Raw genomic sequence first — 56,761 nt, forward strand, 5'->3', positions numbered from 1 at the left:
TGCACACCGGGCATCATCGACTGCAACCCCTCGATCAACCTGTCACCCGCCTCGGTCAGCGCTTCGAGCGGCATTGCCGGCAGGCTTTCGAGGATGAACCACATGTGCTGGGCCTGCGCATCCAGCCGCGTCCTGACGCCCTGTCGCCAGTTCCAGCGCCGGCACGTCACGCCCTGGTCGTCGCGCCAGACCACTTCGCCGGCGTCCGGAAATTCATGGGCGGGTGCGCCTTCCTTCATGGTGTCGAACGGTTCGCAGCCCTCGGCGATAACGAGTCGCGGCGAGCCAACGTACGCCTCGATATTTTCGCCGCCGACAGGGATCGCATACTCGATGCTGATGGCGTTGTAGAGATCCACGACCGGATCCAGGCTCGGCACGCTGCCGTCACGCAGCACGCGCTTTCGCAACGCTTCGGCCGAACATGGTGTGCGTTGCGGCTTGGCGCCGAACAGTCGAAACGTGTCTGCCCACTGCTGCAAATGGGCCTCTCCCCAGGCAGGCCCACCCGCCAGCACCGACTGGCAGGCTCGATCCAGGGCCGTACGGGCGGCGTCCGGGTCGGTGAGCGGCGCAGCCTGCACCACGATGCTCAGGGCCCTGAACCCGGGCGCCAGCTCGGCAACGGCTTGGTCGATCAACGGCAGTACTGACAGCATCAAGGTTCTCCAGCGTTGCAAATGGGTTTCATGCTAGTCATCGCCTACGGCCAAAGTCAATATATCGACTTTTATGGTCGGTATAAGCCCGACGAACTGATTGACGACACCGCCGGCAACGGTCGAGAATCGCCGCACTCTCTTTCTCATGATTCCTTGATGATGACCTTGAATATCAATATATCGACCACGCCTGGCGCCGATGCCCACGCGGTGAGCCTGGCCGTTGCGCGCACGCTCAAGCAGGCGCGCAAGGCTCAGAAAATCACCCTGGACGAACTGTCCCGGCGCTCGGGCGTGAGCAAGGGAATGGTGGTCGAGATCGAGAAATGCACGGCCAACCCGAGCATCGGCATCTTGTGCAAGATTGCCGCGGCGCTGGGCCTTTCCGTGGCCGACATCGTTAATGTGGCGGAGCCCCCTTCGGCCCACATTATCGACAGCCGGGATATACCCACACTGTGGAACGGAGAATTGGGAGGCACAGCGCGCCTGCTCGCCGGGACGAGCGGCCCGAACATGATCGAACTGTGGCGCTGGGAGATGTTCCCGGGCGAATCGTTTTCTTCAGCCGGACACCCCCAAGGCACCCTTGAGTTGTTCCATGTCGAGAAAGGCACGCTCAAATGCGTGGTGGGAGAAACGGAGCTGGTGATCCCCGCCGGGAGCTCGGCGGTGGCGAGGACAGATGTCCCGCACGCTTATTCCAACATGGGCAGGTCGAAGCTGATCTTCACCATGTCGGTTGCCGAGATACATCAATAGCACACCAGGTGCCCATCGCCGCAAGGACGACGGGCACGTTCGCGCGATCAATCGTAGAACGGCTCGACCAAGGTACGGCTACCGACGAAAAAGCTGTCCGCCACCAGGCGCAGCGGTTGCAGGTCCATGTCGCAGGCCTTGTCATTGATCAGTTGTTGGAAGTGCCGGTACACCGCCGCGTACTCGCCCTCCTCCGACACGGCCTGGCGCACACCGTCGATGCTCAGCAGCGCACCGCCATTGTCGAGCCGCAGGACGCCTTCGGTGCAACGAATCTCGATGCTCCAGAGCTCATCATGACCATGGTCGAAATCGAATTCCGCGCGGATATCGAGATGGCCTGGGTCGGACATCTTGATGCTGGCGGCAATCGGCGACTGGCAGTTATCGGGAACGCGCAGTTCGGCCGACTCGACAAACAATGACAGCGGCAACAGGTGAGTGGCGATCGACAAGGCATTGATGCCCGGATCAAACACGCCCAGGCCACCGGGTTGCCAGATCCACGCCTGGCCCGGGTGCCATTTGCGTACGTCTTCCTTCCAGTCGATCCGGACGCTTTGCAGCGTGCGGCTGGCAAGCCAGTCGCGGGCGGCCTCGATGCCGGGCGCGTAACGCGAATGCCAGGCGAACAACCCGCTTACGCCTGCCGCGTGCGCCTGGTCCACCAGCGCCATCGCCTCGCCCAACGTCGCGCACGGCGGTTTCTCCACCAGGACGTGTTTGCCGGCCTCAAGCGCCTGCCGCACTAGCGCGAATCGGCCTTGCGGCGGCGTGCAAAACGCGATCGCATCGACGCGTGGACCTTTTTCCAGAAGCTCCCCCAGGGACTGGAAGTTCTCCACTGCGGCGCAGGGCTGTCCTTGGGTCGCGACCGCCACCAGCTCGAAAGCAGGGTTGGCGCGGATAGCGGGAACGTGTTGATCCTGGGCAATCTTGCCGTAGCCCACCAGACCGAGACGGATCGGTTGCATCGATGACTCCTGACTTTTGTACTTGTGATGGGCCAGCAAACTAGACGTAAAACGCTCGGCGGACAATGGGCTTGTCACCCATTGCTGCGTCTCACGCCTTGGCGGGGGCCGTCATGACCTTGGCGATTCGCGCCAGGAAAGGATCGAGTCGCTCACGCGGCGCGTCATGCTCGACCACCAGCGCGGTGACTTCTTCACAAGACGCCACCTGGTAGTGCGCAACGCTGGACAGCTTCTGGTTGGTGACCGCCACGACCACCTGACCGCTGGCCGCGACCACCGCACGCTTGAACTCGGCGTCATCCAGGCCAAACGCCGTGACGCCGTTGTCAGGGTCGATGGCGCAGGCACCGACAAAGCACAAATCGAAATTGAACTGGCGCAGTTGCTGGACAGCCGCCAGCCCGATCGCGCCGCCCGTAACCGGGTTCAGGCGCCCGCCCAGCAGAATCACCTCGGCGTTGGGCAGCTTCATCAGCTCCACCGCGATCAACGGCGAGTTAGTGCTGAGCGTCAAGCGCAGCCCTGGATCGATGGCGCGGGCAATGGCCAGATTGGTCGACCCGGCATCGAGAAAGACGTGCTGACCGGCGCTGAGCAGCGACGCCGCCGTCCGGGCAAGGTTGCCCTTGCGCGCCGGATCCTGGTGGATTCGGACGTCTATGGGGGCTTCGGCCGCCGGCAAGCGAATCGCGCCGCCATACACGCGCTTGCACAAACCCGCCGCCGCCAATGCGCCGAGATCCCGCCGGATCGAATGTTCGGAGACGTTGAATTCACTGGCCAGGTCGGCCGCGATCACCCGGCCGTAGCGGGCAAGGCGTTCACTGATCAATCGTTGGCGTTCGCCGGGGAAGACTTCAAGGGGACTACTCATGGCCGTTACAACCTACACAAACGAGCACCAATGGACATAATCGAGCACACTATGCCTTTGGCGCCTACGGGTCGTCAAACCTCGTTCCAAAAAGGACGGGCTCGGCCTGCTGTGATAAAACTGGCGCCGCTGGCATTCGCTCGGACACCTGCAACCCGGACCGGCGTTGTGACTCTCCTCAAGCAAAACAGGATGTGACCGTGGACAAGGACACCATCAGGATTCGGACCCTGCAAGAAAGTGATGCAGAGGCGTTGCTGGCATTCGAAGTGGAAAATCGCACTTGGTTCGAGCGCCATATAGACGCGCGCGACACGGTGTTCTATTCGACCAGGGGCGTCTGCGACCACATTGATGATTATCTGACCGGCCTCGCCGCCGGGACTTGGCACCCCTTTGTCATAGAGGGCGCCAATGGAAAGATCATTGGACGAGCGAACCTCAAGGACATCGACACCTCTGGGCGGTCGGCCGAAGTTGGCTATCGAATCGCACAAGAAGCTTGTGGGCAAGGACTCGCGACACTGGCGGTTCGGCATTTGATCCAGCAGGCCCAGTCCCACTGGCACCTCGGACGGCTGCTTGCCAATGTCTATGCCGAGAATATTGGCTCGGTAATAGTACTCCAGCGCTGTGGTTTCCTGGTCGATCAATCTCGACGCGAGCAGAGCGGGCGTGACGACTGGTACAGCCTGTCAATCTAGCTGGTGGAGAGTCGCTCGGCTCGATCCCCTTATCGTGTCGATCAACCACATCCTGAACGCCTCGACCTTTTTCGTGTGGGCTGTTTCGACGCATGTCACCAAGTAGAAACCGAGATCGGACTTCAACCTCAAGTCAAATGGCGCGACCAGTCGACCAGCCTTCAGGTCGTCATCGACGTACGTCGAGCGGCCGATGCAAACGGTGCTCAAATGGCTGCCGTTTTTCGCCATCGACATCGAGGATTGGCCGTCGCTTGCGTCGTACGTGGCGCGGATCGAGACGCGACCCAGCGTCATGGCCGCGATCGAAGCCGAGGCGAACGCCGGTCGAGGCTGATCATTGAGCCACGAACGGATAATGCTCGATACGACAAGGATGTTCGTTGCCGTCGCCTTTGCAGATGCCGTCCAGGTAGCGGTACTTGATCCTGATCGCCTGGCCTTTCGCGGGCCATTTGCGCCGGGCAAGCGTGGCCTGGTAGTCAGCGGTTTCCGGGATGAAATTGATCACGGCGCCCTCTTTCGGACACTCCACGTCGGGCGAGGCCGGGCGGGTTTTCAGAACCTGGGCCCGGAGGCCAGGGTACGGCTGCTTCACCACCTCAGTGACCTGCAATTGCATGTCGCAAATCTGCCAGGTCGCGGCGTGCACCGGGGCGCATAGGGCGGCGAGCGTCAGAATGAGGGGCATGGAGTGCGCAGGAAACAGATTCATCTCAGTCCTTTTTTGTCGATGGTGGCTTCGCATGGGCCATCCTCTCACACCAAGGTAAACAAGACTCTACCGACAAAAAAAGCCCCGCGACCGAATACGGTGCGGGGCAAAGGGAATTGGTTGGTTGCGGCCAACCAAAGGAGCACGGGCAAAGCGTTACGGGCCGGTCAGATGCATTCCTGGGCGGCGCGTTCAAAATTCGATGGCAGGAGATTGGATGCCAGCAAATGCCGGTCATAGATGAACACTTTCCCGCCATCGCCGGCCTTGTAGGCTTCCAGCACGTTGTCTGCGGCGATCTTGCTCGGCACGACGATGCGGTAGCTGCGCTGGGTCTGCGAGACCATCGGGTTCAGCGCGCTGCCTTGCAACTTCGGCACGACGCACTCAGCGTATTCGGCCGGTGTCTTGCTGGTCTGCAAGGTCAGGGTCGGATCGTTCGGCGCCGAGGCACATCCCGCAAGCAACAACGGCGACAAAGCAACGGCAAGGAAAAATAAAGGGCGCATGTTCAAGTCCTGCAGTGTTGGGCTGCGTTTCGATGGGGCTGATTCTCCAATGATCGCCAGCAAAGCAGAACTTGCATTTCGTAATGGTCACTATTACTGATGGCAATAGTTGCGAGCCTTGAAAAAACGGATGAGGCATTTTGATGAGAACATTTGATCTGATTCGCGGTGCGGTATTGCCCGACTTCCGGGAGCGGGTGGCTGAATACCTGGCCCAGTACGAAAGCGTGCTGTTGGACAACGAGCTCAACCCACAACTCAAGCGGGACACGGCCAACCAACTGCGCGGTTATCTGCGCGGCTTGAACACTACGCGGGTGCTGGGCATGGCAGATTGGGAAGAGCTGGATCGGCGGGTCGTGAACACATGGCTGTCAGGCTGAATGGCTGCCTTCTAGCGGGAGCAAGCTCCCTCGCCACAACTGCCCGTACTACTCGCCCGCCATATTCGTGCCCTGCTGATATTCCCGAGGCGTGCAGCCAAACTCGCGACGAAACACCGTATGCAGGTACTGCGGCGATTTGAAACCGCAACTGCGAGCAATGTCAGCAATCGCCGAGTCCGTGTTTTCCAAACCGTTGGCCGCCGCCGCCAATTTGAAACGCAGGATTTCGTCGTGAACGCTGCAACCGCGCGCCTTGCGAAAATGCGCTTCCAGGGATGAGCGCGACACGCCGACATACGCCGCCACCTGGGCCGTCTTGATGCCCTGGCAGGCGTATTGGCGGATGAACAACAGCGCCTGCATGACGTAAGGATTGCCCAGCGGCTGGTGCAAGCTCGACGCTTGCACGTTGATCGTATCCGGCGGGATCAGCACCTGCGTACCCGTGGACGGCATGCCATGCAGCATCTGGTGCAGCAGCCGCGCCGCGGTCCGGCCCATGGTTTCGGTGCCCTGCACCACCGAGCTCAGCGGCACCCGCGTCAGGCTGCGGGTCAGCGGGTCGTTATCAATGCCGATCAACGCCACCTGCTCCGGCACAGCGATGCCCGCGGTCAGGCAGGCTTGCAGAAGTTGCCGGGCCCGCGCGTCGCTGACGGCGATGATGCCAATGGGTTTGGGCAGGCTTTGCAGCCAGTTGATCTGCTGCTCGACGGCGCTGTCCCAGAGCGGCGCGCTGGTGCCCATGCCGCGATAGACCTCGGCTTGCAGGCCATCGCGCTGCATCAACCGGCGAAAGGCTTTCTCCCGTTCCTGGGCCCAGCGATTGGCTTGGGATTCGGGCAGGCTGAAACAGGCGAACCGCGTCAATCCGGCCTCGATCAAATGGTCGTAGGCCAGCTTGATCAGCCCATGATTATCGGTGGCGACATAAGGGATGCCCTTGGGATAGGCGCGCTCATCCTGGTACGAGCCGCCCACCGCCACCACGGGCATCTTGATCCCGGCCAGTGCCTCTCCGATCAGGGGGTCGTCGAAGTCAGCAATGATCCCATCGCCCTGCCAGCGCTCGATCCCCTTCAATCGGCAGAGGAAGTCTTCCTCGAGGAACAAGTCCCAGGACGCGCGGGTACTGCTCAGGTAGTTGCCGATGCCGCTGATGATGCCGCGGTCGTAGATCTTGCTGCCGTTGAACAATAGGGCGATGCGGTGGACGGGCGGGACGATTTTCATTGTTTGAACCCTGGGCCGATGGACAGAGACTAGGCCCGCTGGCGGCGAATCTCAATACTCAAAATCGAACGACCTATTGGTGATTTTCATAATCAGCAGGCCCAAGGCCGGCGTTAGTATCGGGACACCGCCAAGAATAAAAAGGAATCCGTCCATGCCGTACTTTCCCGAAGTCCAGCCCATTCGCTTCGAGGGCCCAGGCAGCAACTCGCCGCTCGCCTTCCGACACTACGACGCCAACAAGTTGATCCTTGGCAAACCCATGCGCGAACACCTGCGCATGGCCGTCTGCTATTGGCACACCTTCGTCTGGCCGGGGTCCGATGTGTTTGGCGCCGGCACGTTCAAGCGCCCGTGGCAGCATGCCGGCGATCCGATGGAGCTGGCGATCGGCAAGGCCGAGGCGGCGTTCGAGTTTTTCTCCAAGCTGGGCATCGACTACTACTGTTTCCACGACACCGATGTCGCGCCGGAAGGCCAATCGCTCAAGGAGTACCGCAACCATTTCGCGCAGATGGTCGACCACCTTGAGCGCCACCAGGAACAAACCGGTATCAAGCTGCTTTGGGGCACCGCCAACTGCTTCAGCAACCCGCGTTTCGCCGCCGGCGCCGCCAGCAACCCGGACCCGCAAGTCTTCGCCTGCGCCGCCGCGCAAGTGTTCAGCGCCATGAACGCCACCCAGCGCCTCGATGGCTCGAATTATGTGCTGTGGGGCGGTCGCGAAGGCTATGAAACCCTGCTCAATACCGACCTCAAACGGGAGCGGGAACAGCTGGGCCGCTTCATGCGCATGGTGGTCGAGCATAAGTACAAGATCGGCTTCAAGGGCGACCTGCTGATCGAGCCCAAGCCCCAGGAGCCGACCAAGCACCAGTACGATTACGACACCGCAACGGTGTTCGGTTTCCTCCAGCAGTTCGGCCTGGAGAAAGAGATCAAGGTCAACATCGAGGCCAACCACGCGACCCTGGCCGGGCACAGCTTCCACCATGAAATCGCCACGGCGGTCTCCCTGGGGATCTTCGGCAGCATCGACGCCAACCGGGGCGATCCGCAGAATGGCTGGGACACCGACCAGTTCCCCAACAGCGTCGAGGAAATGACCCTGGCGACCTATGAAATCCTCAAGGCCGGGGGCTTCGGCAACGGCGGCTTCAACTTCGATTCCAAGGTGCGTCGCCAGAGTGTGGACGAAGTGGATCTGTTCCACGGTCATGTCGCGGCCATGGACGTGCTCGCCCTGTCCCTTGAGCGCGCCGCCGCCATGGTGCAAGACGATCAGTTGCAGAAATTCAAGGACCAGCGCTACGCCGGCTGGCAGCAGCCGTTCGGCAAGGCATTGCTCGCGGGTGACTACAGCCTCGAATCCCTGGCCGAGCATGCGTTCACCAACGAGCTGGATCCGAAGGCGGTCAGCGGTCGCCAGGAGATGCTGGAAAACGTCGTCAATCGGTTCATCTACTCCTGACAGCGGACGACTTTGCGGGCGCGGAATCGCTGTTACATTCGCGCGACAAATCTGTGCCCGCAACGCCGCTCAACGCTCTACAGTTCTACCGGCATCACGTTCATCGTCAGGCAGTGTCTTTCAAAAAACAATAAAAGGACGCACCACCATGAAAAGATTCAAACGTACCCTGCTCGCCGGCGCCCTCGCCCTGCTATCGCTCCCGGCCATGGCCGACGCCACCAACCCCAAGATCGGCTTTTCCATCGATGACCTGCGCCTGGAGCGTTGGTCCCGGGACCGGGATTATTTCGTCGCGGCGGCGGAAAAACTCGACGCCAAGGTCTTCGTGCAATCGGCGGACGCCAACGAGCAGAAACAGATTTCCCAGATCGAAAACCTCATTTCCCGTGGCGTCGACGTGATCGTCATCGTGCCGTTCAACGCCACCGTGCTGACCAACGCCGTCGCCGAAGCCAAGAAGGCCGGGATCAAGGTGGTCTCCTATGACCGACTGATCCTCAATGCCGACATCGACGCCTACATCTCCTTCGATAACGAAAAAGTCGGCGAGATGCAGGCCGGCGGCGTATTGAAGGCAGCCCCCAAGGGTAACTACTTCCTGCTGGGCGGCGCGCCGACGGACAACAACGCCAAGATCCTGCGCGAAGGCCAGATGAAGGTGCTGCAACCGGCCATCGACAAGGGCGACATCAAGATCGTCGGCCAGCAATGGGTGAAGGAATGGAACCCCACCGAAGCCCTGAGCATCGTGGAAAACGCCCTGACCCGGAACAACAACAAGATCGATGGCATCGTCGCCTCCAACGACGCCACCGCCGGCGGTGCCATCCAGGCGCTGGCCGCGCAGAAGCTGGCCGGCAAGGTGCCGATCTCCGGCCAGGACGCCGATTTGGCGGCGGTCAAGCGAGTGATCGACGGGACCCAGACCATGACGGTCTACAAGCCGTTGAAACTGATCGCCTCCGAAGCCGCCAAGCTATCGGTGCAGCTGGCGCGCAACGAAAAACCCACCTACAGCTCGCAGTACGACAACGGCACCAAGAAAGTCGACACCATCCTGCTCACGCCTACCGCGCTGACCAAGGACAACATCGACCTGTTGGAAAAGGACGGGTTCTATACCAAGGCGCAAATTGCGGGGCAGTGACCCAGGCACAGATCTTTGGTTAAGCAGAAGTCCTTGTAGGAGCGAGCGGGCTCGCGAAGGCGCCGTCATGGCCGATGATGATGCTGGATGTGCCGGCCTCTTCGCGAGCAGGCGCGCTCCCACAGGTTTCATGTTGTGTGAGCCCTTTTTAACGAGCCCTCGCCATGTCCGAATACCTGTTGCAAATGAATGGCATCGTCAAGACCTTCGGCGGTGTCAAGGCCCTCAATGGCATCGACATCAAGGTCAGGCCGGGTGAGTGCGTCGGCCTGTGCGGCGAGAACGGTGCCGGCAAATCCACCTTGATGAAGGTCCTCTCGGCGGTCTACCCCTACGGCACCTGGGAAGGCGAGATCATCTGGGATGGCCAGCCGTTGAAGGCGCAATCGATCAGTGAAACCGAAGCCGCCGGCATCGTGATCATTCATCAGGAATTGACCCTGGTCCCCGACCTGTCCGTGGCCGAAAACATCTTCATGGGCCACGAGCTGACATTGCCCGGTGGACGCATGAACTACCCGGCGATGATCCACCGCGCCGAAGCCCTGATGCGCGAACTCAAGGTACCGGACATGAACGTCTCGCTGCCGGTCTCGCAATACGGGGGTGGCTACCAGCAATTGGTCGAGATCGCCAAGGCCTTGAACAAGCAGGCGCGCCTGCTGATCCTCGACGAGCCCTCCTCGGCCCTGACCCGCTCGGAAATCGACGTGCTGCTGGACATCATCCGCGACCTCAAGTCCAAGGGCGTGGCGTGTGTCTACATCTCCCACAAGCTCGATGAAGTGGCGGCCATGTGCGACACCATTTCGGTGATCCGCGATGGCAAACACATCGCGACCACGGCCATGGCGGACATGGACATTCCGAAGATCATCACCCAGATGGTCGGGCGAGAAATGAGCAACCTCTACCCCACCGAACCCCATGAAATCGGCGAGGTGGTTTTCGAGGCGCGCCACGTCACCTGCTACGACGTCGACAACCCCAGGCGCAAGCGGGTCGATGACATTTCGTTCGTACTCAAGCGCGGCGAAATCCTCGGCATCGCCGGGCTGGTGGGCGCCGGTCGAACGGAGCTGGTGTCGGCGCTGTTCGGCGCCTACCCCGGCCGCCATGAGGGCGAAGTCTGGCTCGACGGGCAGCGCATCGACAGCAGCACGCCGCTCAAGTCGATTCGCGCCGGCCTGTGCATGGTCCCTGAAGATCGCAAGCGCCAAGGCATCATCCCGGACCTGGGCGTCGGCCAGAACATCACCCTGGCGGTCCTGGATAAATTCTCCAGGATGACTCGCATCGACGCCGAAGCCGAGCTGGGCAGCATCGACCGGGAAATCTCGCGCATGCATCTCAAGACCGCGAGCCCGTTCCTGCCGATCACCAGCCTATCCGGAGGCAACCAGCAGAAAGCCGTATTGGCGAAGATGCTCCTGACCAAGCCCCGGGTGTTGATTCTCGACGAGCCCACCCGGGGCGTGGACGTCGGCGCCAAATATGAGATCTACAAACTGATGGGCGCGCTGGCGACCGAAGGTGTATCGATCATCATGGTGTCCTCGGAACTGGCCGAAGTGCTCGGTGTGTCCGACCGCGTGCTGGTGATCGGCGAGGGGCAACTGCGCGGGGACTTCATCAACCAGGAATTGACCCAGGAACAGGTGCTCGCCGCCGCGCTCAGCCATCCCGAAAGCAATAACAACAATGATCGGAAGTCCGCGTAGATGAATCAGGTCAAACAAGTCTTCACCCGCTACAAAATGCTCGCCCTGGTGATCGCCGTGGCGGTCATCTGGATGTTCTTCAGTTGGCAGACCGAGGGCGGCTTCCTGACCCCGCGCAACCTCTCCAACCTGCTGCGGCAGATGTCCATCACCGGCATTCTTGCCTGCGGCATGGTGCTGGTGATCATCAGTGGGGAAATCGATTTGTCGGTGGGCTCGCTGCTGGGTCTGCTGGGGGGACTGGCGGCGATACTTGATGTGGTCTATCACATTCCGCTGCTGGCAAACCTGAGCCTGGTCGCCCTGTGCGGACTGATGATTGGCCTGGCCAACGGCTACATGACCGCTTACCTGCGCATCCCCTCTTTCATCGTCGGCCTGGGCGGCATGCTGGCGTTTCGCGGGATCCTGCTGGGCATCACCGGCGGCACCACCATCGCCCCGGTGTCACCGGAGCTGGTCTATGTCGGCCAGGGTTACCTGCCCCATGCGGTCGGCACGGGCCTGGGCGTGGTGCTGTTCGCGCTGACGCTGTTCCTCACCTGGAAACAGCGCCGCAACCGCGCGCTCCATGGTCTGGCGGCCCATTCGTTGATACGTGACGTGGCGCGGGTGCTGCTGATCGGTGCCGTGCTGGCCGGGTTCGTCTATACACTCAACAGCTACGACGGGATTCCGGTTCCGGTGCTGCTCCTGCTGGTCCTGCTGGGGGTGTTCAGCTACGTCACTAGCCAGACCGTGTTCGGCCGGCGCGTCTATTCCGTGGGCAGCAACATGGAAGCCACGCGCCTTTCCGGCATCAACGTGCAGGCGGTGAAGCTCTGGATCTTCGGCATCATGGGCGTGATGTGCGCCCTCGCCGGCATGGTCAATACCGCGCGCCTGGCCGCCGGCTCGCCTTCGGCCGGCAACATGGGCGAACTGGACGCCATCGCCGCCTGCTTCATCGGCGGCACGTCCATGCGCGGTGGCTCGGGCACGGTCTACGGCGCGCTGCTGGGGGCGCTGGTCATCACTAGCCTGGATAACGGCATGTCCATGCTTGACGTCGACAGCTACTGGCAGATGATCGTCAAGGGCAGCATCCTGGTGCTGGCCGTATGGGTGGACGTCAGCACCCGGACCGCCCGGCGCTGATCCATCCCGATCCGGGCGGCCATGGAGGGGCCGCCCCGCCCTGCCCTCACGATTGATCACAATCCGTGTGCAACGTCTTCACTCCAGGGCTCTTGATACGACGTGGGCGATAAATATGCTGTCCGCAGCCCCGCCAGGAAAAAAGAAGCGCCTGCATGAACAGCCCTCGAACGCTCTATCAGAAGCACATCGACAGCCATACCGTTTGCCCGCTGGACGACCAGGGCCACGTGCTGTTGTACATCGATCGCCAGGTCGCCAACGAATACACCAGCCCACAAGCCTTCAGCGGCCTGCGCGAAAACGGCCGTAGCGTCTGGCGCCCGAGCGCAACGCTGGCGGTGGTCGACCATGTCAACCCGACGGCGCCCCAGCGCATCGCAGCGATGCCGGATGCCGGGGGTGCCCGGCAAGTGTCGTACTTTACGCAGAACTGCCGCGACTTCGGCATCGAGCTGTTCGATGTGCTGGATAAACGCCAGGGCATCGAGCACGTCGTCGCCCCCGAGCAAGGCTTCATCCTGCCCGGCATGGTGGTGGCCGCGGGCGACAGCCACACCACCACCTATGGCGCGTTGGGCGCCTTCGGCTTCGGCATCGGCACCTCTGAAATCGAACACCTGCTGGCCACGCAGACACTGGTGTACAAGCGCCTGAAAACCTTGCGCGTCACGGTCAACGGGATTCTCGGGGCAGGCGTCACCGCCAAGGACATCATCATGGCGCTGATCGAAAGAATCGGCGCCTCGGGCGCCACCGGTTATGCGATCGAATTCACCGGACCGGCGATTACCGCGCTGAGCGTCGAAGCCCGCATGACCATTTGCAACATGGCCGTCGAGGCCGGCGCCAGGGGCGCGTTCATGGCGCCGGATGACAAGGTCTTTGACTACTTGCAAAGCAAACCCCGCGCGCCCCGGGGCGACGTGTGGAAAAAGGCCGTGACCCAGTGGCGGTCCCTGCACAGCGATGACGGCGCGGTCTTCGATCGGGAAGTGACACTCGATGTCGATGCGTTGGAACCCATGGTCACCTGGGGCACCAGCCCTGACCAGGCTGCTGCCATCGGCAGTCGGGTACCTGACCCTTCGGCAGAAACCGACCTGATCCTGCGCCAAGGCCTGCAGCGCGCGCTGGACTACATGGGCCTGAAGCCAGGCATGCCGCTCAACGAAGTGGTCATCAACCATGCCTTCATCGGCTCATGCACCAATGCGCGGATCGAAGACCTGCGCGATGCGGCCCGTGTCGTACAGGGCAAGCACGTGGCGGCCCATGTGCGGGCGATGATCGTGCCCGGCTCGACCTTGGTGCGCCAGCAAGCCGAAGAAGAAGGCCTGGCGACGATCTTCCGCGACGCCGGTTTCGAATGGCGCCAATCCGGCTGTTCGATGTGCCTGGCCATGAACGATGACGTGCTTTCCCCTGGAGATCGCTGCGCCTCCAGTACCAATCGCAACTTCGAAGGACGCCAGGGCGCAGGTGCCCGCACCCACTTGATGAGCCCGGCCATGGTGGCGGCCGCCGCCATTGCCGGTCACCTGACCGACGTTCGTTCACTGCTGCCAGAGGCCTGAAGCATGCAACCCTTCACTACCGTAATCGGAACCGCCGCCCCGCTGCTGGCCGCCAACATCGACACCGACGTGATCATGCCCAAGCAATTTCTCAAGGGCATCGACCGCAACGGGCTGGACCGTGGACTGTTCTTTGACTTGAAGTGGTTGGAGGCTGGCGTTCCCAATCCTGAATTCGTGCTCAACAAGCCTGGCTGGCGCGGCGCAACGTTCCTGGTGGTGGGAGAGAACTTTGGCTGCGGCTCAAGTCGGGAACATGCCGTCTGGGGGTTGAAGCAAACGGGCATCAGGGCGCTCATCGGCAGCAGCTTCGCCGGGATCTTCTATGACAATTGCCAGCGCAACGGGGTGTTGTTGATCCAATTGCCTGAACCGCAGCTAAGGAAAATCGCGCAAACGGTCAGCCACGCCGAAACCGCCAGCCTCACCGTCGACCTGTCGGCGCAACAGATCAGATTGGCCGATGGCGAGGTGATTGCCTTCGAGATCGATGAGCTGCGCAAGCAATCCTTGCTGCTGGGGCTGGACGCCATTGGCGCCACGCTTCAACGCGCCGAACAGATTCGTCGCTTCGAAGCCCGGCATTTGGCGCAAAACCCTTGGCTCTAGAGCGTTTCGCCTGGGTCATGGGCCGATCAGTTCAAGCTATCGCGCCGCCCCTTCTTCTGCGCATACATCGCCGCGTCCGCATCGGCCAGCAGGCTGTCGATCGAACCATGTCGCTCAGGGTCGTACTCGATCTGGCCGACGCTGAAGTGGATGTCGTAACCGCGTTGCAATGTCGCGTTGCGCTCCTCCAGGATCTCCCCGAGACGGGCCATGATCGCGGCGGTCTCGACATGAGACGCGCCAGTGAGCAACGCGACGAATTCATCGCCACCCAGGCGACCGATCACGTCGCTTTCACGAAAGGCAATGCGCAGCACATCGGCGAAGGTTTTCAGGGCACTGTCGCCTTCGGCATGGCCAAAGCGGTCGTTGATCGGCTTGAAATCGTTGAGGTCGAAAAACAGCAGCGTGGCCGGTCGCGAAAGCCGGCCGCAGACGCGCAACGCGTGCTGCGCCAACGTTCTGAAGCCTCGACGATTGGATAGCAGGGTCAGTTCATCCATGCTCGCCATCTGCACGGCGACCAATTCCTGCTCGGCCATGCTCGCCAGGTCGCGCAGCAGGTCGCGCTCTTCGTCATTGAGCTTGCGTGGCTTGGTGTCCAGCAGGCACAAGGTGCCCATCTTGCTGCCATCTTCCAAGCCCAGGGGATGACCGGCGTAGAAGCGGATGCCGGGCTGTTCGGTGACCAGCGGATTGTCGTGGAATCGCTCGTCCTGTTCCGCGTCGCAAACCTCCAGGATCTCGTCCTGCAGGATCGCGTGCCCACAGAAGGACACCTCGCGGGGCGTTTCGCTGGCATCCAGCCCGGCACTGGATTTGAACCACTGCCGATTGGCATCCACCAGCGACACGAGGGCGATGGGCACATTGAACAGGCGCCGGGCGAGACGGGTCAGACGGTCGAATCGCTCCTCGGGTGCGGTATCCAGCAGCTTGAGCGATTGCAGTTGCTTGAGACGGACGGCTTCGTTCTCAGGTTCTCCTGGCGCGAGCATCGGTAACTCCATTGGCGAGCGTTACTGCAGTCTAGCCCAGACCGGCTTCGAACTCGAACGGGCATTTTGCGGCGCACGCGCATACACTCAGGCACAGCCAACAAAACAGGACATTGACCGATGAAGCCCGCCAACCACGACGCCGCCCCACGTTTCTGGCGCGACGCGGCGCTGCCTTTCATCGAGGCCCGCGCCATCGCCGACGGTCGCAAGGTCTGCTACTCGCGCCACGCCCACGACCATTTTTCCATCGGTGCGATCACGGCCGGGCGCAGTACCTATCTGCACGAGCAATCGAACTTCCAGGTCGAGGGCGGCACGGTGGTGCTGATGAACCCTGGCGACGTGCACGCCTGCAATCCGATCGACAATCAGCCATGGTCATACGTGATGCTGTATGTCGATACTCATTGGTTGAGGGATCTGCAACGCCGGATCGGCTTTGATCCGTCCCTGGACTTCCAGGCCTTCGACACCACCCACAGCCGCGATACCGTGCTTTTCTCGGGCCTGTGTGAGCTCTACGACGTGTTGGTGGATGAACGGATCGATGCCGGCGCCAAGCAAGATGCCACCGAGGCGTTCTTCACCGACCTGCAGCATCGGCTCAATCCGGCTGGGCGTCCGGACCGTGGCAGTCACCCGGCCCTGATGCGCGCCGCGCAGTTCATCCATGATCATTGCACCGAAGCCCTCAAGCTCGAAGACATCTGCGCCTTCGCGCAGCTCTCGCCGTCCTACTTGAGCCGGGCCTTCAAGCGGCACTACGGCATGACGCCCCATGCCTTCCTGATCAACCGCCGGATCCAATTCGCCCGGATCCAATTGCGCGAGGGCAAGTTGATTGCCGATGTGGCGCTGGAAAGCGGGTTTGCCGACCAGGCGCATTTCCAACGGGCCTTCAAACAACACCTGGCGGCGACCCCGGGCCAGTATCGCGGCTGACCACCCCGCTGTTGTGGCGGGACGAGTCGCTTACGGCAACCACAAATACACCGCGCTCGCCCCCAGCAACGCCGCCATGGCCCGATTGAACAGGCGCATGGTCGCCGGATTCCCAAGCCAAATACGCAGGTAGCTCCCAGCGTAGGCCCAGCAGCCCACCGACAGGTAACAGATCACCAGGTAGATCGCCGCGAACTGCCACACCCGCCACGTCTCGCCATCGGCCACGAAAGCCCCCATCCCCGCCACGCAAGCCAGCCAGGCCTTGGGGTTGAGCCATTGCATCAGCGCGCCATAGACCATCGACGGCGCGCGCCCCTCGTCCCGGTCCCCCAGCTCGCCGTCATCCATTGCCAGTTTCCAGGCCATGAACAAAAGGAACGCCACGCCCGCCAGTTGCACCCCACGGGTCAGCCCCGGCCAGCGCTGCAAGACCTCGTGCAACCCCAACCCCATCAGGACCAGCAGCAGGACAAACCCCAGGGTGGCGCCGGCGACATGGCGCAAGGTGGCGCGAAAGCCGTAGCGGGCGCCGGAGCTGAGGGCAACGATGTTGACCGGCCCCGGGGTTATGGACGCCACCAGCGCGAACGTAGCCATGGAAAATATCAAGCTCATCACATATCTTCTTCGTTGCAGGAAAGAGGGCCCAAGGTAAACGGCCCAGCTCCCCGGGTATTGAAGAAAACTGCCTTTGTCGTCGAGCACTTGCGCTTCATTTTTTTACGCAAACTTTACGCGGTGAGCGATTCACCAAATCGATACTGTGCAGCTTTCTGAATCAGGCGTTATCCATGTCCATAGCGGTTCTGCGTCTCATCGGTTTCATCCTGGGAATTTTCCTGATCACCCTCGCGGTCAGCATGGCGATTCCGCTGTTCACGCTGATGTTCTACGACCGCAACGATGACTTGTCGGCGTTTCTCTGGTCGAGCCTGATCACGTTTGTCTGTGGTGTGGCGTTGGTCGCCCGTGGACGACCGGAACACGTCCAGATGCGCCCCCGGGAGATGTACCTGCTCACCACCGCCAGCTGGGTCTTCGTTTGCGCCTTCGCCGCCCTGCCGATGGTGTTCATCCAGCACATCAGCTACACCGACGCGTTCTTCGAAACCATGTCGGGGATTACCACCACCGGCTCGACCATCCTGACCGGGCTGGATACGGCATCGCCCGGCCTGCTGATCTGGCGCTCGATGTTGCACTGGCTCGGCGGGATCGGCTTTATCGGCATGGCCGTGGCGATCTTGCCGTTGCTGCGGGTCGGCGGCATGCGGCTGTTCCAGACCGAATCGTCGGACTGGTCGGAGAAAGTCACGCCACGCTCCCACGTCGCGGCCAACTACATCCTGTGGATCTATATAGGTTTGACTGCCCTCTCCACATTGGCGCTGTGGCTGGCCGGCATGAGCCCTTTCGAAGCAATCAACCATGCGATGTCGATGATCTCCACCGGCGGCTTTTCAACCTCTGATTCTTCCCTGGCGCACTGGACCCAACCGGCCGTTCATTGGGTGTCGGTGGTCATCATGATGGCAGGTGCGTTGCCCTTCACGCTCTATGTCGCAACGCTGCGGGGTCACAGGCGTGCCCTGCTGAAGGACCAGCAAGTGAGGGGCTTCCTCGGATTCCTCGTAGTCACATGGTTGGTGGTGGGAACCTGGCTGAGCCTGAACAGCGACCTCGCTTGGTTGGACGCGGTCCGTATCGTGGCGGTCAACGTTACGTCCGTGGTCACCACCACGGGGGTGGCGCTGGGTGACTACACGCTGTGGGGCAGTTTCGCCCTGTTGCTGTTTTTCTACCTTACGTTCGTCGGCGGCTGTTCGGGCTCCACGTCCGGGGGTCTGAAAATTTTTCGCTTCCAGGTCGCCAAGGTCCTGCTGATGGGCAGCTTGAAGCAACTGATCCACCCCCGGGCGGTGATCCAGAAGAAATACAACAACCATCCCATCGACGAGGAAATCGTTCGCTCGCTGCTGACGTTTTCGTTCTTTTTCACCATTACGATTGGCGCCATCGCCCTGGGCCTCGCGCTGATCGGCCTGGATTGGACCACCGCCCTGACCGGCGCCGCCACCGCGGTCTGCAACGTGGGACCGGGCCTGGGCAATATCATCGGCCCGGCCGGCAACTTCTCGACCCTGCCGGACGCGGCAAAATGGTTGCTGACCATCGGCATGCTGCTGGGACGCCTGGAAATCCTGACGGTGCTGGTGCTGTTCACGCCGGTGTTCTGGAAATACTGACCCTTCGCCACGCCCATCCGGCAGGCGAAAAAAAACCGCGATGCCTGCACACAGGCATCGCGGCTTTGTCCAGGCGATCAGCGATCGTTCTTGATCGACGAGCTGGTCGCGTTGGTCAGGCCCTTGGTGTTGTGGGTGCCTGGCGTGGCTGTGGAAATTGCCGACGCCTTGGTCAGGCCGCGCGTATCACGATCCTTGGCAATGGCCGAGGTCACCGAAGACTTGCTGGCGCGATCAGTGCGGGTAGTGCCGGTGTGCTTGCCGCTCACGCCATGATCCCGGGTGCGGGTACGAGTGCCGGTGTGGTCGCTGGCCAATCCCTTGCCAAGGCCGCGGGCGTCGCCCGACTTGTCATGGCCCTGGCCGCCACCAATGCCAGCACCGTGGCCGCCGCCATTGCCACCGCCGTTTCCTCCACCGTGACCGCCACCACCGCCGTTGCCGCCGCCACCACCGCCACCGCCACCACCACCACCATTGCCTGCGGCATAGCTCGAACCGATAGGCGACAGGTCGGCAGGCAACAGCGCCGAAGCACCAAGCGCCAGGGCACAGACAGCAACGGCGATGAGGGATTTCTTATGTTTGGACATGATGTCTCCGAAAGACAAAAACAGCGGGTGAACCTTTAAGACTCGAAGGTTCAATTTTTGTTCGCGATTGTCCGACCAAACGACTGGAAAATTCACTGTCGATTTTTCGGTGGAGTCGTCCGGGGCTCGGTTCTATGCTCCATCCATGAACCTACAAGACTCGCTTCTACCGCCCCACGCCGAAATGGTCCGCGCCATGCTCGAACGAGACACCGCCTACGAGGGGGTGTTCTTCACTGCGGTCAAGACCACCGGTATTTTCTGCCGCCCCACTTGCACGGCGCGCAAGCCGAAGCCGGAGAACGTGGAGTTCTTCGCCCACGCCGATGAAGCCATGTCGGCCGGCTATCGAGCCTGCCTGCGCTGCAAGCCGCTGGACGCCGCTGCCATCGCACCGGACTGGATCCAGGCCCTGCTCAAGGCCGTGGATGCGGGCCCCGACCTGCGCTGGAGCGACGCGCTGCTGCTGGAGCAAGGCATCGAACCGCTCAGGCTGCGACGCTGGTTCAAGCAGCATTTCGGCATGACCTTCCATGCCTACCTGCGCACCCGGCGGCTGGGCATCGCCCTGGGCGGGATCAAGGACGGCGCCTCCATTGACAACGCGGCGTTCGACTCAGGCTATGAATCCCTGAGCGGTTTTCGCGATGCGTTCGTGAAGTCCTTTCATATCACCCCCGGCCGCGCCGGCCTCAGCGAACCACTATTGTTCACCCGCCTGACCACCCCATTGGGGCCGATGCTGGCCATGGCTGAACGTCGTGGGCTGGTGCTGCTGGAGTTTCTTGACCGCCCGGCCTTGACCAAAGAGTTGGAAGAACTGCAGCAACGCTACGACTACACGGTTGCCCCGGGCCACAACGCTCATTTGCAACAGATCGAAAGCGAACTGGCCGACTACTTCGCCGGCAAGCTCACGACTTTCAATGTACCGTTGCACATGCCCGGCAGCGCCTTTGCGATCCGGGTCTGGGGCGAATTGCAAAAGATTCCCTATGGCGAAACCCGCAGCTACGGCGCCGTTGCTTGCGCTCTCGGCAGCCCCGGCGCCAGCCGCGCAGTGGGCTTGGCCAACGGACAGAATCGCCTGGCCATTGTCGTCCCCTGCCATCGGGTGATTGGCGCCGATGGTGCATTGACCGGCTATGGAGGCGGCCAGCCGCGCAAGGCGTTTCTGCTGCGGCTGGAACAAGCCGCGGTACAGGTTTCCTTGCCCCTGGCGTTTTGATCTGCCCCGAAACGAGAGACAGATGAACCTGCCCTACCACGAAGCGAGTACTTTCCTGGCCAACCTTGACGAAGACTGGCAACGCCACGTCGAATCCGTCGGCCCTTGCCTGCTGCAACCCAAGCCGACCCGTGAACCCTACGAGGCGCTGGTACGGGCGATCGCCTATCAACAACTGCATGCCAAGGCCGGGGATGCCATTCTCGGGCGGCTCCTGGCGCTGTTTGCCCCCGCGGCCTTTCCCGACCCCAGAGAACTATTGGCGATTGACGGCGTGCTATTGCGCAACTGCGGATTTTCCGCCAGCAAGATCGCAACCCTCCAGGGCATCGCCCAGGCGACACTGGACGGAGTCGTGCCGGATTACGCCTCGGCACGGGCCATGGAGGATGAGGCACTGATCGAACGCCTGGTCAGCCTGCGCGGCGTCGGGCGCTGGACTGTCGAGATGCTGTTGATCTACAGCCTGGAACGGCCGGATATCCTGCCGGCGGATGATTTCGGGGTTCGCGAGGGATATCGACGGCTCAAGGGGCTGGGCGCCCAGCCGAATCGCCGTCAGATGGCCGCTATCGGCCAGGCCTGGAGCCCTTACCGGACGGTGGCGGCGTGGTATTTGTGGCGGGTGCCCAAGTAGATCAGAACATTCGCCCCCTTGAGGTTGTCCAGAGTATTCAACCCCTGTCTGGAGATTCCCCCCATGCACCTCGAAGGATCCTGCCACTGCGGCACCGTTTCGTTCAGCCTGGACAGCCGTCACCCCTACCCTTACCAGCGCTGCTATTGCTCGATCTGTCGCAAGACCCAGGGCGGCGGCGGTTTTGCAATCAACCTGTCGGGTGACGCGAAAAGCCTCAAGGTACAAGGCCGCAAGCACATCACCATCTACCATGCGCGACTCAAGGATGAAGGTGATAAACGCGCCCACCGCAGCAGCGCCGAACGGCATTTCTGCTCGTTGTGCGGTTCGGGACTTTGGTTGTTCAGCCCGGAGTGGCCGGAGCTGATACATCCGTTTGCCTCAGCCATCGACACGCCACTGCCGGTACCGCCGCAGCGCACCCACTTGATGCTGGGCTCCAAGGCTCCGTGGGTGGAAGTCGAGGCGCATCCGGGCGACCAGCAGTTCGAGGTGTATCCCGAAGAGTCGATTGCCCAGTGGCATGAGCGGTTGGGTTTGACCCGTTAGGTCGGCACGCCACTGTGGAACCGCAATTCCACATCCGGCGACTCGATCAGCTCGCGCTCGGCTTCACGAACCCTGTCGATCACCTGGACGATGTCCTTGGCGTCGCCGTACTGATAGGCCAGCTTCAAGTAACCTTGGAAATGCCGGGCCTCGCTTTTCAACAGGCCGAAATAGAACTTGCCCAGTTCCTCGTCCAGATGCGGCACCAAGGCCTCGAAACGCTCGCAGCTACGGGCTTCGATAAAAGCGCCGACCACCAGGGTGTCCACCAGTTTCACCGGCTCGTGGCTGCGCACCACTTTGCGCAGGCCCGAGGCGTAGCGCCCGGCGGAAAGTTGGCGCAGGCCGACCTTGCGTTTTTTCATCAAGCGCATGACCTGCTCGTGATGCACCAGTTCTTCCCGGGCCAGGCGCGACATCATGTTGATCAGATCAACGTGCGAATGGTACTTGGCGATCAGGCTCAGGGCGGTGCTGGCGGCCTTGAACTCGCAGTTCTTGTGGTCGATCAGCAGCGTGTCCTGATCGGCCAACGCAGCCTGGACCCAGGCATCAGGGGTGCGGCAACCGAGGAACTCGTGGATTTCGGGAAGGATCATGGGGCTCACGGGAAAAGGTAGTCGAGCAAAGGGCGCCGATTATACCGGCCTGCCTCCAGACCACCAGTCACCACCGTTGATATGCATCAAGTCGACGAGCCTCGCACAGCAACTATAGTTGAGCAACGCCATACCCCTTTATCGCTGGAGACGCCGATCATGCAAGCCATTCGCAGCATCCTGGTGGTCATCGAACCTGAACATTCGGAAAGTCTCGCGCTCAAGCGGGCCAAACTGATCGCCGGCGTGACCCAGGCTCACCTGCACCTGCTGGTGTGCGACAAACACCACGATCATGCGGGCCTGCTCAGCGTACTCAAAAGCGCATTGTTGGCCGACGGCTACAGCGTGTCCACTGAACAGGCCTGGAACGAAAGTCTCTACGAAACCATCATCGACGTGCAGCAGGCCGAGGGTTGCGGCTTGGTCATCAAGCAGCATTTCCCCGACAGCCCGTTGAAAAAAGCCCTGTTGACGCCAGCGGACTGGAAGCTGCTGCGCCATTGCCCGACGCCGGTGCTGCTGGTCAAGACCAGCGGTTCCTGGAAAGACAGGGTCATCCTGGCGGCAGTCGATGTCGGCAACGCCGATGGCGAGCATCGCCACCTGCACTCGACCATCATCGACCATGGCTATGACATCGCCCTCCTGGCCAAGGCGCACCTTCACGTCATCAGCGCTCATCCGTCACCGATGCTCTCGGCGGCCGATCCGACTTTCCAGCTCAAGGAAACCATCGAAGCGCAATATCGCGAGCAATGCCGGGCATTCCAGGCTGAATTCGACATCGACGACCAGCACTTGCACGTTCAGGAAGGCCCGGCGGACGTATTGATCCCCTACATGGCCCACAAGCTCCAGGCAGCCGTCACGGTGATCGGCACCGTGGCGCGCTCCGGCTTGTCAGGCGTGTTGATCGGCAACACCGCCGAAGCCGTGCTCGATGCGCTGGAAAGCGACGTACTGGTGCTCAAGCCCCAGGAGGTCGAGGATCACCTGGTGGAGTTGGCGGTGAAGGAATAAAACAGGCGCTGGCGGTAGGCTCCCTCGCCACAAAAGCCTCCTCACGGCTCAGCCGCCGATCGCATCCTTCAGGAACCCCGGCGCGATATAGCGCTGGTAATGGGCTTCGGACAGGAGGAAGAATTCCCGATCAATGGCATCGCGCAGGTCCGGCAGCTCCCAATCGCGAAACTCCGGCAACAGCACCATGCCGTAGGCTTCCAGGTTGTTGATCACCCGCGCGCCACGGGCGATCAGCTGGTAGGCCCAGCAATATTCCGACTGATGCGGCACGAAGCGGATCTTGCGCGCTTCCAGTTGCTGGCGCAGCAACGTTGGATCGAACACCTCCAGCTTCGCCACCATCACCTGCACCAACAGCTGCTCGAGCCGCATCCACACCGCGCGTTTTTCGTCCTCGTTGTAGCCGTTCCAGTGAATCACTTCATGGTGGAACCGCTTGCAGCCACGGCACACCAGGTCACCGTAGACAGTGGAACAGAGGCCGACGCAGGGCGTCTTGATGAGCTGGTTGGGCATAAGGCAACGCACACGCAAAAACAGGACAGGCGGGCATGTTAGCCCTTTGTCTAAGATTGATCACCCCTCAAACCTGGAAGCCCAACTTACCTTTAATTTTTTTTCCCGTAGAATCAGCCAGCCTTTTAAGGCGCCAATGTCCGTTAGAAGCTGTTTTCAAAGCGTCACGAGCACAGTCGTTCCTTCAGAGCGGTGTTGGCGAAGGGTCTTTCCAGCGGGGAAAGCCCAACGCCAACCCTCATCAGCTCCCGTTCTGCAGGCGTAAAACTTTGAAAGCAGCTTCTGTGAGGAACTCCGGCAATTCTGGCGTGGAGGCCCAAAAAGCCCCCTGACGCGCATGAGTGCCGTGAGTTTCTGGATGAGCGTCCCGGACACCCATTTGGGACCACTGATGAGGGTAATAACTGTGCTTGAAGCCTACCGCAAACATATCGAAGAGCGCGCAGCCCTGGGTATCGTTCCCCAGCCGCTTAACGCCGAACAAACTGCAGGCCTGATCGAGCTGCTGAAAAATCCTCCGGCTGGCGAAGAAGCTTTCCTCGTTGACCTGATCACCAATCGCGTTCCGCCTGGAGTCGACGAAGCTGCCTACGTCAAGGCTGGCTTCCTGTCCGCCCTGGCCAAGGGCCAGGCCCAATCCCCTCTGCTGGACAAGAAGCGCGCCGTCGAATTGCTCGGCACCATGCAGGGCGGCTACAACATCGTGACCCTGGTCGAGCTGCTGGACGACGCCGAGCTGGCACCCGTCGCCGCCGAAGAACTCAAGCACACCCTGCTGATGTTCGATGCCTTCCACGACGTGGCTGAAAAAGCCAAGAACGGTAACGTTCACGCCAAGGCCGTGCTGCAATCCTGGGCTGAAGGCGAGTGGTTCAAGAAGCGCCCGGTGCTGGCCGACAAGATCAGCCTGCGCGTGTTCAAGGTCACCGGCGAAACCAACACCGACGACCTGTCCCCTGCCCCGGACGCCTGGTCCCGCCCGGACATCCCGCTGCACGCCCTGGCCATGCTGAAAATGGCCCGTGACGGCATCGTTCCGGACGAGCAAGGCAAGACCGGCCCGATGAAGCAGATCGAAGAAATGCGCGGCCAGGGCTTCCCGATCGCCTACGTCGGCGACGTGGTCGGTACCGGTTCCTCGCGTAAATCGGCCACCAACTCGGTGCTGTGGTTCTTCGGCGACGACATCCCGTACGTGCCGAACAAGCGCGCTGGCGGTTTCTGCTTCGGCAGCAAGATCGCCCCGATCTTCTACAACACCATGGAAGATGCCGGCGCACTGCCTATCGAGTTCGACGTGTCGAACATGAACATGGGCGACGTGATCGACCTGTACCCGCATGCCGGCAAAGTCTGCAAGCACGGTACCGACGAAGTCATCACCACCTTCGAAATGAAGACCCCGGTGCTGTTGGACGAAGTCCGCGCCGGCGGCCGTATTCCGCTGATCATCGGCCGTGGCCTGACCGAGAAGGCTCGCGCCGAATTGGGCCTGCCACCGTTCGACCTGTTCAAGAAGCCTGAAGCGCCAGCCGAAAGCACCAAGGGTTTCACCCTGGCGCAGAAGATGGTCGGCAAGGCTTGCGGCCTGGCGGAAGGCCAAGGCGTGCGCCCTGGTACCTACTGCGAGCCGAAAATGACCACCGTGGGCTCCCAGGACACCACCGGTCCCATGACCCGTGATGAACTGAAAGACCTGGCGTGCCTGGGCTTCTCGGCTGACCTGGTGATGCAGTCCTTCTGCCACACCGCGGCCTATCCGAAGCCGATCGACGTCACCACCCACCACACCCTGCCTGACTTCATCATGACCCGCGGCGGCGTTTCCCTGCGTCCGGGCGACGGCATCATCCACTCGTGGCTGAACCGCATGCTGCTGCCAGACACCGTGGGTACCGGTGGCGACTCGCACACCCGCTTCCCGATGGGCATCTCGTTCCCGGCCGGTTCCGGCCTGGTCGCGTTCGCCGCTGCCACCGGCGTCATGCCGCTGGACATGCCGGAATCGATCCTGGTGCGCTTCAAAGGCAAGATGAAACCTGGCATCACCCTGCGTGACCTGGTTCATGCCATTCCATACTTCGCCATCCAGAAAGGTCTGTTGACCGTCGAGAAGAAAGGCAAGAAAAACGCCTTCTCCGGCCGCATCCTGGAAATCGAAGGCCTGGAAGGCTTGACCCTGGAACAGGCTTTCGAACTGTCCGACGCCTCGGCCGAACGTTCGGCTGCCGGTTGCACCATCAAGTTGTCGAAAGAGTCGATCACCGAGTACCTGCAGTCCAACATCACCCTGCTGCGCTGGATGATCGGCGAAGGCTACGGCGATGCACGTACCCTGGAGCGTCGCGCCCAAGCGATGGAAGCCTGGATCGCCAACCCGCAACTGATGGAAGCCGATGCCGACGCCGAATACGCCGAAGTCATCGAGATCGACCTGGCCGAGATCAGCGAGCCTGTGCTCTGCGCGCCGAACGACCCGGACGACGCCCGCCTGCTGTCCAGCGTTGCTGGCGAGAAGATCGACGAAGTGTTCATCGGTTCGTGCATGACCAACATCGGTCACTTCCGCGCCGCCGGTAAACTGCTGGATCAGGTCAAGGGCCAGCTGCCAACCCGCCTGTGGCTGTCGCCGCCGACCAAGATGGACGCTCACCAACTGACCGAAGAAGGCTACTACGGCATCTACGGCAAGGCCGGTGCACGGATGGAAATGCCAGGCTGCTCGCTGTGCATGGGTAACCAGGCACGCGTCGAGCCGAACTCCACCGTAGTCTCGACTTCGACCCGTAACTTCCCGAACCGTCTGGGCGACGGCGCGAATGTCTACCTGGCTTCGGCCGAACTGGCATCCGTAGCGTCGATCCTGGGTCGCCTGCCGACCGTCGAGGAGTACATGGAATACGCTGGCAAGATCGACAGCATGGCAGCGGACGTGTACCGCTACCTGAGCTTCGACCAGATCGCCGAGTTCCGTGAAGCGGCTGCAAACGCCAACATCCCGGTCGTCCAAGCCTAAAGCTTAAGACGCCCGACTAAAAACGCCGCCCCTCTTGCGAGGGGCGGCGTTTTTTATGCCCGTCTATTTCTGGGAAAATGCCCTTTTTCTGGGTACATATCCGTTGGATTTTCAGCGAACACAAAATTCATATACACCGCAAAACCTGGGGAGCGAGCTTGCTCGCGATGAGGCCGGCCCATCCAACATCTTCATCGACTGTGACACCGCTTTCGCGAGCAGGCTCGCTCCCACAAAAAAACAGGTCACGCCAAGAGGGAATAGACCAGCGCAGTAATCGCCACCACCCCCACCAACACCACAAAGACATTGGACGCCTGGCCGCGATAGCGGGCCATGGCCGGGACTTTGCGAATGGCGTACATCGGCATCAGGAACAGGATCGCCGCGATCACCGGGCCGCCCAGGGTTTCGATCATGCCCAGGATGCTCGGGTTGAGGGTGGCGACGACCCAGCACACCACCAGCATGAACGCGGCAGTCAGGCGATCGAGCGTCTTGGCAGCCGGGCGGCGGCCGCTCTTGACGATCAGGCCCTTGAGGCCTTCGCTGGCGCCGATGTAATGCCCGAGGAACGACTTGGCGATCGCCACGAAAGCAATCAACGGCGCCGCAAAGGCAATGGTCGGGTTGCTGAAGTGGTTGGCCAGGTACGACAGGATCGACAGGTTCTGCGCCTTGGCCTCGGCCAGTTGCGCCGGGGTCAACGTCAGCACGCAGCTGAACACGAAGAACAGCACCATCACCACCATCAATACATGGGCGCGCGACAGGATCTGCGCGCTGCGCTCCTCAGCGTTATGGCCGTAGCGACGTTTCTGGTCCACCGCGAATGCCGAGATGATCGGCGAATGGTTGAACGAGAACACCATCACCGGGATTGCCAGCCACAGGGTATGCAGCAGAGCCGAAGGCTCCGGCATCGTCGACGCGGTGGTCAGGATCCCGCCGCTCCAATGGGGTACCAGGAACACCGCGAGGAACAGCAGCGCCACGATGAACGGATAGACCATCAGGCCCATGGCCTTGACGATCACCTGTTCGCCGCAGCGCACCACAGCCAGCAGGCCGAGGATAAGCACCAGCGACAACACCGCCCGAGGCGGTGGCTGCACGTGCAGTTGATGCTCCAGGAAACTGCCCACCGTGTTGGTCAACGCCACGCTGTAGATCAGCAGGATCGGGAAGATCGCAAAGAAGTACAACAGGGTGATCAGCGCGCCGGCCTTGATGCCGAAATGCTCCTCCACCACCTCGGTAATGTCCGCCCCGTCGCGACCGGACAGCACGAAACGAGTCAGGCCCCGGTGGGCATAGAACGTCATGGGGAAGGCCAGCACCGCCAGGACCAGCAGCGGCCAGAAACCGCCGAGCCCTGCATTGATAGGCAAGAACAGAGTGCCGGCACCAATGGCGGTACCAAACAGGCCCAGCATCCACGTCGTGTCGTGGCGACCCCATTGACTGAGGGTGGCTGGGGCTATCGTTTCAAAGCGCTCTTCGACGCTGTTGGCCTGATCATTCATCCGGTCGGATCTCCGCTTTCCGGTCACATGCACCCGGCCGGGACGAGTCGGAAAACCCCGACAGGCAGCGCCCTGGCCGAAACAGGGGCGCGATTGTCCGGGATTAACGAGCAGAAGCAAAGGCTTAGCTGAGGAGTGGTTGTGGGGAGCAGATTTTTTGACTCGTTCCAACGACGACTGAACAGAATCCAAAAATGACCATAAAAAGCCCAGGCCACCTCTGCCTTCGACTCCTACAATCAGGTTGAATACCTAATGATCGAAACAGCGCCTACAGGAGCCCAGCATGACCGCAACCGTCCTGGTACTGGTTGAAACCGTCAACGAATACCTGCCGATTCTCGAACGCCAGGGCTATTACCTGGAGTTGGCGCCCACGCCCGCCGAACGCAAGGCAGCGATCTTCGAACACGGCGACCGGTTCAGCGCGGTGTTGACCCGTGGCCCCCTGGGTTTGACCGCCGAAGAGATGACGGCACTGCCCAACCTGAAGATCATCTGCGTGATTGGCGCCGGTTATGAGCAAGTGGACCTGCAAGCGGCCAGCGACCGAGGCATCGTCGTCACCAACGGTGCCGGGGTCAACGCCTCGTCGGTGGCGGACCATGCGATGGCGTTGCTGCTGGCGTTGGTGCGCGATGTGCCTCGATCCGATGCGGCCCTGCGCCGTGGCGAATGGCCGCGAAGCACGCGCCCTTCCCTCGCCGGCAAGCACTTGGGTGTCCTGGGCCTCGGCGCCGTGGGCATGGCGATTGCCAAGCGGGCCGCCCTCGGTTTCGACATGAACGTCAGCTACCACAACCGTCGCGTGCGCAACGATGTGCCCTACGCCTTCTGCGCAACCCCCACCGAACTGGCCAGGGTCTCGGATTTCCTGATTATCGCCACGCCCGGAGGGCTGGACACCCGCCAGTTAATCAACAAGCAAGCCCTCGACGCCCTGGGTCCCAACGGATTCCTGGTCAACATTGCCCGCGGCAGCGTGGTCGCCACGACCGAGCTCATCTACGCCCTCGAACATCGGCGAATTGCCGGGGCTGCGCTGGATGTATTCGACCATGAACCCGAAGTACCCGACGCCCTGAAGCATTTGTCCAACGTCGTGCTGACACCTCACGTGGCCGGCCTGTCGCCGGAAGCGACACGCGCCATGGTGGAGTTGGTCGGCGATAACCTGAACGCGTTTTTTTCCGGCAAACCGGTGCTGACGCCAGTGGAGCTACCCGACGCGCAGCATTAGAGGACCCCGAGTAACGTCCACAGCCGTCGAGACTCGGCATCGGCACTGATCAGTTCACCCAGCAGCTCGCTCAGCGGCTTGTTGCCCCACTCCACACCGCGCCGGATCAGATAGGGCACGGGACTGTGGGGTTCGGTGCGCGCCAGGTAACCGGCGATGACCAGCAGCTGTCGATAGGCCTCTTCACGATTGGCCGGCTCCTGGAAGACCTGGGCAGGTGCCGCCGTCGGCTGGGACATCGGCGCCCCTGCCACGGGAGATGTTTGTGCGGGCACGACGGCGGGTTGCTGTGGATGCATCGCGATGAACTCCTCTACCAATGTCAACATGGCCTGCATCACGTCCTGCAAGGATTTGTAGCCCGGCGCCAGGTTGCCCAGGTAGGCGTCGCTCCAGGCTTCGAGCCGTTGCAAGTGTTGCAGGCTCAACATCAGGCTGCCCTGGCGATGCAACCAGAAGGACAACGGTATGCTGCGAATCAGTTCGCTGAGTTTCTTTTGCTCGTTGCGCGCCGCCTCCGCCGAGGCCTTGGCGTTCTTGCTGTCGTTGCCCTGAACTTGCTGGCGCTGCAGGCGCTGCCAATCGTCCAGGCTGAAACCCGCGAAGGCTGGGTCGCGGCCATCAAGCAACGGCACCCGCGTCAGTAGCACTTCGCTGTAGCGACGGGCCAGCCATTCCAGCGGAATCACCCGCCACGATTGATCGCCATCCTCGGCAAGGGGATGCAGGTGTTCCGGATAACGCTCGCACAGCCCCGCCACCAGCGCCAGGCTGCCGGGCAAGCCGTCCAGTCCGGCCAGGTGCAGCCAGGCCTCCCCCAGCCAGGCGCTGATCATCAGGTCCTTGCTGCGCTCCAGCAGCAACGTGGTCGCGAGCCGCTCCAGGTCCGGCCAGAGCGCGCGCTTGATCGAAGACTGCCACACGCCGGTGGGGAGGCTGGTGTCGTCTTCCCGGCGCAACTCGCGCAACTGGTCGTACTCCGTTTCGTAGCGCAAGTCCTGGCCGCAGGGCGATTCGGCGCTGATCGGTTCGAGCAGTTGGCTGACCAATTCGGGTAACGGCTTCATGGGCAAACTCACAGGCCTTCCTCACGGGTGGCAATGGCAGGCCTCGACGCCGGCGCCAGGAAAGGCGAACGGGGCGCCTGCGTCGGTAGCGGCGCGATCGACAGCGGCAATTTGGATCCTTGGCTCATCAGAGACAAGCGCATGAACATCAAGGTCTGCTGCGCCGTGCGAGCCTGGGTCTGGGCGGTCACCGGCAGTTGCAGGGCCAGGGGGAAATCGGTGTAGTCGACATTCGGCTGGCGCTGGGCCGACACCAGCGAACGCATCAGGCGCAACAACGACCATGGCCCCTGGTATTCCCAGCCGGCTTCGAGGTCGCGCACCACCAGGTTTGGTTGCAACGGGTCGTTGGCCGGACGCTGGTAACCGTTGCGGGCCCAGCGCAAGGTCAGGCGCACGGGCTGGCCGACCTTCCAGCGCAGGTTCTGCTGACCGCCGCCGGGGTAGCTGATCTGTTGGTTGCCGGCGTCCAGGCTCCAGGCGATGACCTGGTCGGCACCATGCTCCTCATCGCGATCGGTACGCCAGCGCACGTCCATCTCCACGCCCAGGATGCCGCTCTTGTCCCGCACGAACAGCGGCCCGAGCCAGACACCGGCCTGCTTCAAGCGGTTGAGGAAATCCTCGGCCGCCAACCGCTCGGGCGTCTGGCTCAGCGTCAGCCCGGCCTGGGCCAGGGGCACGCGCGTCTCGATCAACGCCAACAAGTGCTGCACACGTGCCGGATCGGCATCGCTGGCCCGCACGTCTTGGGAGAACGGAAAGCGACCGGCGAGGTACTGATTGAAATAATTGGCCAAGTCGTTCCAGGCGGTCGCCGCCTGGTTCTGTTGCAGGTACAGGCAACGCTGCAGCGCACCCTGCTGCAACGCGACGGTGCGCCGAGCCAGATCACCGCGCCCGCCGGACAGGCTGGAGGTCTGCAAGATCTGCGCGCAGGACGCGGTGTCCATCGCATTGAAATCCCGACTGACCAATTGCTCCAACTGGGCAGCCGAGCTGGCCGGATTCTGATTCTTGTACTTAAGCAATTCGTCATTGAGGGCCATGAACCGCGCCACCTGGTCATGCTCCAGGGCGGACAGGTCGTCCTGCTGGACGATCAACCATTCCAGGGCAGGCATGCGCTGTTCGGCGATCTGCAGCATGGCGTTGAATTGCTGGTTCAGGTTCAGCTTCAGTTCCTGTGGATCGTTGGCGCCGTACAGCTGCAAGCCGAAGTTCTTCGAACCGTCCCAACGCTCGATGTCGGCGCGCTGGCTGAATAATGGCTGGGCATCGATTTCGTCCAGGCCACTGTTGATCTGCGCCAATGCCCGGCGATTGAGCAAGCGCTGGAAACGTATCGCCAGGTCGCTGCGGTGCACATCCATGAAAGCTTTTTGCAGCGCAACCGCCTGGGTTGTTTGCACATTGAAGCCGGTGCCGGGCAGCGGCTGGTCATTTTCATCCAGGCTCAACCACATGGCCCGGGCCGCGGCGGCTTCGGCGGCCTGCATCAGCGCGTCGCGGTAATCCGGCGGAATCCGCGACAGCTCTTCGCTGGCGTAGCTCTTGTAGCTGGCGAAGTAATTCAGGGCGACGCTGAAATCATCACCGCCATCGCCCTGGCCTATCGGAGCGAGATTGCCAGTCGACGGATCCTTCTGCATCGCCAGCGCCACGAAATCACGTTTGAACAGCGCTTGCACCGCACCGTCCAGGGCCGTGACATGGTCCTGCAGCACCAGCAGGCCGCTGCCCTGTTGCACCAGCAGGTTGTCCCGGGAACCACTCTGGACGATCCACTGGTCGCGAAAGTTCTGCTGCAACTTCGCCGCCTGGCTCTCCAGGTCCTGTGTGATGTCCGGGCCAAGCAAGGTGCTGTGGCTGACCTTGTCCAGCATCTGGGTGTATCCGGGTACCAGGTCCTGGCCCTTGCCCCGGCCCCAGGCGGAGTTGGTCAGGCTGACCAGCGTCTGCAAGTCATCGATCAACGCCATCAGGTCTTCCAGCTCACTCAAGGAGTTGCCGCTGCCGGCCTCCAGTCGTTGCAAATGCAGCTTGAGGTAACCGGCCTGGCGAACGAAGTTGTCCGCCAGGAAGTAATGGTCCAGCCAGCGTTGCATCAGCCCGGTGAAATTATCGGCGATCACCGGGCGCGCGGCGTTCAGGTCCAGCCCTTGCAAGTCGCTGTTGTGCGCGTCGAACAGGACCCGGTTGTAGAACCGTGGGCGACTCAAAGTGCCGGTGTTGAGGCCCAGGGACAACGCCGCGTTGCTCAACAGCACCAGTTCGTCCAGTGGCGCCTTGGGATCATTCACCACTTGGCTGAACATCTGGTTGTGCTGCTCGAGGCGTGCCGCCAGGTCCACCAGTGCCTTGGCCTTCACGTAGCTTTGCCACTGCGCCGGGTCGTCGTTCTCTACGTTGCCCCGCCGCTCGGTGTTGCGGATGGACTTGAGTTGTTCCAGGTCGTCGTTGAGCAAATCTCGCAACGGCAATATCCAATGGTGCCGGGCGGTCAAGCGCAAGCCATCCTCCAGCTGCGTGTCCACGGAGGAAAACCAGGAGGTGGGAAAGACGACCGAGACATAACGCCAGCGCGGCGCTTTCTCCAGGACGTTCCAGTAGTTCTGCACGTTATGCCGGGTCGGATCCAGTTGCGGCTGGTCCGGATCAACGACGATGTGATTCTTGTGGGCACTGAGGACCAATCGCGACAGTTCCTCGGCGTTTTCCACCGAATCGCGCCAGACCCAGACCATGCCGCCCAACCAGGCCAGGCCCACCACCAACGCCACCGCGCCGGCCAGCCTATGCCCGCGTTGGCGCACGCGCAGCAAGCGAGGTACCGGCTGGGCCAGGCCGCGTTCAGCCATTAGACGTCGCGACCACAATTGCCGGGCGAATACCGATTGCCGCTGGGCATTGTGATGGGCGGTCAGACTGTCACCACTGATGGCCGATGCCTGGCTGGCGGTGAAGTACACGCCGCGAAATCGCGGCGCCTCGCCTTGGGCGTTGCCCTGAAACACTGGCTCCAACAAGATCTGCAAGGCCCTTCGCAAGCCTTCGAAGCGTTCCGGCAGACCATAAAGGTCGTTGCCCAGCTGTCCCGACAGCGCACCGATCTCGATGATCGATTGCGCCAGCGCGGCGTTAATCTCATCCAGCGCCTGGTCACTCCAGTGCGATTGCCACGCCGCATCAGGCAAGTAAGGCGACGACCAGCCCAGCATCGATTCTCGCGCCGTGGCAGGCAGCGCGCTGACCAACTCCTGGAACCCGGGCAACTCTTCCATCCCGGTGATCACCACGTACACCGGGAGGCTGAGGCCAAACCGTTGCAGCAGGTCGATAAAAACCCGCCGGACCTTGAGGCTCAGCTCAGTGGTTTGCTCGATGTCATCGAGCTTGCCGAACGGTACTGTCCAGATCACCCCGTCCAACGGCCGCTTGCTGCGCAGCCGCAACAGCAGGCCCAGCAGTCGCCACCAATTGCCCCGTTGCCGGTTCATGCCTTCATCGGGCAGGAACAACGCCTGGGGCACCACCAGGACGGCGCCCTCGGCATCGCAAAACCAGCGCCCGAACCAGCCCGCCTTGTCCGTGGGTTGCAAACGCCACTGGCTGCACAGCTGGGCACCGTCGGTTTCGTTGCCGAGCATCATCAGCCAAGGCGTCTGGTAGCGGTCGCGGGTGCCCTGCTCCTGCTCCATCTGGCGCACCGCCCCGTAGAAACTGCGAATCGCCGCCCCGCCCTGGGTCCGCAACCACCAGACCGCTGCCGCGATTACCAGCACCACGACAATGGCGAGCAGCACCAAGGCGACGATGCTTAGCGTGCTCATGAATCCTGCTCCTGAAGGGACGACTCGTTCAATTGCAACACCGGTTCGAGCTCCAGGCGGATGTCACGCCAGAAGACCTGCCCCAAGCCAGTCAGCAATAGCACCATCGCCACGATCGCCAACCCCAGGCGAAAGCCGTCCGGCAAGGATTGCTGCGCGGGCATACGCACGGGCGTCGCCGCCGCGGACATCGCCAGGCGCTGGCTGACATCGACGTAATCGGGTTCGTGTTGCCAGGCAAAGGTGAACAACGCCACGCGCCATTTTTCGTGTTGAACCTGGCCAGGCTCGCCGCGCAAGCGCCCTTGGAATCCGAGGATCAGGCATTGCAGGTAGACATTTGCCAGATCCCGAGTGCCGGGCATCTGCTCATCCAGCAACTTCTTGATCGCTGCGGGCAAGCGTTCGCCGGCCTGGCGGCTGGCGTACATGCGTGACTCGAGGGGGTGCTGCTGCCAGGCCAGTTGTCCGGGCCAAGGGCTGAACAGCAAGGTCTCGTCCACCAGCGCCACGAAGGCGTAGACCAGCGCCTTGACCTGCTCGGAAGCGGCATCGCCGACGGTGGCGTAGGCCACCCGCCATAGGCGCTGGGCGCCGCGACCGGAAAACTCCACGACCCGATTGATCACGATTGCCGGGGCGCTGTCCTTGGGCAGGTCTTGCCACTCCTGGGACCACTTCAACCAGGCTTGGCGAAACGCGCTGCTCAGCGGCGCCTCGTGCAGACTCCGGACCACCCCGCCACTTCCGTCAGGCATACGACTCCCCTTCTGCGGTCAGGCACTTTCACTGGCTTGCGCCACGAACAGCACCACTTGCCACGGGCTGCTGGCCTGGGCCGAAGCCGGCGCCACGATGTGCAGCGGCAGTTGTCCGTCGAACCATTGCCCGCTGGCGGCCACCACAAACAAACGGGTGTCGTCACCGACGCTGTAGGCCACCTGTTCGTTGCGGCTCATGGCCTGGTGGGGCAAACCGCTCATGCGTTGGCGGCTCAGCAACGCAATGTGGGGCGCCGACGCAATGATCGCGCCGCGCAACCATTCGGCCGCCGCTTGTTCGCCGGCGCCGTTGGGCATGCGCAAACCGATCACCAGGCGTTGATTCGGCTGATCGTCAGGCAACTGGATCGAGAAGACCTGCTCGTTGCGCTCGAACGCCAGGCTTCGGTAACCGGCGCGGACCAGTTCCAGGGTGTTTTCCAGCCAGTCGAGCAGCGGCTCGTAGCCGCGCTGCAATTCGAGAAAATCCAACGGCGCGAAAGCCGGGACGCCCGCCAGTGGATCCAGCGCCGACCAGCTACCGGCCAGCCCGAGCAGCAAACCGTAGAGCGCCTGGGGCGTCGCCACCCGGGTATTCAACATCCCTTCAACTTCCGGCAAGCGCGCCCATAGGGCCGTTAACTGCCGGCGGATCTCCATGGCATCGTCCTGATTGCCAGCCGCCTGGGCCTGGCGCAAGCGACCGGCCAGGAACATGCACTTTTCCCTGGCTCTGGCGCATACCCCGGCCACCCGCCGACCCAGGGCCGACTCCGGCAACAGGATCGGCGTTGGCGGCGTATACGGCACGCGCCAGAAACCACCGCCCTCCCTGCGGATGCGCAGCAATGGCAAGCAGATCGAATCAGCCTTGCTCAGTTGCGTGCAAAGCCTTGGGTTGGGTCGCCAGACCGTGATCGACTCGGGAAATTCGCCGCTGGTGAGGTCTGGCAAGGCATCGCCGACCACCGATTGCAAGCGGCCCTTGAGCGGCAGTAAATGCCCGGCGCGCCACAGCGGGCTGACCGCCAGATAAACGGTCACCGTGGCATCGTCGGTCTTGTCGATCGCCTCGCTGACGTCCAGTTCCAGGGCTGGCCCGACACCGGCTTGCAGGTTGACCGGCAAGCCGTCCGGCAAGGTGCCTTGCAATTGCAGTAGGCGCACCTGGCCGGCACTCAGGGCCGAAGGATCGACTTCCAACTGGCTGACGCCCCAGAACCAAGGGTTGCAGGCCCCGGCAAAATGCGCGGCGAGGGCCTCGGCGCGCAGCCCTTGCAATTGAAAATGCTGGGGCAGCAATTGCATGCCCTCGTGCCAGCACACCGCGTCAGGTAACAGGCTCATACGACTCCCTTCGACATCCCAAATCGCCGCGCGAGGCGGCCCGCGGTCACTCAATGCTGCTTGTGCAGGTCGTCATTCACGAGGGTCATCTCGCGACTGTCGAATTTCAGCCAGGCCTCGTGCTGATCGTCCAGCCGAAGCCGGTGGGCTCCCGGAGTGTTATAGCTGGCGAAGACCAAAAGTCCAGCGGCGCGCCGGCCCTCCAATGGGAAGGGTTGGCGGTCGATGAATTGCCCCGGAACCAGCTCCAGCCCCCATACCGACATGAGTTGACGATAGTCGCGCTGGAACTGTTCGCGCTCGGCGAACCATTGGCTGGCGGTAATGCCCGACAGCTGCTTGAGCAGGTCCGGGTCGTTCACCGCGATGAAATCCACCGCGATCGGTGTGTCGTCATTGGCCCGGGGGGCGACATCCAGGGTCAAGCTGTCCAGGTCGACACTGGGGGCAAAGAACGAACACCCCGTGAGCGCCAGGCTGAAAAAAAATCCATGAAAAAACCCACGCAAAATGAATCTTCCTTTTCTCAGCGGTCAAAAATTGTTTTTGCTTGCATTTTTATAGACCTGTTCTAGCGTCTTGGATAGTTCGACCCACACAGTCGAATGGACCAGGTTCGTCAAGGGAATGACAGGTTTTCTGCCGTCCATTTGCAACCTGCGGATCAGCAAGGGAATGCGATGAGCGGGACTCCCGATGCATTGCTTCCACACATGCATCGGAGTCGGCCGCCATGGCAGAAAGTACCCAGCACAAGCTCGACAGAGTCCGCCCTCCCCGCGTCCAGATCACCTACGACGTGGAAATCGGCAACGCCATCGAGAAAAAAGAATTGCCACTGGTCGTCGGCATTCTGGCCGACCTCTCGGGCAAGCCATTGGAGCCGCTGCCCAAGCTCAACGAGCGGCGCTTCACCGAGATCGATCGGGATAATTTCAACGAGGTGCTCGCCTCCATCTCCCCACGCGCCACGCTGCAGGTGAACAACACCCTCAGCGGCGACGACAGCAAGCTCAACATCGAACTCAACTTCCGCCACATCGATGATTTCGACCCGGTCAAGGTCGTCGAGCAAGTCACGCCACTGCGCCGCTTGTTCGAAGCGCGCCAACGCCTGCGGGACCTTTTGACCAAACTCGACGGCAACGATGACCTGGACAAGCTGCTGCGTGACGTGATCGCCAACACCGAAGGCCTGCAAGAGATCAAGTCGGCCCGGCCACAGGACGCGACGCCAGAACTGCCGACCGTCGCCGCCAACGATGACCCTGCCCCGGCCGAACCACAGGCCTGATCGCGCGCCTCATTCAAGGGAGATAAAGCCATGCCTGCTTCATCCAGCGCTCAAACCAGCGAGAGCACGACCCAGACCCTGTCCTTGCTGGACAAGATCATCGCCGAAGGCCGCATGGCCCACGACGACAGCCAGCAAGACTACGCCCGCGACATGCTGGCCGAATTCGCCACGCAGGTCCTCGACGAAGGCATGGCCATCGACAAGGACACCGTGGCGATGATCAACGACCGCATCAGTCAGATCGACCAGTTGATCAGCGCCCAGCTCAACGAAGTCCTGCACCACCCCGAGCTACAGAAACTCGAGGCCTCCTGGCGCGGCCTGCACCTGCTGGTGCAGAACACCGAAACCAGCACCCGACTCAAATTACGCCTGCTCAACGTCACCCAGAAAGAACTGCAAAACGACTTGGAAAAAGCCGTCGAATTCGACCAGAGCGCCTTGTTCAAGAAAATCTACGAGGAGGAGTACGGTACCTTCGGCGGACACCCGTTCAGTCTGCTGGTGGGCGACTACACCTTTGGCCGCCATCCGCAGGACATCGGCCTGCTGGAAAAACTCTCGAACGTCGCCGCCGCCGCACATGCGCCGTTCATTGCCGCCGCCAGCCCGCGGCTGTTCGACATGACCAGCTTCACCGAACTGGCAATCCCCCGGGACCTGTCGAAAATTTTCGAAAGCCAGGAGCTGATCAAGTGGCGCGCCTTCCGTGAAAGCGAAGATTCGCGTTATGTGTCCCTGGTGCTGCCGCAGTTCCTGCTGCGCCTGCCCTACGGCCCGGACACGCTGCCGGTGGAAGGCATCAACTACGTCGAAGACGTCAACGGCACCGACCACAGCAAATACCTGTGGGGCAACGCCTCCTGGGCACTGTCGCAACGCATCACCGAGGCCTTCGCCAAATACGGCTGGTGCGCGGCGATTCGCGGGGCCGAGGGCGGTGGCGCGGTCGAAGGCCTGCCGGCCCATACCTTCCGCACCAGCTCCGGGGACCTGTCGCTCAAATGCCCGACCGAAGTGGCGATCACCGACCGTCGCGAGAAAGAACTCAACGACTTGGGCTTCATCGCCCTTTGCCATAAGAAAAACAGCGACGTGGCGGTGTTCTTCGGCGGCCAGACGACCAACAAGGCCAAGGTCTACAACACCAACGAGGCCAACGCCAACGCGCGAATCTCGGCGATGTTGCCGTATGTGCTCGCGGCCTCGCGTTTCGCCCATTACCTGAAGGTCATCATGCGCGACAAGGTCGGCAGCTTCATGACCCGCGACAACGTGCAGACCTACCTCAACAACTGGATCGCCGACTATGTGCTGATCAACGATAACGCGCCGCAAGAGATCAAGGCGCAGTACCCGCTACGCGAAGCCCGGGTAGACGTGACTGAGGTGGCTGGCAAGCCTGGCGCCTATAAAGCGACGGTGTTCCTGCGGCCGCACTTCCAACTGGAGGAACTCACGGCCTCGATCCGCCTCGTGGCGACCTTGCCGCCACCGGTAGCTGCCTGACCACGGTGTGGCTCTGTGGCTGGAGAGCTTTTTGTGACGCGGGAGCAAGCTCCTTCGCCACAAAAGCTCTCTAGCCATAAAAAGCTTTCTAGCCACAGCAAGCGCCTTGGCCACAGGTTAATTCATCGGTATCGGGCACCGCCCATTTCGTCTTCTTCAGGAGTTCCACACAATGGATGCAATCATTCTCGACCTCGGCGGCGACATCAAGGGCGACAGCCTGCTGGAGGGTTTCACGGACAAGATCGAGGTCATGTCCTACAGCCACAACGTGGCCATGCAGGTCACCAACGACGTCAGCAACTCGGAGCGCACCTCCGGCCGCCCGCATATCGGCGAATTCACCCTGACCAAATTCATCGACAGCTCCACCCCGTCGCTCAATGAGTATTGCTGCGCCGGCAAGCCGATCCCGCAAGCCGTCATCACCGTCGGCCGCAACGCCGCCGAAGGCAGCGGCCAAATCATGCCGTTCATTGTCTACACGCTGACCAACGTCGTGCTGTCCAACGTCAGTGTCAGCGGTGGCACCGGCGGCAAACCGGTGGAAACCCTGTCGCTGAATTTCACCAAGATCAAATGGGAGCTCACCGCGCAGAAAGATGACGGCACCAAGGAAGGCACGGCCGGCACGACCTGGGACTTGGCCGCCAACAAAATGACCAAGTAAGGAAGTCCTGCCCATGGCTGGTTTCGGGCTGCGCCCGCCCCTGTTCGAACGCCTGGCCAGCCTGGCGGACGATACCGGGCGGGCGTTCGATCGGCAGGCGTTGCAAGACTCGGTGCATGCCGAACTGTCGCGCCTGTTCAATACCCGTCGAGGCCCACGGGCGCTGACCGAGCCACCGAGCATCCTCGACTACGGCATCGCCGACTGGACCGCGCTGCAACAGCAGCGCAGCGATGACCGGCGCCAACTGACCCGGGAAATTCGCCAGGCCATCACCCACTTCGAACCGCGCCTGCACTTGGGCGAGGTCGAGGTCTGCCCGGTGCCCGGCCATCCACAGCAATTGTGCATACGCCTGTTGGGCGAGCTGCGTGGCGACCCGCAGCCATGGCCGGTGGCGTTTGTGATCGAGCACGCCGGCGACGGCTTGGAGGTGCGCCATGAGCGACTCGATTGATCCGCAACTGTTGGATTATTACCAACGCGAACTGACCTGGCTGCGGCATGCCGGGAGCCTGTTCGCCGAGCGCTACCCCAAGGTCGCCCGGCGCCTGGAGTTGTCCCCCGGCGAGTGCCCCGACCCCCACGTCGAGCGCCTGCTGGAAGGGTTCGCCCTGCTGGCCGCGCGCTTGCAGCGTCGGTTGGACGACGACTACGCCGAATTCAGCGATGCCCTGCTCGAACAGCTTTATCCGCTGGCCATGCGGCCCTTGCCGTCCTGTGCCATCGTGCAGTTCGAGCCCGACCCGAGCAAAGGCAACTTGAACGAGGGCTACCCGCTGCCCCGCGACACGCCCTTGTTCGTCACCACGGAAAAAGGCCAAAGCATTCATTTTCGCACCACCGCCGCCGTGCACCTGTGGCCACTTCAAGTCAGCGAAGCCTTGTTGCTGGGCAGTGACGAGGCCCAGGCGCTGACAGGGGTGGTCCAGGCGCGCTCGGCCTTGCGCCTGGAGCTGCGTTGCCTGGGAAAAAGCCAATGGTCGACCCTGGGCATCGACTCGCTGCGGGTACACCTGGCGGCGTCACCGATCATCAACGCCGGGCTGTACGACTTGCTTGGCGCACATGCCATCAAGGTCCTGGCCGGCGCGCCGGGCAGCGTGCCGGAACCGTTGGCGGGTTTGCCGCAGATTGTCGGTTTCGCCAGCGACCAAGCCTTGCTTCCTGATGAGGATGGCGTGCATCCAGGCATGCGCCTGTTGGCGGAGTATTTCGCCTTTGCCGACAAATTCGGCTTTTTCGACCTGCCGCTGGCCGGCGCCAACAGCGACAACGCTTCTTTATATCTCTACATCGTGTTCGACCGGGCGCCAACCAGCCGCCTGCCGCTCCAGGCCAGCGACATTGCCCTGGGCTGCGCACCGGTGATCAACCTGTTTCCCCGAACTTCCGAGCCCCTGCGCCCGGACGGCACCCGCAGCGAGTATCGGCTGGTGGCCGACAGTCATCGGGAAAACAGTGTGGAGATCCACAGCATCAGGGGCATGCGCGCCATGACTGGCCAGGGGGTACGTAAAGTTCCGGCTTACTACGGCAGCCAACATGGCAGCGACGAGCCCTGTTATTGGCATGCACGACGAGTCAGCGGCATGACCCCGAACCGACTGGGCACCGACCTGATGGTCAGTCTCGTGGATACCCGGTTCGATCCATCGGCCGAATCCCAGGATTACAGCCTCACCGCCGAACTGCTGTGCACCAACCGCCACCTGGCCCAAAGCCTGCCGGCCGGCACGCCACTGGGTTTCGAGCGCCCCGGGCCGGTAGCCTGGGCGCGACTGCGCAACCCTCCCAGCCCGCAGAGCCTGCCGCGCCTGGACGGGGAGTCACGTTGGCGGCTGGTTTCGCAATTGACCCTCAACCACCTGTCGCTGGTGGAAGGTCCCCAGGCGCTGGACGCGTTGCGTGAGATTCTCGAACTGCACAACCTGCGGGACGAGGCCAGCGCGCGTCGCCAGATCGTCGGCGTATCGGGACTGGGCTGCGAGCGCGTCATCGCCCATCTCGGCGAAGACGCCTGGCGGGGCTGGCGTAATGGTCTGGAGGTGCGCCTGCAACTGGATCCGCATCATTTCGTCGGCAGCAGCGCCGTGCTGTTCTCCGGCGTACTGGCGCAGTTCTTCTCCCTGTACGCCACCGCCAATCGCTTCGTGCGCACCGTGCTGGTCCAGTCCGACAAGGAGGTGAAGACATGGCAACCCCAAGCCGGCAAACCCCTGGCGCTCTGAACCTCAGCGAGCGTCTGCGACGCGATCCGCAACGCTTCGAATGGCTCCAGGCCTTGTTGCTGCTCGAACGCGAACATCCGCAGGCCGAGCCTCTGGGCAGCGGCACCGCGCCGCACGCCGAGGCGTTGCGCCTACGCGGCCCCCTGACGCCACTGTTCGCGGCCAGTGAAATCGAAAGCCTGTGCCAGGAACCGGGGCTCCCGCCGACCCTGGCCACGCCAATCTTTGGCCTCGGTGGCCCGGACGGCCCGCTGCCCTACGCCTACCAGGAATGGCTGCAACAACGGGCGCGGGCAAAAGACCATGCCCCGGCGGAATTCCTCGACCTGTTCCAGCATCGCCTGCTCAGCCTGCTTTACAAAGTGATGCGCAAACACCGCATCGCCCTGGGGTTCACGGCCCCAGGCTCGTCCGCCGTACAGGCGCAAATGCGCGCGTTGACCGGACTGCTGCCCAAGGCCATGCAGGAACGCCAGGCCGCACCCGACTCAGCGGTGCTGGCCTGCACCGCGCTGTATGCCGATGGTCGGCGTTCCCTGGCCGGCTTTGCGGCGATTGTCCGTGAACAGTTCGGCTTGCCCGTCGAGCTGAACGCCTATGAAGGAGGCTGGCGTGAAATCCCGCCGGCCAGCCGCAGCCGCTTGCAGCCGGGCGGACGCAATCTTCGCCTGGGCCGCAACGCGGTGGCCGGTACCCGGGTCTGGGACGAACACGCTGGCGTGCGCCTGACGCTGGGGCCGCTGAGCGCGACCCAGGCCAGCAGCTTGCTGCCGACTGGCGAAACCCATCCGCTGCTCGCCAGCCTTTATGCGCTGTATTTCGGCCCGGACCTGGACTGCAACCTGGTACTGCTGGTCCGTGGTGCCGGCCCGCTGCAACTGGGCCGCCAGGCAGCGCCTCGACTGAACTGGAACGGTGGCCTGCAACGCCAGCCGAGCCTGGCCGTGCAACGGATCGAAACCCGCCTTCGCCAGCCGGAGATCGCCTGAAATGGAACTGGCCAGCCTGATCGGACGCCTCAACCCGGACAACCGCCGCGCCCTGGAACGGGCCGCGCAGCGGTGCATGCAGCGCAGCCATCATTACGTGGAAATCGAACACCTGCTGTTGGAGTTGCTCGACATCGAGGGCGGTGACTTCGCCTGCCTGTTGCCGCGATTCGGTCTTGAGCGTGATGCGGTGACGGCGGAAACCAACAAGGCCCTGGACCTGTTCAAATCCGGCAGCACCCGCACGCCCGCCTTGTCAGCACAAACCATCGGCCTGTTGGAAGACGCCGTGGTCGAGGCCAGCGTGCTGGGCCTGGACAGCATCCGCTCCGGACTGTTACTGCTGGCACTGCTTGACCGTGATGAACGTCGCAGCCTGCTACTCAACAGCGCCTCGTCCCTGCTGCGCATTCCCCGCGATGCCCTGCGCGCCCATCTGTTGGAGTGGACTGAAAGCTCCCGCGAGCATGTCGGCGGCGTGCGCCCGGTCAAACCCGGCGAAGCGCCGCAGAAACAGGACCCGGTACTCGACCAGTACACCCAAGACCTGACCGCCGACGCCCGGAACGGCCGCATCGACCCCATCGTCGGCCGCGACGGCGAGATCCGCCAGTGCATCGACATTCTCCTCAGGCGCCGGCAGAACAACCCGATCCTGGTGGGCGCACCGGGTGTCGGAAAGACCGCCGTGGTGGAAGGCCTGGCCCTGCGCATCGCCGCCGGGGATGTGCCGCCGTCGTTGCAGGAAGTCACCCTGCGCGTGTTGGACCTCGGGCTGTTGCAGGCGGGCGCGGGCGTCAAGGGCGAATTTGAACAACGCCTCAAGGGCGTGATCGACGCAGTCCGCAGCGCGGAAAAACCGATCATCCTGTTCATCGACGAAGCCCATACGCTGATTGGCGCGGGCGGGGCCGAGGGTGGCAGCGACGCGGCCAATCTACTCAAGCCGGCCTTGGCCCGGGGCGAATTGCGCACCCTGGCCGCCACCACCTGGCTGGAATACAAAAAATATTTCGAGAAGGATCCGGCCCTGGCCCGCCGCTTCCAACTCGTGCAAGTGGAAGAACCGGACGAACTCACCGCCGTGGAAATGCTCCGGGGCGTGGCGAGCAAACTGGAACAGCACCACGGCGTGCAGGTGCTGGACGCGGCCATCCACGAGGCGGTGAAGCTGTCCCACCGCTACATCTCCGGGCGACAGTTGCCAGACAAAGCCATCAGCGTGCTCGACACCGCCTGCGCCCGGGTCGCCCTTGGCCAGCACGACGTACCGCCGCCGCTGGAAAGCCTGCGCCATCGGCAGAACAGCCTCAAGGACGAGGTCGAACGCCTGCGCCGGGAACAGGCCACCGGTCTGGATCACCGCGAGCGCATCACCGTGCTGGAGAACGAATCGACCAGTAATGTGCAGGCCATCCGCGAGCTGGAAACCCGCTGGGGCGAAGAGCGCGAAGCCGTGCGCGAACTGCTCGACACCCGCCGCGAACTGCTTGCCCTGAGCGAACGCGCCGACAGTGAAAAAGCCGACACCGAGATTGATAACCGCATCGACCACCTGGCCGCCGAACTGTTGCGCCTGGAAGCCGGTCTCGATGCCATTCGCCAGGACGATCCGCTGGTGCCCGAACAGGTGGACAGCAAGACCGTCGCCGCGGTGATCGCCGGTTGGACTGGCATCCCGGTCGGCAAGATGCTCGCCGACGAAGCCCACGCCGTGCGTACCCTCGGCCAACGCATGGGCCAGCGAGTCATGGGCCAGGGCACGGCGCTGAACACCATCGCCCAACGCCTGCAAGCCTACCGCGCCGGTCTTACCGACCCGCAGAAACCGGTCGGCGTGTTTTTGTTGGTGGGCCCAACCGGCGTGGGCAAGACCGAAACTGCCTATGCCCTGGCCGATGCCTTGTACGGCGGTGAGCGCAACCTGATCAGCATCAACCTCTCTGAATACCAAGAGGCCCACACCGTCAGCCAACTCAAAGGCGCCCCGCCCGGCTACGTTGGCTATGGCAGCGGCGGCGTGCTCACCGAAGCGGTGCGGCGCAAACCCTATTGCGTGGTGCTGCTCGACGAAATCGAAAAGGCCCACCCGGACGTGCTCGAAGCCTTCTACAACGTTTTCGACAAAGGCCTGATGGAAGACGGCACCGGCCTGGTGGTGGACTTCAAGAACACCGTGATGCTCGCCACCAGCAACGTCGGCGCCGAACTGCTTTTGGACACGCCTGTGGCGCAACTGGGCAGCGACGCCTTCAACGAAGCCTTGCACAAGGTGCTGCTGCAAGTATTCCGCCCAGCGTTTTTGGCGCGCATGACCGTGGTGGCGTATCGGCCGCTGGATGAAGCGACGCTGGAAGGGATCGTGCTGGCGAAGTTGGAAAAATTGCGCGGGCGCTATAAGGCGGCGACGGGCAAGCAGTTCGAATTCGATGCCGGGATCGTCAAGGCGGTATTGGCCAAATGCAGCGCGGCCGGGGCAAGGGACGTCGAGAACGTGTTGATGACGCAGGTGACGGGGAAGTTGGCGGAGTGGGTGTTGGAGTAACACCTCCAGGCCGACCGAATTTCGTGGCAGTTTCTTACTCAGTGGAGACATGCATCATGACGGAAAGCGACTTTTTAAATGTGGTATTGCAGGCAGCCGGCGTCCACCCGCAAGATTTTTCCGGCACACCGAGCCAGTTCAATAAAAGCTGGACTTCGAACGGTCCGTGGGAAGGCGCCGCCCAAGTTGAAATTGCCTACCACCTTCTACGTGGCTACGCGACCGCTGCCAAGGTCAGGGAGATCAGCTACCCCTGGCCTTACAGCGCCGAGAAGGTCGATTTCTATTTCGTTCTCCAAGGAAAGAGCTATGCGGTAGAAATCAAGGTAGAGAGCACAAACGGAGATTTCGGCGGCGCTAACCTCCAGGAATCAATCACCCGGGATGTCAACAAGCTCCACGGGTTCAAGGCCGACAATCGCTGGGTCGTGGTCATCGCTACGAGTCAGAAAAATCGTGAGTTGCTGGATAAGACCCTGAACCGCGGTGATTCATGGGTCTGCGATGCCGAGGGGTCTTTCACTGCTTATCTCTGCAACATAGACACATATCCTCACGGCCTTCCTATCAGTCGATCAAGCGAATTAAGCGCACCGTACAATTTCATCACCACCCACTACAGCTGACGCGTACGTTTTCTCGAAGTCGTGAGGCCTTTCAATGCCCCGCTCCACCGACAGCAACACCACCCTCTCCCTCACCGCCACCTCGCTGTCGGCGCTGTACCCCGACTCGCTGTCCGGCGAAGAGCGCCTCAATAGCTTGGGCTCGCACATTCTCAACGGCATCAACGACGGTGCCTCGCTGGACCTCACCACGGCCGTCGCCAGCCATGTGACCGCCACCTTGCACAAGGACGCCATGCTGCGCCCGCTGGATGGGTTGGTGGCCGAGATCCGCCAACTACCGGCCGATGCCACCGCCGAGCGCTATCAACTTTTGCTCCGGCCATGGCTCTGGTGGCTGAGCCTGGCCAGCAACAACCGCGTGTTCCAGAACCTCGTCACGTCGGACATTGTCACCACGATTTTCAACGCCCATGGCTTCAGCGATTTTCAACTCAAGCTCAGCGGCAGCTACACCCCGCGCGAATACTGCGTGCAGTACGGCGAAACAGACCTGGCCTTCGTCTCGCGCCTGTTGGAAGAAGACGGGATCTTCTGGTTCTTCTCCCATGACGAGGGCAAGCACACCTTGGTCCTGGCCGACAGCAATGACGCCTTCTCGCCCATCCCCAATGGGCCGACGGTGAATTATCTCGGGCAGAAGCTGGGGGAGCGAGAACTGCACGGTATCCGCGCAGGGCAAGTGTGCCTGCAAGCGGTGGCCGGGGTTTACCAGGCCACCGATTATGAGTTCACCACGCCGACGACATCGCTCTTCAGCCAGGCCGAGGCCATGGCGGGGCCGAGTTCGCTGTACGAACATCCCGGCGGCTATACCGCCAAGGCCCAGGGCGATGCGTTGACCAAGCAGCGAGTGGACGGCCTGCGCAGCCAAGAGAAGCGGTTTGTCGGCGAAAGCGACTGCCGCTGGCTGGTGCCAGGCTATTGGTTCACCCTCGTCGGTCATGAAGACACGACGCTGAACATCGATTGGGTCGTGACGGCAGTCAGCCATGAAGCCAGCCACGACAGCTATCGCAACCGCTTCGAAGCGATCCCCAAGGCCACCGCCTACCGACCAGCTCGCATCACGCCAAAACCACGCATGCATACCCAGACGGCGCTGGTGGTGGGCAAGGCCGGCGAAGAAATCTGGACCGATGAATACGGCCGGATCAAGTTGCAGTTCCCCTGGGACCGCACCGGCAAGAACGACGAGACCTCGTCCTGCTGGGTACGCGTGGTCCTGCCCTGGAGCGGCAAGGGTTTTGGCATGCAGTTCGTGCCGCGCATCGGCCAGGAAGTCATCGTCACCTTCATCGACGGTGACCCGGATCGGCCCTTGGTTACCGGTTGCGTCTACAACGGCGACAATGCCTTGCCCTACGCGCTGCCAGCGAACCAGACCCAATCCGGGATCAAGACCAACTCGTCCAAGGGCGGCGGCGGTTTCAACGAGTTGCGCTTCGAAGACAAGAAAGACGCTGAAGAGGTGTTTCTCCAGGCGCAAAAGGACTTCAACATCAACGTGCTCAACGACACCACCGCCACCGTCGGCCACGACGAAACCCTCACGGTGCAGAACGCCCGCACCCGCACGGTGAAGGATGGCGACGAAACCGTCACCCTTGAGAAAGGCAAGCGCTGCGTGACCATCCAGACCGGCAGCGACAGCCTCGATGTGAAAGACACCCGCACCGTGACCGTGGGTTCCGACCAGACCCACAGCACCGGCGGCAACTATGAGCACAAAGTCACCGGCAACTACAGCCTGACGGTGGACGGCAACCTGACCATCAAGGTCAGTGGCACCCTGACCCTGCAAAGCGGCGACAGCTTCGCCATCAAGAGCGGCACGGACCTGGCCGTCCAGGCCAGCACGTCCATCAGCCAGAAAGCCGGCACGGCCCTGAGCAACCAGGCAGGTACCTCCTTGGAAAACAAGGCCGGCACCACCCTGACCAACGACGCCGGCATCAGCCTGGTGAACAAGGCCGCCGCCGAACAGACCGTGGACGGCGGCGGCATGCTGACCATCAAGGGCGGCCTGGTGAAGGTCAACTGAGGAAGCGCGACAATGGCCTCGAAGAAACTGGACGTGGAACGCGACGACAGCCAGCTGAACGGGCAACTGGTCGATGGCAAGCTCGACGGCCCGCTGCAGATTGAAGAAGCACAACGCCCGCAAGCGAAACTCCACTACCACCAGGGCGAACTGGAAGGCACCAGCATCTTGTATCATCCCAATGGCAAGGTTTCGGCGGTGTTGCCATTCGTGAAAGGCAAACTACAAGGCACGGCGAGTTTCTATGCGGCTGAGGGCGGCTTGCAACGCCAGGCCACGTACCGCCGCGGGCTATTGCACGGTGAGGCAAACAATTACTTTCCCGATGGGCAACTGGCCGAAGCGGAGTTCTATCGCGACGGCGTACGCGACGGTCATTATCGGCGCCTGCACCCCAACGGCAGCCCGGCAGTCGAAGCCCGTTACCTCAACGGTCAACTGCTGGAACCGGCCCAGGCCTATGCCCAGGACGGCCGGCCATTGGATGCCGAGGGCAAGCCGATCTCCCGGGTGCGCTGGTGGTTCCGGCGTTGGAATGATCCGGCGCAGGCCTGACATCAACCCCTCAGTCAGCCCAGTACATGTGGGCAGCTAGCCTGATTCCACCACGCAACCATCAGGGGATGAGCATCTGCACCTGCCCCGGCACGACGATCTTGATCACCCCGGCCCAGGTACACATCAACGTGCTGTTGGCGTCGATGGCCGGCATGTTGCCGAGCAACAGCGTCGGTGCGCCACCGGGGATCCACGGGGTCGCGGTGGCCGGAATGCATGGCATGGGGGTCAGCACGCCCAACGCCGCCGCGGTGGCCGCGGCCACGGTCGGGTTCGCCAGGCTCTGGCACATGCCGAACGTGGTGATGTTCACCAAGGGAATATGATCCATGATATTTGCCGCCGGCATCCCCCCGGTCAGCAAGCGATTGACCGGTAGCACGTTGAGCACCGCCGGTGCCGCGCCGAAGCTGCATTGCAGGGTCGCGGTGCTACAGACTTGCGGGCATCCCATCGCGATGGCTCCTTGGAAGCGACAGTCTCCAAACCTTAGCTCGCAAGCGCCCGCCGCGCACGGGAACCATGCATCAAGGCCGCTGATTATCCAGCAACACGCTAACCTATAAGACCCCGGCGTGCTTGTGACGCCTCCCACGCGCCATTAGATTAGCCAATGATCGATGGCCTCCAAAATAAGCAGAAGGGATAAGCATGGCAGTTACTGATCAGTCCACCCGCGTGCGCGACGGTGAAGAACTCGATGCCAACCTGATCGACCCGTACCTCAAGGCCCATATTCCTGGCTTGACCGGCGCGCCGGTGATCAGCCAGTTTCCCGGTGGCGCGTCGAACCTGACGTACCTGCTGGAATACCCCGAGCAGGAGTTTGTCCTGCGGCGGCCGCCGTTCGGCCACAAAGCCAAGTCAGCCCACGACATGGGCCGTGAGTTCCGCATCCTCAATCAGTTGCGCGAAGGCTTCCCGTACTGCCCGAAAGCCTATGTGCACTGCACCGACGAGTCGGTGATGGGCGCCGAGTTCTACGTGATGGAACGGGTCAAGGGCATTATCCTGCGCGCCGAGCTGCCGCCGGAACTGGGTTTCGACGCCGCCCGCACCGAAGCGCTGTGCAAAAGCTTCATCGACCGGCTCGTCGAACTGCACCGCGTCGACTACCACGCCTGCGGCCTGGCCGACCTGGGCAAGCCCGAAGGCTACGTGGCGCGGCAGATCCGTGGCTGGAGCGACCGCTACGAAAAAGCCCTGACCCCCGATGCGCCCCAGTGGGAGGCGGTCAAGGCCTGGCTCAACGACAAGATGCCCGCCGATCATCCGACATCGAGCATCGTTCACAACGACTACCGCTTCGACAACGTCATCCTCGACCCGGACAACCCGATGCAGATCATCGGCGTGCTGGATTGGGAACTGACCACCCTCGGCGACCCGTTGATGGACCTGGGCAACAGCCTCGCCTATTGGATCGAGGCCGGTGATCCGGCGCCGGTGCAACTGTTGCGCCGCCAGCCAAGCCACGCGCCGGGCATGCTGACCCGCCGTGAATTCGTCGATTACTACGCCGAACGCGCTGGAATCCGCATCGACAACTTCGATTTCTATTACACCTACGGCCTGTTCCGCCTGGCCGGCATCGTCCAGCAGATCTACTACCGCTTTTTCCATGGCCAGACCCAGGACAAACGCTTCGCGCAGTTCGTTCAGATGAACAAACTGCTGGAGCAGATGAGCCTGCAGGTCATCAACAAATCCACGCTCTGAGCGCACCTATAACAAGGAAACAGCATGTCCAAGACCCAGTTGTTCGACCTCGACGGTAAGATCGCTTTCGTTTCCGGCGCCAGCCGTGGCATCGGCGAAGCCATCGCCAAACTGCTGGCCCAGCAAGGCGCCCACGTGATCGTTTCCAGCCGCAAGCTCGACGGTTGCCAGCACGTTGCCGACGCAATCATCGCGGCTGGCGGCAAGGCCACCGCCATCGCCTGCCACATCGGCGAAATGGAGCAGATCAGCCAAGTATTCGCCGGCATCCGCGAACAGTTCGGGCGCCTGGACATTCTGGTGAACAACGCCGCCACCAACCCGCAGTTCTGCAACGTGCTGGACACCGACCTTGGTGCGTTCCAGAAAACCGTCGACGTGAACATTCGCGGCTACTTCTTCATGTCGGTGGAAGCCGGCAAGCTGATGCGTGAAAACGGCGGCGGCAGCATCATCAACGTTGCGTCGATCAACGGCATCTCGCCGGGGATTTTCCAGGGCATCTACTCGGTGACCAAGGCTGCGGTGATCAACATGACCAAGGTCTTCGCCAAGGAATGCGCGCAATTCGGCATCCGTTGCAACGCCCTGCTGCCTGGCCTGACCGATACCAAGTTCGCCTCGGCACTGGTGAAGAACGACGCCATCCTGAAGACCGCCCTGGCACAGATTCCCCTCAAGCGCGTGGCCGACCCGAGCGAAATGGCCGGCGCGGTGTTGTACCTGGCCAGCGATGCGTCGAGCTACACCACGGGCGTGGCGTTGAATGTGGATGGTGGGTTCCTGTCCTGACAGTGAACCCCATAGCAGACCTGCTCGCTCCCACAAGAGGTCTTCAGCAATCACAACAAATGAATATTTATTCCAATATTTGCATTTAGGGAATATTTATTCCATAAAGAGCCCTTCTGAAAATAAAAATTCAAAGGGCTCTTCTCATGCGTGAACTCGGCATCGGTCTGATTGGCACCGGCTTCATGGGCCGTGCCCATGCCTTGGCGTTCCACAATGCCAAGGCGGTGTTCGACCTCCCCCTGAACCTCACATTCGCAGCCCTGGCCGACGCCGATCCGCAGCGTGCCCGCCAGTGCGCCCAGAGCTGGGGATTCGAAACCGCCCACAGTGACTGGCAACGGCTGATCGACGACCCGAAGGTTCACCTGGTCGCCATCACCACCCCCAACCACTTGCACTTCCCGATGGCCATGGCCGCGCTGGCGGCGGGCAAGCCGGTCTATTGCGAAAAACCCCTGGCGGTATCCCTGGAGCAGGCCGAGCAGATGCGCCAGGCGGCCAGGGCTGCCGGGGTGGTGACACGGGTCGGCTACAACTACCAGCACAACCCGATCATCCAGCTGGCGCGTGACATGATCCAACGCGCAGAGCTGGGGCAGATCATCAGTTTCCAAGGCGAGTTCAGCGAAGATTTCATGGCCGATCCAAACTCGCCGTGGTCATGGCGTTGCGAAGCGACCCACGCCGGTGGCGCGTTGGCGGACCTGGGCAGTCACTTACTGGCCATGGCCCGTCACCTGCTGGGCGATGTCGACGCCGTGTGCGCCGACAGCCAGACCGTGCACTACCAACGCCCGGCCAGCGCCGGCAATGCTGAACAACGGGCTATCGCGGTGGATGACCAGGTCCACGCGCTGCTGCGTTTCGCCAGTGGCGCCCGGGGCACGGTGAGCAGCAGTTGGCTCAAGCACGGCTACAAGAACCACCTGAGCTTCGAGATCAGCGGCACCCTCGGCACGCTGGCGTTCGATCAGGAACGGCTGAACGAACTGCGTGTATGCCGCGCCGGCCAGCCGGGCTTCCAACGGCTGCTGGCCGGCCCGGATCTACCCGGCTACGCCGCCTTCAGCCCCGCCGCCGGGCATCAGTTGGGCTACAACGAACTGAAGACGTTGGAGGTCCGGGAATTGATCATGGCGCTGGCAGGCGACGGTGGAGGCGGGACAGATTTCGAAGAGGCCTGGGAAGTGGAGCGGCTGGCGGCGGCGATTCGCCTGGCGGCGCGGGAAGAGCGTTGGGTGCGAGTGCAGGAGCAGTGAAACCTGCTCCCTCGCCACGGTGCTCAGTGTCGAGCTTGCAGTTCAGCCAACCGCCCCGCCAACGCCTTGGCCTGACTCGCCACATCAGTCACCGCCGTGCTTTCCCACCACATCCCCCGCAGCGGCGGGCCCATGGCGAACAGGCGGCTGGCGGGCTCGCCTCGGGCATCCAGCACCGCGCCATCGGCACGCGCAGCGATCCCCAGTGCCAGTGGTCCCGGCTGGATCAACCCTCGGGCCAACAACTGTTGCGGCAAGGGCCGCGCCACACGACGCCAGTCATATTCAATGCCGCTGGAGTTGATCAACGCGGCGCCCTTCACCACTTCCATTCCAGCCTCGCCCCTTCGGCGAATATTGATCGCCACTGACCCTGCGCCAGACGACACAAGTCCCTTGTACGACGCCGCCTGGATTCGCAACCGCCCTTCCCCATGCAGGCGCGCGACCAGTTCCGCACTCAATGGCGGCGAGCGATGGTGATGACTCTCCCACCATGGCCGCACATGGCGCACGAACTGGCGGCGCTGCACGTCGCTGGCCTGGTTCCACAAGCGCCCGATGTGTGCGCGCACGGTGTCCAGCGGCGCCTGCCAATCGATCCCTTGGGCTTGGGCCAGGCGGCATTGCTCGCGCAGGGCGCGCATCAGTTGGCGGGGCGAACGCAGGCTGTGATCTTCGGCGAGAAAGTCCACCCAGGCCGGTGGCTGGCGGCGCACGTGAGGCAGCAGGCCGTGACGGGAAAACACCTCGATCGGGCCGCGATGCCCAGCCTGTTCCAGGGACACGACGGCATCGACCATCGTCAGCCCCGAGCCGATGATCAGCACCGTCGATTCCGGATCGAGCTGGCGCATCGCAGCCACATCCCATGGATCCAGGGCCGCGGCATTCAGACCGCTGGATTCGGTCTGCGGGGTGCGTGCCGCCGGGAACATGCCGGTGGCGAGCACGGCAGAGCGTCCTTGCAAAACCTGTCCGTCGCCGAGTTTCACTCGCACGGCATTATCGATGACCTGCAGGTCGACGGCCTCTGCCCGCACATGTTCGGCCACCGAGCCATCGATCGCGCCAATCTCGCGCGCCTCGGCCAGACGTTGCTGAACGTAGAGGCCAAACATCCCTCGGGGCGGGAACAGCTCACTGATCGGCACATGCTGCTGATCCGACTCGGGCCAGCCGCCGGCCTCGATGAACGCCGTGAGCCATTGGGTCAAATCGTCGGCGTTGTCCGGGTCGACGCTCATGCGTGCCGCGTTGCCGTTCAAGGTGTGCCCCAGCTCCACGGCACTGTAGGCCTCGCCCCGCCCAAGTTCGCTGCGCGGCTCGACGATCAGCACCTCGCGCCGGCCCGGCAGGCGCAGCAGCTGCGCGGCCAGCATGGCACCGCTCAGGCCGCCGCCGATGATCAGGATATCGGCTTGCCGGGTGATGCCCTGCTCATGTTGCTCCAGCGCTGTGTCCATACCGCTTTTCTCCCAGGGATTAAATCACCACGTTGCGTACGAATCTCGCCGCCACCGGGCCATCGTTGCGATAGGCATGGGGCTGGTTGCTGGCGAACATGAAGAACTCACCGACGCCTATACGGCGCTCTTCGCTGCCCAGCAGCAACGTCAGGCAGCCTTCGAATACATAAAGTTGTTCGCTCCATCCATCTGCGTCGCACTCGGAATGGTAATGCTCGCCCGGCTCCAGCCGCCATTCCCAGAGTTCTACCTCACGGCTGGCGGTGGCCTTGGCGAGCAACACCGCTTTGCTGCCCGGGATCACACCGGCCCAGACCAGTTCGTTGATGCGGCTCGGGTCGCGGGCTTCGGGGGCTTGGATCAAATCGCTGAAGGCGACATCGAGGGCTTCGGCGACCCGGTCCAGGGTCGTCAGGCTGACGTTCTTTTCGCCGGCCTCGATGGCCACCAGCATTCGCCGGCTGACCCCCGACAGCTCGGCCAGCGCCGTCTGGCTGAGCTCGGCGGCATGCCGCAGACGACGGACGTTCTGGCTGACGTGTTGCAGGACGGAGGCCCGCTGACCGGATTCTTTGTGCACTATATTGCTCACATGACAGGGTTGCGCATTATACTGCCCAACTTCGGGCGCATTGTGCGTCCGCCTCAAGTAGCGCGCAAGATCATGGCATCGTTGAACTCCCCGCAAGCATCCTCCCCTCTTTCAAGGTTCAGCAAGGCCGAGTGCGTGCTGGTGCTGATCACCATGATCTGGGGCGCAACGTTCCTATTGGTGCAGCACGCCATGACGGTCAGCGGGCCGATGTTTTTCGTGGGTTTGCGCTTCGCCGCAGCGGCTGCGTTTGTCGCGCTGTTCTCCTGGCGGCATCTTCGCGCGCTGACGCTGTTCGAACTCAAGGCCGGGAGTTTCATCGGGGTGGCGATCATGCTCGGCTATGGCCTGCAGACGGTCGGCCTGCAAACCATCCCTAGTAGTCAGTCGGCGTTCATTACCGCGCTTTACGTGCCATTCGTGCCGTTGCTGCAATGGCTGGTGTTGGGCCGTCGACCAGGCTTGATGCCAAGCATCGGCATCATGCTGGCCTTCACCGGGCTGATGCTGGTGTCGGGCCCAGCCGGGGCCTCGCTGAACTTCAGCCCGGGTGAAATCGCCACGCTGATCAGCGCCATCGCGATCGCCGCCGAGATCATCCTGATCAGTACCTACGCCGGCCAGGTCGATGTACGCCGGGTGACGGTGGTGCAACTGGCCTGCACGGCGGTGTTGGCTTTCCTGATGGTGGTGCCGACCCAGGAAGTGATTCCGAGCTTCTCCTGGCTGCTGCTGGTCAGCGCCGTGGGCCTGGGCGCCGCCAGCGCAGCGATCCAGGTGGCGATGAACTGGGCACAGAAAAGCGTCTCGCCGACCCGCGCCACACTGATCTATGCCGGCGAACCGGTGTGGGCCGGCATCGCCGGGCGCCTGGCGGGCGAGCGGTTGCCGGCGATTGCCTTGCTCGGCGCGGCACTGATTGTGGCGGCAGTGATTGTCAGCGAGTTGAAGACCCGGAGCAAAGGCGTTGTCGAGGTGGATGAGGTGCTTGAGCGCGAGTAGTGAAGCCGGTCGCCTGCAATGGTGATCGAACCTGTGACTCTGTGTAGGAGCTGTCGAGTGCAACGAGGCTGCGATCTTTCCCCAGACACTTGAATCCCAAGCGAAAGATCAAGATCAAAAGATCACAGCCTTCGGCAGCCCCTACACAAGCCCAGCGGGAGCAAGCTCTCTCGCCACGGGTGATGTATGGCGTGTTATCTCCTGACTGGCATTACCCAAGCGTCTTCAATCACGCGCTTCGACGGTCGTTGAACACAACATAGACCGGCTCCAATCCCGAATTCTGGGGAAACACCACGACATAATCATCAAATCGAACCTCTTCGATGGATTCAAAAGTTTCCAATGTCGGCACCGGCGAAGAGTGAATGAAACCGGCAGAATCGAGTCGACTTTGCTCGGACGCAATCGGCGCCTCCAAGCTATCCGCACTGGTCCATTCAATCACTTGGGGCTGCGAGCCGTCCGTGGTCAAGCGAAAAGCCCGTCCAGCTTCGTCCCAAACCGCCAACCTCACGCGCACCTTGGACGGCAACACACCCGCGGCAGGCGTGATGTAGATCTGAAACAGTTCACGTATTTCTTTCAGGCCCCTGAAACGGCTGCCGGGTCTTGTCGCGGTCGTTGCAGTGCTCATTCGCAACGGCAACGCCACCTCGCCCTGCTGCACGGCGAGGGCCTGCCAGTCCTGTTCGATCACAGAGATCTCGGCCAACGCCACACACAGGCTAAAACGCACCTCTTTGGTTCGACTGACAAGATCAAAACTCAGGACCTCGGCATATTGCCCGGCGTGGCCCTGCTCTGGATGCGTCATCAACCAATTGAACTCGGCA

Annotated in this window: 53 protein-coding genes (2 of these 53 running past the window's edge); 32 read left to right on the plus strand and 21 right to left on the minus strand. The window is 62.2% G+C overall.

Annotated features, from left to right (window positions below; genetic code table 11):
- Positions 1–659: the 5' portion of a B3/B4 domain-containing protein gene (locus JZ00_RS01235; protein ID WP_039591300.1), read on the minus strand. It extends 34 nt beyond the left edge of the window; 659 of the gene's 693 nt are visible here — the first part of the coding sequence; it begins with the start codon at positions 657–659; the stop codon falls past the left edge of the window.
- A 30-nt stretch (positions 660–689) separates the two neighbouring features.
- Between JZ00_RS01235 and JZ00_RS01240 the strand changes: the two genes are divergently transcribed.
- Entirely contained in the window at positions 690–1,424 is a 735-nt protein-coding gene (locus JZ00_RS01240; protein ID WP_230633464.1) for a helix-turn-helix domain-containing protein, read from the plus strand.
- A 47-nt stretch (positions 1,425–1,471) separates the two neighbouring features.
- Here the strand turns inward: JZ00_RS01240 and JZ00_RS01245 are convergent, their stop codons facing one another.
- The gene (locus tag JZ00_RS01245; RefSeq protein ID WP_039591302.1) at positions 1,472–2,398 is read right to left on the minus strand and encodes a Gfo/Idh/MocA family protein; all 927 of its coding nucleotides are present in this window, start codon (positions 2,396–2,398) and stop codon (positions 1,472–1,474) included.
- 91 nt (positions 2,399–2,489) lie between these two features.
- Complete coding sequence (locus tag JZ00_RS01250; protein ID WP_039591304.1) at positions 2,490–3,275, minus strand: DeoR/GlpR family DNA-binding transcription regulator; 786 nt, start codon at positions 3,273–3,275, stop codon at positions 2,490–2,492.
- A gap of 200 nt (positions 3,276–3,475) precedes the next feature.
- Here JZ00_RS01250 and JZ00_RS01255 point away from each other — a divergent pair, with 200 nt between their 5' ends.
- Together JZ00_RS01255 and JZ00_RS31045 are read left to right on the plus strand one after the other, a co-directional pair.
- On the plus strand, positions 3,476–3,979 hold the full coding sequence (locus JZ00_RS01255) for a GNAT family N-acetyltransferase (RefSeq protein ID WP_039591307.1): 504 nt from the start codon (positions 3,476–3,478) through the stop codon (positions 3,977–3,979).
- Between the two features lie 193 nt (positions 3,980–4,172).
- Positions 4,173–4,316, plus strand: coding sequence for a hypothetical protein (locus JZ00_RS31045; RefSeq protein WP_155401997.1), 144 nt, complete (start codon positions 4,173–4,175; stop codon positions 4,314–4,316).
- Here JZ00_RS31045 and JZ00_RS01265 read toward each other — a convergent pair whose 3' ends face one another.
- Positions 4,317–4,670, minus strand: coding sequence for a hypothetical protein (locus JZ00_RS01265; protein ID WP_039591397.1), 354 nt, complete (start codon positions 4,668–4,670; stop codon positions 4,317–4,319). It lies immediately after the preceding gene.
- 191 nt (positions 4,671–4,861) lie between these two features.
- Positions 4,862–5,203 carry a hypothetical protein gene (locus JZ00_RS01270; RefSeq protein WP_039591311.1) on the minus strand — a complete coding sequence of 114 codons (342 nt, stop codon included), beginning with the start codon at positions 5,201–5,203 and terminating at the stop codon, positions 4,862–4,864.
- A gap of 143 nt (positions 5,204–5,346) precedes the next feature.
- On the opposite strand from JZ00_RS01270, the gene JZ00_RS01275 reads away from it, so the two are divergent.
- Positions 5,347–5,586: a hypothetical protein gene (locus tag JZ00_RS01275; protein ID WP_039591313.1), complete on the plus strand. Its 240-nt coding sequence runs from the start codon at positions 5,347–5,349 to the stop codon at positions 5,584–5,586.
- 48 nt (positions 5,587–5,634) lie between these two features.
- Here the strand turns inward: JZ00_RS01275 and JZ00_RS01280 are convergent, their stop codons facing one another.
- Positions 5,635–6,822 (minus strand): XylR family transcriptional regulator, encoded by a 1,188-nt coding sequence (locus JZ00_RS01280; RefSeq protein WP_039591315.1) that lies wholly within the window; start codon positions 6,820–6,822, stop codon positions 5,635–5,637.
- A gap of 154 nt (positions 6,823–6,976) precedes the next feature.
- On the opposite strand from JZ00_RS01280, the gene xylA reads away from it, so the two are divergent.
- The 6 genes from xylA to leuD all read left to right on the plus strand — a co-directional run bounded on the left by xylA (position 6,977) and on the right by leuD (position 14,487).
- Positions 6,977–8,293 (plus strand): xylose isomerase, encoded by a 1,317-nt coding sequence (xylA, locus tag JZ00_RS01285; protein WP_039591316.1) that lies wholly within the window; start codon positions 6,977–6,979, stop codon positions 8,291–8,293.
- 148 nt (positions 8,294–8,441) lie between these two features.
- Positions 8,442–9,443: a D-xylose ABC transporter substrate-binding protein gene (gene xylF / locus JZ00_RS01290; protein WP_039591317.1), complete on the plus strand. Its 1,002-nt coding sequence runs from the start codon at positions 8,442–8,444 to the stop codon at positions 9,441–9,443.
- 164 nt (positions 9,444–9,607) lie between these two features.
- The gene (xylG, locus tag JZ00_RS01295) at positions 9,608–11,164 is read left to right on the plus strand and encodes a D-xylose ABC transporter ATP-binding protein (RefSeq protein ID WP_039591318.1); all 1,557 of its coding nucleotides are present in this window, start codon (positions 9,608–9,610) and stop codon (positions 11,162–11,164) included.
- Positions 11,165–12,301 (plus strand): sugar ABC transporter permease, encoded by a 1,137-nt coding sequence (locus tag JZ00_RS01300; protein WP_039591320.1) that lies wholly within the window; start codon positions 11,165–11,167, stop codon positions 12,299–12,301.
- A 155-nt stretch (positions 12,302–12,456) separates the two neighbouring features.
- Positions 12,457–13,878, plus strand: coding sequence for a 3-isopropylmalate dehydratase large subunit (gene leuC / locus JZ00_RS01305; RefSeq protein WP_039591322.1), 1,422 nt, complete (start codon positions 12,457–12,459; stop codon positions 13,876–13,878).
- Positions 13,879–13,881: 3 nt separating this feature from the next.
- Positions 13,882–14,487 (plus strand): 3-isopropylmalate dehydratase small subunit, encoded by a 606-nt coding sequence (leuD, locus tag JZ00_RS01310; protein ID WP_039591324.1) that lies wholly within the window; start codon positions 13,882–13,884, stop codon positions 14,485–14,487.
- A gap of 26 nt (positions 14,488–14,513) precedes the next feature.
- Here leuD and JZ00_RS01315 read toward each other — a convergent pair whose 3' ends face one another.
- Positions 14,514–15,485 carry a sensor domain-containing diguanylate cyclase gene (locus JZ00_RS01315; RefSeq protein WP_039591326.1) on the minus strand — a complete coding sequence of 324 codons (972 nt, stop codon included), beginning with the start codon at positions 15,483–15,485 and terminating at the stop codon, positions 14,514–14,516.
- Between the two features lie 120 nt (positions 15,486–15,605).
- Between JZ00_RS01315 and JZ00_RS01320 the strand changes: the two genes are divergently transcribed.
- Positions 15,606–16,430 carry a helix-turn-helix transcriptional regulator gene (locus tag JZ00_RS01320; protein WP_039591328.1) on the plus strand — a complete coding sequence of 275 codons (825 nt, stop codon included), beginning with the start codon at positions 15,606–15,608 and terminating at the stop codon, positions 16,428–16,430.
- A 30-nt stretch (positions 16,431–16,460) separates the two neighbouring features.
- Here the strand turns inward: JZ00_RS01320 and JZ00_RS01325 are convergent, their stop codons facing one another.
- Positions 16,461–17,048 carry a LysE family translocator gene (locus JZ00_RS01325; protein WP_039591329.1) on the minus strand — a complete coding sequence of 196 codons (588 nt, stop codon included), beginning with the start codon at positions 17,046–17,048 and terminating at the stop codon, positions 16,461–16,463.
- 176 nt (positions 17,049–17,224) lie between these two features.
- Between JZ00_RS01325 and JZ00_RS01330 the strand changes: the two genes are divergently transcribed.
- Positions 17,225–18,679 (plus strand): TrkH family potassium uptake protein, encoded by a 1,455-nt coding sequence (locus tag JZ00_RS01330; protein ID WP_039591331.1) that lies wholly within the window; start codon positions 17,225–17,227, stop codon positions 18,677–18,679.
- Between the two features lie 77 nt (positions 18,680–18,756).
- Here JZ00_RS01330 and JZ00_RS31150 read toward each other — a convergent pair whose 3' ends face one another.
- Positions 18,757–19,272 carry a hypothetical protein gene (locus JZ00_RS31150; protein WP_039591333.1) on the minus strand — a complete coding sequence of 172 codons (516 nt, stop codon included), beginning with the start codon at positions 19,270–19,272 and terminating at the stop codon, positions 18,757–18,759.
- Positions 19,273–19,417: 145 nt separating this feature from the next.
- Between JZ00_RS31150 and JZ00_RS01340 the strand changes: the two genes are divergently transcribed.
- From JZ00_RS01340 to JZ00_RS01350, 3 genes are all read left to right on the plus strand, one after another.
- Positions 19,418–20,500: a bifunctional transcriptional activator/DNA repair enzyme AdaA gene (locus tag JZ00_RS01340; protein WP_039591335.1), complete on the plus strand. Its 1,083-nt coding sequence runs from the start codon at positions 19,418–19,420 to the stop codon at positions 20,498–20,500.
- 22 nt (positions 20,501–20,522) lie between these two features.
- Positions 20,523–21,137 carry a DNA-3-methyladenine glycosylase family protein gene (locus JZ00_RS01345; RefSeq protein WP_039591336.1) on the plus strand — a complete coding sequence of 205 codons (615 nt, stop codon included), beginning with the start codon at positions 20,523–20,525 and terminating at the stop codon, positions 21,135–21,137.
- A 63-nt stretch (positions 21,138–21,200) separates the two neighbouring features.
- Positions 21,201–21,689, plus strand: coding sequence for a GFA family protein (locus JZ00_RS01350; RefSeq protein WP_039591339.1), 489 nt, complete (start codon positions 21,201–21,203; stop codon positions 21,687–21,689).
- Here JZ00_RS01350 and JZ00_RS01355 read toward each other — a convergent pair.
- Positions 21,686–22,288, minus strand: a complete 603-nt coding sequence (locus JZ00_RS01355; RefSeq protein ID WP_039591341.1) for a MiaE family protein — start codon at positions 22,286–22,288, stop codon at positions 21,686–21,688. The genes JZ00_RS01350 and JZ00_RS01355 overlap by 4 nt on opposite strands.
- Positions 22,289–22,447: 159 nt before the next feature.
- Here JZ00_RS01355 and JZ00_RS01360 point away from each other — a divergent pair, with 159 nt between their 5' ends.
- Positions 22,448–23,311: a universal stress protein gene (locus JZ00_RS01360; protein ID WP_039591343.1), complete on the plus strand. Its 864-nt coding sequence runs from the start codon at positions 22,448–22,450 to the stop codon at positions 23,309–23,311.
- Between the two features lie 48 nt (positions 23,312–23,359).
- Here the strand turns inward: JZ00_RS01360 and JZ00_RS01365 are convergent, their stop codons facing one another.
- Positions 23,360–23,830 carry a DUF1289 domain-containing protein gene (locus tag JZ00_RS01365; protein WP_039591345.1) on the minus strand — a complete coding sequence of 157 codons (471 nt, stop codon included), beginning with the start codon at positions 23,828–23,830 and terminating at the stop codon, positions 23,360–23,362.
- 406 nt (positions 23,831–24,236) lie between these two features.
- Here JZ00_RS01365 and acnB point away from each other — a divergent pair, with 406 nt between their 5' ends.
- Entirely contained in the window at positions 24,237–26,846 is a 2,610-nt protein-coding gene (acnB, locus tag JZ00_RS01370; RefSeq protein WP_039591347.1) for a bifunctional aconitate hydratase 2/2-methylisocitrate dehydratase, read from the plus strand.
- Positions 26,847–27,091: 245 nt separating this feature from the next.
- Here acnB and JZ00_RS01375 read toward each other — a convergent pair whose 3' ends face one another.
- On the minus strand, positions 27,092–28,372 hold the full coding sequence (locus tag JZ00_RS01375) for a serine/threonine transporter (protein ID WP_039591349.1): 1,281 nt from the start codon (positions 28,370–28,372) through the stop codon (positions 27,092–27,094).
- 286 nt (positions 28,373–28,658) lie between these two features.
- Here JZ00_RS01375 and JZ00_RS01380 point away from each other — a divergent pair, with 286 nt between their 5' ends.
- The gene (locus tag JZ00_RS01380; RefSeq protein ID WP_039591351.1) at positions 28,659–29,612 is read left to right on the plus strand and encodes a 2-hydroxyacid dehydrogenase; all 954 of its coding nucleotides are present in this window, start codon (positions 28,659–28,661) and stop codon (positions 29,610–29,612) included.
- On the opposite strand, the gene tssA is transcribed toward JZ00_RS01380, so the two are convergent.
- From tssA to JZ00_RS01405, 5 genes are read right to left on the minus strand one after another with little or no spacing between them, the layout of a single operon-like run.
- Complete coding sequence (gene tssA, locus JZ00_RS01385; protein WP_039591353.1) at positions 29,609–30,691, minus strand: type VI secretion system protein TssA; 1,083 nt, start codon at positions 30,689–30,691, stop codon at positions 29,609–29,611. The genes JZ00_RS01380 and tssA overlap by 4 nt on opposite strands.
- Positions 30,688–34,512, minus strand: coding sequence for a type VI secretion system protein (locus JZ00_RS01390; protein ID WP_039591355.1), 3,825 nt, complete (start codon positions 34,510–34,512; stop codon positions 30,688–30,690). Before JZ00_RS01390 ends, tssA begins: the two co-directional genes overlap by 4 nt.
- Positions 34,509–35,270 (minus strand): DotU family type IV/VI secretion system protein, encoded by a 762-nt coding sequence (locus JZ00_RS01395; RefSeq protein WP_039591356.1) that lies wholly within the window; start codon positions 35,268–35,270, stop codon positions 34,509–34,511. The genes JZ00_RS01390 and JZ00_RS01395 overlap by 4 nt, the downstream gene beginning before the upstream one ends.
- Before the next feature lie 18 nt (positions 35,271–35,288).
- Positions 35,289–36,620 (minus strand): type VI secretion system baseplate subunit TssK, encoded by a 1,332-nt coding sequence (tssK, locus tag JZ00_RS01400; protein ID WP_039591357.1) that lies wholly within the window; start codon positions 36,618–36,620, stop codon positions 35,289–35,291.
- Between the two features lie 50 nt (positions 36,621–36,670).
- Positions 36,671–37,129, minus strand: a complete 459-nt coding sequence (locus JZ00_RS01405; RefSeq protein WP_039591359.1) for a hypothetical protein — start codon at positions 37,127–37,129, stop codon at positions 36,671–36,673.
- A gap of 224 nt (positions 37,130–37,353) precedes the next feature.
- Between JZ00_RS01405 and tssB the strand changes: the two genes are divergently transcribed.
- The 10 genes from tssB to JZ00_RS01455 all read left to right on the plus strand — a co-directional run bounded on the left by tssB (position 37,354) and on the right by JZ00_RS01455 (position 49,086).
- Positions 37,354–37,914 carry a type VI secretion system contractile sheath small subunit gene (gene tssB, locus JZ00_RS01410; protein ID WP_039591360.1) on the plus strand — a complete coding sequence of 187 codons (561 nt, stop codon included), beginning with the start codon at positions 37,354–37,356 and terminating at the stop codon, positions 37,912–37,914.
- A gap of 30 nt (positions 37,915–37,944) precedes the next feature.
- Positions 37,945–39,426, plus strand: a complete 1,482-nt coding sequence (gene tssC, locus JZ00_RS01415; RefSeq protein ID WP_039591362.1) for a type VI secretion system contractile sheath large subunit — start codon at positions 37,945–37,947, stop codon at positions 39,424–39,426.
- Positions 39,427–39,598: 172 nt separating this feature from the next.
- Positions 39,599–40,096 (plus strand): Hcp family type VI secretion system effector, encoded by a 498-nt coding sequence (locus JZ00_RS01420; RefSeq protein ID WP_039591364.1) that lies wholly within the window; start codon positions 39,599–39,601, stop codon positions 40,094–40,096.
- A gap of 13 nt (positions 40,097–40,109) precedes the next feature.
- On the plus strand, positions 40,110–40,553 hold the full coding sequence (gene tssE, locus JZ00_RS01425) for a type VI secretion system baseplate subunit TssE (RefSeq protein ID WP_039591366.1): 444 nt from the start codon (positions 40,110–40,112) through the stop codon (positions 40,551–40,553).
- Positions 40,537–42,327, plus strand: coding sequence for a type VI secretion system baseplate subunit TssF (gene tssF / locus JZ00_RS01430; RefSeq protein WP_046508801.1), 1,791 nt, complete (start codon positions 40,537–40,539; stop codon positions 42,325–42,327). The genes tssE and tssF overlap by 17 nt, the downstream gene beginning before the upstream one ends.
- The gene (gene tssG, locus JZ00_RS01435) at positions 42,291–43,316 is read left to right on the plus strand and encodes a type VI secretion system baseplate subunit TssG (RefSeq protein WP_039593039.1); all 1,026 of its coding nucleotides are present in this window, start codon (positions 42,291–42,293) and stop codon (positions 43,314–43,316) included. The genes tssF and tssG overlap by 37 nt, the downstream gene beginning before the upstream one ends.
- Position 43,317: 1 nt before the next feature.
- Positions 43,318–45,861: a type VI secretion system ATPase TssH gene (gene tssH / locus JZ00_RS01440; protein ID WP_039593038.1), complete on the plus strand. Its 2,544-nt coding sequence runs from the start codon at positions 43,318–43,320 to the stop codon at positions 45,859–45,861.
- Positions 45,862–45,917: 56 nt separating this feature from the next.
- Positions 45,918–46,487 carry a hypothetical protein gene (locus JZ00_RS01445; RefSeq protein ID WP_039593037.1) on the plus strand — a complete coding sequence of 190 codons (570 nt, stop codon included), beginning with the start codon at positions 45,918–45,920 and terminating at the stop codon, positions 46,485–46,487.
- Positions 46,488–46,521: 34 nt separating this feature from the next.
- Positions 46,522–48,531 carry a type VI secretion system tip protein TssI/VgrG gene (gene tssI / locus JZ00_RS01450; protein ID WP_039593036.1) on the plus strand — a complete coding sequence of 670 codons (2,010 nt, stop codon included), beginning with the start codon at positions 46,522–46,524 and terminating at the stop codon, positions 48,529–48,531.
- Between the two features lie 12 nt (positions 48,532–48,543).
- Entirely contained in the window at positions 48,544–49,086 is a 543-nt protein-coding gene (locus JZ00_RS01455; RefSeq protein WP_039593035.1) for a toxin-antitoxin system YwqK family antitoxin, read from the plus strand.
- Between the two features lie 61 nt (positions 49,087–49,147).
- Here JZ00_RS01455 and JZ00_RS01460 read toward each other — a convergent pair whose 3' ends face one another.
- On the minus strand, positions 49,148–49,543 hold the full coding sequence (locus tag JZ00_RS01460; RefSeq protein ID WP_039593034.1) for a DUF4280 domain-containing protein: 396 nt from the start codon (positions 49,541–49,543) through the stop codon (positions 49,148–49,150).
- A gap of 197 nt (positions 49,544–49,740) precedes the next feature.
- Between JZ00_RS01460 and JZ00_RS01465 the strand changes: the two genes are divergently transcribed.
- From JZ00_RS01465 to JZ00_RS01475, 3 genes are all read left to right on the plus strand, one after another.
- Positions 49,741–50,808: a phosphotransferase family protein gene (locus JZ00_RS01465; RefSeq protein WP_039593033.1), complete on the plus strand. Its 1,068-nt coding sequence runs from the start codon at positions 49,741–49,743 to the stop codon at positions 50,806–50,808.
- A 24-nt stretch (positions 50,809–50,832) separates the two neighbouring features.
- A complete protein-coding gene (locus JZ00_RS01470) occupies positions 50,833–51,600 on the plus strand; it encodes an SDR family oxidoreductase (RefSeq protein ID WP_003180553.1) in 768 nt (255 codons plus the stop codon).
- A gap of 146 nt (positions 51,601–51,746) precedes the next feature.
- The gene (locus JZ00_RS01475) at positions 51,747–52,862 is read left to right on the plus strand and encodes a Gfo/Idh/MocA family protein (RefSeq protein WP_039593032.1); all 1,116 of its coding nucleotides are present in this window, start codon (positions 51,747–51,749) and stop codon (positions 52,860–52,862) included.
- A gap of 23 nt (positions 52,863–52,885) precedes the next feature.
- Here JZ00_RS01475 and JZ00_RS01480 read toward each other — a convergent pair whose 3' ends face one another.
- Positions 52,886–54,328 (minus strand): FAD/NAD(P)-binding protein, encoded by a 1,443-nt coding sequence (locus tag JZ00_RS01480; protein ID WP_039593031.1) that lies wholly within the window; start codon positions 54,326–54,328, stop codon positions 52,886–52,888.
- 19 nt (positions 54,329–54,347) lie between these two features.
- Positions 54,348–54,911: a helix-turn-helix domain-containing protein gene (locus tag JZ00_RS01485; protein ID WP_018612737.1), complete on the minus strand. Its 564-nt coding sequence runs from the start codon at positions 54,909–54,911 to the stop codon at positions 54,348–54,350.
- Positions 54,912–54,923: 12 nt separating this feature from the next.
- Here JZ00_RS01485 and JZ00_RS01490 point away from each other — a divergent pair, with 12 nt between their 5' ends.
- A complete protein-coding gene (locus JZ00_RS01490) occupies positions 54,924–55,925 on the plus strand; it encodes a DMT family transporter (RefSeq protein ID WP_039593030.1) in 1,002 nt (333 codons plus the stop codon).
- A gap of 229 nt (positions 55,926–56,154) precedes the next feature.
- On the opposite strand, the gene JZ00_RS29845 is transcribed toward JZ00_RS01490, so the two are convergent.
- Positions 56,155–56,761, minus strand: partial view of a bacteriocin immunity protein gene (locus JZ00_RS29845; protein WP_039593029.1) — the 3' end only. Its footprint extends 893 nt past the window's final position; only the last 607 of its 1,500 coding nucleotides appear in the window; its start codon lies beyond the right edge, outside the window — the gene reads right to left on this strand; its stop codon occupies positions 56,155–56,157.

Origin of the sequence: Pseudomonas frederiksbergensis, from assembly GCF_000802155.2 — a bacterium.
Lineage (GTDB): Bacteria > Pseudomonadota > Gammaproteobacteria > Pseudomonadales > Pseudomonadaceae > Aquipseudomonas > Aquipseudomonas frederiksbergensis_A.

What these genes read in the sequence shown, in the direction of transcription:
- JZ00_RS01360 (WP_039591343.1), top strand. Translation starts at nt 22,448, where the DNA reads ATGCAAGCCATTCGCAGCATCCTGGTGGTCATCGAACCTGAACATTCG.
- JZ00_RS31045 (WP_155401997.1), top strand. Translation starts at nt 4,173, where the DNA reads ATGCAAACGGTGCTCAAATGGCTGCCGTTTTTCGCCATCGACATCGAG.
- JZ00_RS01490 (WP_039593030.1), top strand. Translation starts at nt 54,924, where the DNA reads ATGACAGGGTTGCGCATTATACTGCCCAACTTCGGGCGCATTGTGCGT.
- tssG (WP_039593039.1), top strand. Translation starts at nt 42,291, where the DNA reads ATGGCAACCCCAAGCCGGCAAACCCCTGGCGCTCTGAACCTCAGCGAG.
- tssE (WP_039591366.1), top strand. Translation starts at nt 40,110, where the DNA reads ATGGCTGGTTTCGGGCTGCGCCCGCCCCTGTTCGAACGCCTGGCCAGC.
- JZ00_RS01270 (WP_039591311.1), bottom strand. Translation starts at nt 5,203, where the DNA reads ATGCGCCCTTTATTTTTCCTTGCCGTTGCTTTGTCGCCGTTGTTGCTT.
- JZ00_RS01245 (WP_039591302.1), bottom strand. Translation starts at nt 2,398, where the DNA reads ATGCAACCGATCCGTCTCGGTCTGGTGGGCTACGGCAAGATTGCCCAG.
- tssF (WP_046508801.1), top strand. Translation starts at nt 40,537, where the DNA reads ATGAGCGACTCGATTGATCCGCAACTGTTGGATTATTACCAACGCGAA.
- JZ00_RS01350 (WP_039591339.1), top strand. Translation starts at nt 21,201, where the DNA reads ATGCACCTCGAAGGATCCTGCCACTGCGGCACCGTTTCGTTCAGCCTG.
- xylA (WP_039591316.1), top strand. Translation starts at nt 6,977, where the DNA reads ATGCCGTACTTTCCCGAAGTCCAGCCCATTCGCTTCGAGGGCCCAGGC.
- xylG (WP_039591318.1), top strand. Translation starts at nt 9,608, where the DNA reads ATGTCCGAATACCTGTTGCAAATGAATGGCATCGTCAAGACCTTCGGC.
- JZ00_RS01330 (WP_039591331.1), top strand. Translation starts at nt 17,225, where the DNA reads ATGTCCATAGCGGTTCTGCGTCTCATCGGTTTCATCCTGGGAATTTTC.
- JZ00_RS01395 (WP_039591356.1), bottom strand. Translation starts at nt 35,270, where the DNA reads ATGCCTGACGGAAGTGGCGGGGTGGTCCGGAGTCTGCACGAGGCGCCG.
- JZ00_RS01455 (WP_039593035.1), top strand. Translation starts at nt 48,544, where the DNA reads ATGGCCTCGAAGAAACTGGACGTGGAACGCGACGACAGCCAGCTGAAC.
- tssK (WP_039591357.1), bottom strand. Translation starts at nt 36,620, where the DNA reads ATGAGCCTGTTACCTGACGCGGTGTGCTGGCACGAGGGCATGCAATTG.
- JZ00_RS01280 (WP_039591315.1), bottom strand. Translation starts at nt 6,822, where the DNA reads ATGAAAATCGTCCCGCCCGTCCACCGCATCGCCCTATTGTTCAACGGC.
- JZ00_RS01325 (WP_039591329.1), bottom strand. Translation starts at nt 17,048, where the DNA reads ATGAGCTTGATATTTTCCATGGCTACGTTCGCGCTGGTGGCGTCCATA.
- tssC (WP_039591362.1), top strand. Translation starts at nt 37,945, where the DNA reads ATGCCTGCTTCATCCAGCGCTCAAACCAGCGAGAGCACGACCCAGACC.
- tssI (WP_039593036.1), top strand. Translation starts at nt 46,522, where the DNA reads ATGCCCCGCTCCACCGACAGCAACACCACCCTCTCCCTCACCGCCACC.
- JZ00_RS01365 (WP_039591345.1), bottom strand. Translation starts at nt 23,830, where the DNA reads ATGCCCAACCAGCTCATCAAGACGCCCTGCGTCGGCCTCTGTTCCACT.
- JZ00_RS01465 (WP_039593033.1), top strand. Translation starts at nt 49,741, where the DNA reads ATGGCAGTTACTGATCAGTCCACCCGCGTGCGCGACGGTGAAGAACTC.
- leuC (WP_039591322.1), top strand. Translation starts at nt 12,457, where the DNA reads ATGAACAGCCCTCGAACGCTCTATCAGAAGCACATCGACAGCCATACC.
- JZ00_RS01420 (WP_039591364.1), top strand. Translation starts at nt 39,599, where the DNA reads ATGGATGCAATCATTCTCGACCTCGGCGGCGACATCAAGGGCGACAGC.
- JZ00_RS01475 (WP_039593032.1), top strand. Translation starts at nt 51,747, where the DNA reads ATGCGTGAACTCGGCATCGGTCTGATTGGCACCGGCTTCATGGGCCGT.
- JZ00_RS01375 (WP_039591349.1), bottom strand. Translation starts at nt 28,372, where the DNA reads ATGAATGATCAGGCCAACAGCGTCGAAGAGCGCTTTGAAACGATAGCC.
- leuD (WP_039591324.1), top strand. Translation starts at nt 13,882, where the DNA reads ATGCAACCCTTCACTACCGTAATCGGAACCGCCGCCCCGCTGCTGGCC.
- JZ00_RS01380 (WP_039591351.1), top strand. Translation starts at nt 28,659, where the DNA reads ATGACCGCAACCGTCCTGGTACTGGTTGAAACCGTCAACGAATACCTG.
- JZ00_RS01345 (WP_039591336.1), top strand. Translation starts at nt 20,523, where the DNA reads ATGAACCTGCCCTACCACGAAGCGAGTACTTTCCTGGCCAACCTTGAC.
- JZ00_RS01390 (WP_039591355.1), bottom strand. Translation starts at nt 34,512, where the DNA reads ATGAGCACGCTAAGCATCGTCGCCTTGGTGCTGCTCGCCATTGTCGTG.
- JZ00_RS01460 (WP_039593034.1), bottom strand. Translation starts at nt 49,543, where the DNA reads ATGGGATGCCCGCAAGTCTGTAGCACCGCGACCCTGCAATGCAGCTTC.
- JZ00_RS01340 (WP_039591335.1), top strand. Translation starts at nt 19,418, where the DNA reads ATGAACCTACAAGACTCGCTTCTACCGCCCCACGCCGAAATGGTCCGC.
- JZ00_RS01315 (WP_039591326.1), bottom strand. Translation starts at nt 15,485, where the DNA reads ATGCTCGCGCCAGGAGAACCTGAGAACGAAGCCGTCCGTCTCAAGCAA.
- JZ00_RS01250 (WP_039591304.1), bottom strand. Translation starts at nt 3,275, where the DNA reads ATGAGTAGTCCCCTTGAAGTCTTCCCCGGCGAACGCCAACGATTGATC.
- tssB (WP_039591360.1), top strand. Translation starts at nt 37,354, where the DNA reads ATGGCAGAAAGTACCCAGCACAAGCTCGACAGAGTCCGCCCTCCCCGC.
- JZ00_RS01275 (WP_039591313.1), top strand. Translation starts at nt 5,347, where the DNA reads ATGAGAACATTTGATCTGATTCGCGGTGCGGTATTGCCCGACTTCCGG.
- tssH (WP_039593038.1), top strand. Translation starts at nt 43,318, where the DNA reads ATGGAACTGGCCAGCCTGATCGGACGCCTCAACCCGGACAACCGCCGC.
- JZ00_RS01320 (WP_039591328.1), top strand. Translation starts at nt 15,606, where the DNA reads ATGAAGCCCGCCAACCACGACGCCGCCCCACGTTTCTGGCGCGACGCG.
- JZ00_RS01265 (WP_039591397.1), bottom strand. Translation starts at nt 4,670, where the DNA reads ATGCCCCTCATTCTGACGCTCGCCGCCCTATGCGCCCCGGTGCACGCC.
- xylF (WP_039591317.1), top strand. Translation starts at nt 8,442, where the DNA reads ATGAAAAGATTCAAACGTACCCTGCTCGCCGGCGCCCTCGCCCTGCTA.
- JZ00_RS31150 (WP_039591333.1), bottom strand. Translation starts at nt 19,272, where the DNA reads ATGTCCAAACATAAGAAATCCCTCATCGCCGTTGCTGTCTGTGCCCTG.
- JZ00_RS01470 (WP_003180553.1), top strand. Translation starts at nt 50,833, where the DNA reads ATGTCCAAGACCCAGTTGTTCGACCTCGACGGTAAGATCGCTTTCGTT.
- JZ00_RS01445 (WP_039593037.1), top strand. Translation starts at nt 45,918, where the DNA reads ATGACGGAAAGCGACTTTTTAAATGTGGTATTGCAGGCAGCCGGCGTC.
- JZ00_RS01355 (WP_039591341.1), bottom strand. Translation starts at nt 22,288, where the DNA reads ATGATCCTTCCCGAAATCCACGAGTTCCTCGGTTGCCGCACCCCTGAT.
- JZ00_RS01480 (WP_039593031.1), bottom strand. Translation starts at nt 54,328, where the DNA reads ATGGACACAGCGCTGGAGCAACATGAGCAGGGCATCACCCGGCAAGCC.
- JZ00_RS01300 (WP_039591320.1), top strand. Translation starts at nt 11,165, where the DNA reads ATGAATCAGGTCAAACAAGTCTTCACCCGCTACAAAATGCTCGCCCTG.
- JZ00_RS01240 (WP_230633464.1), top strand. Translation starts at nt 690, where the DNA reads ATGCTAGTCATCGCCTACGGCCAAAGTCAATATATCGACTTTTATGGT.